The sequence below is a fragment of the Marivirga salinae genome (assembly GCF_030503855.1).
GTDB lineage: Bacteria > Bacteroidota > Bacteroidia > Cytophagales > Cyclobacteriaceae > Marivirga > Marivirga salinarum.
On the sequence record NZ_CP129971.1, the window covers coordinates 4,188,504 to 4,246,174 of the forward strand.

The 57,671-nt window shown below is 34.3% G+C and carries 52 protein-coding genes (2 of these 52 cut by a window edge); 23 read left to right on the forward strand and 29 right to left on the reverse strand.

Going from position 1 to position 57,671, the window contains the following annotated elements:
- The 8 genes from alr to QYS49_RS17645 all read right to left on the reverse strand — a co-directional run.
- On the reverse strand, positions 1 to 69 hold the beginning of the coding sequence (alr, locus tag QYS49_RS17610; RefSeq protein ID WP_308349240.1) for an alanine racemase. Its footprint begins 1,119 nt before the window's first position; 69 of the gene's 1,188 nt are visible here — the first part of the coding sequence; it begins with the start codon at positions 67 to 69; the stop codon falls past the left edge of the window.
- A gap of 94 nt (positions 70 to 163) precedes the next feature.
- Positions 164 to 1,309, reverse strand: a complete 1,146-nt coding sequence (locus tag QYS49_RS17615) for an amidohydrolase (protein WP_308349242.1) — start codon at positions 1,307 to 1,309, stop codon at positions 164 to 166.
- A gap of 17 nt (positions 1,310 to 1,326) precedes the next feature.
- The gene (locus QYS49_RS17620; protein WP_308349243.1) at positions 1,327 to 2,397 is read right to left on the reverse strand and encodes an alanine racemase; all 1,071 of its coding nucleotides are present in this window, start codon (positions 2,395 to 2,397) and stop codon (positions 1,327 to 1,329) included.
- Positions 2,398 to 2,399: 2 nt separating this feature from the next.
- On the reverse strand, positions 2,400 to 2,837 hold the full coding sequence (locus QYS49_RS17625; protein ID WP_308349244.1) for a GNAT family N-acetyltransferase: 438 nt from the start codon (positions 2,835 to 2,837) through the stop codon (positions 2,400 to 2,402).
- Positions 2,838 to 2,841: 4 nt separating this feature from the next.
- A complete protein-coding gene (locus QYS49_RS17630) occupies positions 2,842 to 4,443 on the reverse strand; it encodes a sodium:solute symporter family protein (RefSeq protein ID WP_308349247.1) in 1,602 nt (533 codons plus the stop codon).
- 167 nt (positions 4,444 to 4,610) lie between these two features.
- Complete coding sequence (locus tag QYS49_RS17635) at positions 4,611 to 5,360, reverse strand: succinate dehydrogenase/fumarate reductase iron-sulfur subunit (protein ID WP_308349248.1); 750 nt, start codon at positions 5,358 to 5,360, stop codon at positions 4,611 to 4,613.
- Positions 5,361 to 5,387: 27 nt separating this feature from the next.
- Positions 5,388 to 7,322 (reverse strand): fumarate reductase/succinate dehydrogenase flavoprotein subunit, encoded by a 1,935-nt coding sequence (locus QYS49_RS17640; RefSeq protein ID WP_308349250.1) that lies wholly within the window; start codon positions 7,320 to 7,322, stop codon positions 5,388 to 5,390.
- A 16-nt stretch (positions 7,323 to 7,338) separates the two neighbouring features.
- Positions 7,339 to 8,010 (reverse strand): succinate dehydrogenase cytochrome b subunit, encoded by a 672-nt coding sequence (locus QYS49_RS17645; protein ID WP_308349252.1) that lies wholly within the window; start codon positions 8,008 to 8,010, stop codon positions 7,339 to 7,341.
- Positions 8,011 to 8,215: 205 nt separating this feature from the next.
- On the opposite strand from QYS49_RS17645, the gene QYS49_RS17650 reads away from it, so the two are divergent.
- The 4 genes from QYS49_RS17650 to QYS49_RS17665 all read left to right on the forward strand — a co-directional run bounded on the left by QYS49_RS17650 (position 8,216) and on the right by QYS49_RS17665 (position 13,757).
- The gene (locus tag QYS49_RS17650) at positions 8,216 to 11,005 is read left to right on the forward strand and encodes a T9SS type B sorting domain-containing protein (RefSeq protein ID WP_308349253.1); all 2,790 of its coding nucleotides are present in this window, start codon (positions 8,216 to 8,218) and stop codon (positions 11,003 to 11,005) included.
- Positions 11,006 to 11,410: a thiol-disulfide oxidoreductase DCC family protein gene (locus tag QYS49_RS17655; protein WP_308349254.1), complete on the forward strand. Its 405-nt coding sequence runs from the start codon at positions 11,006 to 11,008 to the stop codon at positions 11,408 to 11,410. It abuts the gene before it with no gap.
- A gap of 181 nt (positions 11,411 to 11,591) precedes the next feature.
- On the forward strand, positions 11,592 to 12,470 hold the full coding sequence (gene fabD, locus QYS49_RS17660; protein WP_308349255.1) for an ACP S-malonyltransferase: 879 nt from the start codon (positions 11,592 to 11,594) through the stop codon (positions 12,468 to 12,470).
- An 81-nt stretch (positions 12,471 to 12,551) separates the two neighbouring features.
- Positions 12,552 to 13,757: a GAF domain-containing sensor histidine kinase gene (locus QYS49_RS17665; RefSeq protein ID WP_308349256.1), complete on the forward strand. Its 1,206-nt coding sequence runs from the start codon at positions 12,552 to 12,554 to the stop codon at positions 13,755 to 13,757.
- Between the two features lie 2 nt (positions 13,758 to 13,759).
- Here the strand turns inward: QYS49_RS17665 and QYS49_RS17670 are convergent, their stop codons facing one another.
- Positions 13,760 to 15,148 (reverse strand): type III PLP-dependent enzyme domain-containing protein, encoded by a 1,389-nt coding sequence (locus QYS49_RS17670; protein ID WP_308349257.1) that lies wholly within the window; start codon positions 15,146 to 15,148, stop codon positions 13,760 to 13,762.
- 120 nt (positions 15,149 to 15,268) lie between these two features.
- Between QYS49_RS17670 and QYS49_RS17675 the strand changes: the two genes are divergently transcribed.
- From QYS49_RS17675 to QYS49_RS17700, 6 genes are all read left to right on the forward strand, one after another.
- Positions 15,269 to 16,186: a dimethylarginine dimethylaminohydrolase family protein gene (locus tag QYS49_RS17675; RefSeq protein ID WP_308349260.1), complete on the forward strand. Its 918-nt coding sequence runs from the start codon at positions 15,269 to 15,271 to the stop codon at positions 16,184 to 16,186.
- 36 nt (positions 16,187 to 16,222) lie between these two features.
- A complete protein-coding gene (gene ctlX / locus QYS49_RS17680) occupies positions 16,223 to 17,167 on the forward strand; it encodes a citrulline utilization hydrolase CtlX (protein WP_308349262.1) in 945 nt (314 codons plus the stop codon).
- Positions 17,168 to 17,203: 36 nt separating this feature from the next.
- A complete protein-coding gene (gene argS / locus QYS49_RS17685) occupies positions 17,204 to 18,994 on the forward strand; it encodes an arginine--tRNA ligase (protein WP_308349264.1) in 1,791 nt (596 codons plus the stop codon).
- A gap of 214 nt (positions 18,995 to 19,208) precedes the next feature.
- Positions 19,209 to 19,733 (forward strand): glutathione peroxidase, encoded by a 525-nt coding sequence (locus QYS49_RS17690; protein ID WP_308349266.1) that lies wholly within the window; start codon positions 19,209 to 19,211, stop codon positions 19,731 to 19,733.
- Position 19,734: 1 nt separating this feature from the next.
- Entirely contained in the window at positions 19,735 to 20,631 is an 897-nt protein-coding gene (locus QYS49_RS17695) for a 1,4-dihydroxy-2-naphthoate polyprenyltransferase (RefSeq protein ID WP_308349268.1), read from the forward strand.
- An 82-nt stretch (positions 20,632 to 20,713) separates the two neighbouring features.
- Positions 20,714 to 21,559 carry a universal stress protein gene (locus tag QYS49_RS17700; RefSeq protein WP_308349270.1) on the forward strand — a complete coding sequence of 282 codons (846 nt, stop codon included), beginning with the start codon at positions 20,714 to 20,716 and terminating at the stop codon, positions 21,557 to 21,559.
- Positions 21,560 to 21,630: 71 nt separating this feature from the next.
- Here QYS49_RS17700 and QYS49_RS17705 read toward each other — a convergent pair whose 3' ends face one another.
- From QYS49_RS17705 to QYS49_RS17715, 3 genes are all read right to left on the reverse strand, one after another.
- Positions 21,631 to 22,809, reverse strand: coding sequence for a DUF4934 domain-containing protein (locus tag QYS49_RS17705; protein WP_308349272.1), 1,179 nt, complete (start codon positions 22,807 to 22,809; stop codon positions 21,631 to 21,633).
- Positions 22,810 to 22,873: 64 nt separating this feature from the next.
- Entirely contained in the window at positions 22,874 to 23,848 is a 975-nt protein-coding gene (locus QYS49_RS17710) for a DUF1028 domain-containing protein (RefSeq protein WP_308349273.1), read from the reverse strand.
- Positions 23,849 to 23,898: 50 nt separating this feature from the next.
- Positions 23,899 to 24,831, reverse strand: a complete 933-nt coding sequence (locus QYS49_RS17715; protein WP_308349274.1) for a proline iminopeptidase-family hydrolase — start codon at positions 24,829 to 24,831, stop codon at positions 23,899 to 23,901.
- Positions 24,832 to 24,947: 116 nt separating this feature from the next.
- Here QYS49_RS17715 and polA point away from each other — a divergent pair, with 116 nt between their 5' ends.
- The 5 genes from polA to QYS49_RS17740 all read left to right on the forward strand — a co-directional run bounded on the left by polA (position 24,948) and on the right by QYS49_RS17740 (position 29,986).
- The gene (polA, locus tag QYS49_RS17720; protein ID WP_308349275.1) at positions 24,948 to 27,758 is read left to right on the forward strand and encodes a DNA polymerase I; all 2,811 of its coding nucleotides are present in this window, start codon (positions 24,948 to 24,950) and stop codon (positions 27,756 to 27,758) included.
- A 150-nt stretch (positions 27,759 to 27,908) separates the two neighbouring features.
- Positions 27,909 to 28,457, forward strand: a complete 549-nt coding sequence (gene ruvC, locus QYS49_RS17725) for a crossover junction endodeoxyribonuclease RuvC (RefSeq protein WP_308349277.1) — start codon at positions 27,909 to 27,911, stop codon at positions 28,455 to 28,457.
- A gap of 158 nt (positions 28,458 to 28,615) precedes the next feature.
- Positions 28,616 to 28,843, forward strand: a complete 228-nt coding sequence (locus tag QYS49_RS17730; protein ID WP_308349278.1) for a hypothetical protein — start codon at positions 28,616 to 28,618, stop codon at positions 28,841 to 28,843.
- Positions 28,840 to 29,160 carry a type II toxin-antitoxin system PemK/MazF family toxin gene (locus QYS49_RS17735; protein ID WP_308349279.1) on the forward strand — a complete coding sequence of 107 codons (321 nt, stop codon included), beginning with the start codon at positions 28,840 to 28,842 and terminating at the stop codon, positions 29,158 to 29,160. The genes QYS49_RS17730 and QYS49_RS17735 overlap by 4 nt, the downstream gene beginning before the upstream one ends.
- A gap of 73 nt (positions 29,161 to 29,233) precedes the next feature.
- On the forward strand, positions 29,234 to 29,986 hold the full coding sequence (locus tag QYS49_RS17740) for an SDR family NAD(P)-dependent oxidoreductase (RefSeq protein ID WP_308349281.1): 753 nt from the start codon (positions 29,234 to 29,236) through the stop codon (positions 29,984 to 29,986).
- Positions 29,987 to 30,062: 76 nt separating this feature from the next.
- Here QYS49_RS17740 and QYS49_RS17745 read toward each other — a convergent pair whose 3' ends face one another.
- From QYS49_RS17745 to QYS49_RS17755, 3 genes are all read right to left on the reverse strand, one after another.
- Positions 30,063 to 31,040: a phytochrome family protein gene (locus QYS49_RS17745; RefSeq protein WP_308349283.1), complete on the reverse strand. Its 978-nt coding sequence runs from the start codon at positions 31,038 to 31,040 to the stop codon at positions 30,063 to 30,065.
- A gap of 38 nt (positions 31,041 to 31,078) precedes the next feature.
- Positions 31,079 to 31,312 carry a putative signal transducing protein gene (locus tag QYS49_RS17750; RefSeq protein WP_308349285.1) on the reverse strand — a complete coding sequence of 78 codons (234 nt, stop codon included), beginning with the start codon at positions 31,310 to 31,312 and terminating at the stop codon, positions 31,079 to 31,081.
- Between the two features lie 71 nt (positions 31,313 to 31,383).
- Positions 31,384 to 32,526 carry a DEAD/DEAH box helicase gene (locus tag QYS49_RS17755; RefSeq protein ID WP_308349286.1) on the reverse strand — a complete coding sequence of 381 codons (1,143 nt, stop codon included), beginning with the start codon at positions 32,524 to 32,526 and terminating at the stop codon, positions 31,384 to 31,386.
- 130 nt (positions 32,527 to 32,656) lie between these two features.
- On the opposite strand from QYS49_RS17755, the gene QYS49_RS17760 reads away from it, so the two are divergent.
- Complete coding sequence (locus QYS49_RS17760) at positions 32,657 to 33,970, forward strand: DEAD/DEAH box helicase (RefSeq protein WP_308349288.1); 1,314 nt, start codon at positions 32,657 to 32,659, stop codon at positions 33,968 to 33,970.
- Between the two features lie 56 nt (positions 33,971 to 34,026).
- On the opposite strand, the gene QYS49_RS17765 is transcribed toward QYS49_RS17760, so the two are convergent.
- The 6 genes from QYS49_RS17765 to QYS49_RS17790 all read right to left on the reverse strand — a co-directional run bounded on the left by QYS49_RS17765 (position 34,027) and on the right by QYS49_RS17790 (position 41,058).
- Complete coding sequence (locus QYS49_RS17765) at positions 34,027 to 35,361, reverse strand: M24 family metallopeptidase (protein ID WP_308349290.1); 1,335 nt, start codon at positions 35,359 to 35,361, stop codon at positions 34,027 to 34,029.
- 35 nt (positions 35,362 to 35,396) lie between these two features.
- The gene (locus QYS49_RS17770) at positions 35,397 to 36,092 is read right to left on the reverse strand and encodes a TapB family protein (RefSeq protein ID WP_308349291.1); all 696 of its coding nucleotides are present in this window, start codon (positions 36,090 to 36,092) and stop codon (positions 35,397 to 35,399) included.
- A 132-nt stretch (positions 36,093 to 36,224) separates the two neighbouring features.
- Positions 36,225 to 36,629, reverse strand: a complete 405-nt coding sequence (locus QYS49_RS17775; RefSeq protein WP_308349293.1) for a hypothetical protein — start codon at positions 36,627 to 36,629, stop codon at positions 36,225 to 36,227.
- A 47-nt stretch (positions 36,630 to 36,676) separates the two neighbouring features.
- Positions 36,677 to 37,129: a GNAT family N-acetyltransferase gene (locus tag QYS49_RS17780; protein WP_308349294.1), complete on the reverse strand. Its 453-nt coding sequence runs from the start codon at positions 37,127 to 37,129 to the stop codon at positions 36,677 to 36,679.
- Positions 37,130 to 37,268: 139 nt separating this feature from the next.
- Entirely contained in the window at positions 37,269 to 37,991 is a 723-nt protein-coding gene (locus QYS49_RS17785) for a lysophospholipid acyltransferase family protein (protein ID WP_308349295.1), read from the reverse strand.
- A 226-nt stretch (positions 37,992 to 38,217) separates the two neighbouring features.
- Positions 38,218 to 41,058 carry a CHAT domain-containing protein gene (locus QYS49_RS17790; protein ID WP_308349297.1) on the reverse strand — a complete coding sequence of 947 codons (2,841 nt, stop codon included), beginning with the start codon at positions 41,056 to 41,058 and terminating at the stop codon, positions 38,218 to 38,220.
- A 128-nt stretch (positions 41,059 to 41,186) separates the two neighbouring features.
- Here QYS49_RS17790 and QYS49_RS17795 point away from each other — a divergent pair, with 128 nt between their 5' ends.
- The 4 genes from QYS49_RS17795 (at position 41,187) to xseA (ending at position 43,954) form a co-directional block, all read left to right on the forward strand.
- Positions 41,187 to 41,534 carry a DUF202 domain-containing protein gene (locus QYS49_RS17795; RefSeq protein WP_308349298.1) on the forward strand — a complete coding sequence of 116 codons (348 nt, stop codon included), beginning with the start codon at positions 41,187 to 41,189 and terminating at the stop codon, positions 41,532 to 41,534.
- 73 nt (positions 41,535 to 41,607) lie between these two features.
- Positions 41,608 to 42,531 carry a universal stress protein gene (locus QYS49_RS17800; protein ID WP_308349299.1) on the forward strand — a complete coding sequence of 308 codons (924 nt, stop codon included), beginning with the start codon at positions 41,608 to 41,610 and terminating at the stop codon, positions 42,529 to 42,531.
- Entirely contained in the window at positions 42,531 to 42,707 is a 177-nt protein-coding gene (locus QYS49_RS17805) for a hypothetical protein (protein WP_308349300.1), read from the forward strand. Before QYS49_RS17800 ends, QYS49_RS17805 begins: the two co-directional genes overlap by 1 nt.
- On the forward strand, positions 42,707 to 43,954 hold the full coding sequence (gene xseA, locus QYS49_RS17810; protein WP_308349301.1) for an exodeoxyribonuclease VII large subunit: 1,248 nt from the start codon (positions 42,707 to 42,709) through the stop codon (positions 43,952 to 43,954). The genes QYS49_RS17805 and xseA overlap by 1 nt, the downstream gene beginning before the upstream one ends.
- A 275-nt stretch (positions 43,955 to 44,229) precedes the next feature.
- Here xseA and QYS49_RS17815 read toward each other — a convergent pair whose 3' ends face one another.
- Positions 44,230 to 45,012, reverse strand: coding sequence for a TIGR02757 family protein (locus tag QYS49_RS17815; RefSeq protein WP_308349302.1), 783 nt, complete (start codon positions 45,010 to 45,012; stop codon positions 44,230 to 44,232).
- Between the two features lie 2 nt (positions 45,013 to 45,014).
- Positions 45,015 to 46,526: a muramidase family protein gene (locus QYS49_RS17820; protein WP_308349303.1), complete on the reverse strand. Its 1,512-nt coding sequence runs from the start codon at positions 46,524 to 46,526 to the stop codon at positions 45,015 to 45,017.
- A 330-nt stretch (positions 46,527 to 46,856) separates the two neighbouring features.
- On the opposite strand from QYS49_RS17820, the gene QYS49_RS17825 reads away from it, so the two are divergent.
- Genes QYS49_RS17825 through QYS49_RS17835 form a run of 3 tightly spaced genes read left to right on the forward strand, consistent with a single transcriptional unit; the run spans position 46,857 to position 49,627 of the window.
- Positions 46,857 to 48,203, forward strand: coding sequence for an NfeD family protein (locus QYS49_RS17825; protein ID WP_308349305.1), 1,347 nt, complete (start codon positions 46,857 to 46,859; stop codon positions 48,201 to 48,203).
- A 6-nt stretch (positions 48,204 to 48,209) separates the two neighbouring features.
- The gene (gene kdsB, locus QYS49_RS17830) at positions 48,210 to 48,950 is read left to right on the forward strand and encodes a 3-deoxy-manno-octulosonate cytidylyltransferase (RefSeq protein WP_308349306.1); all 741 of its coding nucleotides are present in this window, start codon (positions 48,210 to 48,212) and stop codon (positions 48,948 to 48,950) included.
- Positions 48,950 to 49,627, forward strand: coding sequence for a nitroreductase family protein (locus QYS49_RS17835; RefSeq protein ID WP_308349308.1), 678 nt, complete (start codon positions 48,950 to 48,952; stop codon positions 49,625 to 49,627). The genes kdsB and QYS49_RS17835 overlap by 1 nt, the downstream gene beginning before the upstream one ends.
- 40 nt (positions 49,628 to 49,667) lie before the next feature.
- Here QYS49_RS17835 and QYS49_RS17840 read toward each other — a convergent pair whose 3' ends face one another.
- From QYS49_RS17840 to hisIE, 6 genes are all read right to left on the reverse strand, one after another.
- Positions 49,668 to 53,726: a T9SS type A sorting domain-containing protein gene (locus QYS49_RS17840; RefSeq protein ID WP_308349310.1), complete on the reverse strand. Its 4,059-nt coding sequence runs from the start codon at positions 53,724 to 53,726 to the stop codon at positions 49,668 to 49,670.
- Between the two features lie 107 nt (positions 53,727 to 53,833).
- Entirely contained in the window at positions 53,834 to 55,636 is a 1,803-nt protein-coding gene (locus tag QYS49_RS17845; protein ID WP_308349311.1) for a sensor histidine kinase, read from the reverse strand.
- 5 nt (positions 55,637 to 55,641) lie between these two features.
- Positions 55,642 to 56,265 (reverse strand): response regulator transcription factor, encoded by a 624-nt coding sequence (locus QYS49_RS17850; RefSeq protein ID WP_308349312.1) that lies wholly within the window; start codon positions 56,263 to 56,265, stop codon positions 55,642 to 55,644.
- A gap of 115 nt (positions 56,266 to 56,380) precedes the next feature.
- Positions 56,381 to 56,806, reverse strand: a complete 426-nt coding sequence (locus QYS49_RS17855) for a hypothetical protein (RefSeq protein ID WP_308349314.1) — start codon at positions 56,804 to 56,806, stop codon at positions 56,381 to 56,383.
- Positions 56,806 to 57,228: a hypothetical protein gene (locus QYS49_RS17860; protein WP_308349316.1), complete on the reverse strand. Its 423-nt coding sequence runs from the start codon at positions 57,226 to 57,228 to the stop codon at positions 56,806 to 56,808. The genes QYS49_RS17855 and QYS49_RS17860 overlap by 1 nt, the downstream gene beginning before the upstream one ends.
- 17 nt (positions 57,229 to 57,245) lie before the next feature.
- Positions 57,246 to 57,671, reverse strand: the 3' portion of a protein-coding gene (hisIE, locus tag QYS49_RS17865) for a bifunctional phosphoribosyl-AMP cyclohydrolase/phosphoribosyl-ATP diphosphatase HisIE (protein ID WP_308349318.1). Its footprint extends 171 nt past the window's final position; only the last 426 of its 597 coding nucleotides appear in the window; its start codon lies beyond the right edge, outside the window; the stop codon is at positions 57,246 to 57,248.

Below are 57,671 nucleotides of genomic sequence, written 5' to 3' on the forward strand. Positions count from 1 at the left end.
GCGAACATTTTGTCGAACAGCACTTTTGCTTAAGGTGATAGAAGAGGTACTAAATATGTTTTGATTCATAATGTTTAAGAACGAATTATAATTGATTCAAGAAATGGTGTTGCAACATAAGATCAGATAAATGTACGCGAAATGATGAAATTAAATAATTGAATTAATTTAGCTTAAAATACTTCATAAGCCCTACATACATATTTATTCCTGATAGCAAAATATCATCTGGAAAGTCATAAGTCTCATCGTGAAGATGTGGGGTATCTTCTCCTGCCCCGACCCCAAAGAACCCAGTCTTCATTTGAAGTTTATATTGACCAAAGTCTTCACTCCATTTAAAAGGCTTTTCCAGTTCATTGAAATCAGTTTTTGCTATCTCTCCTGCATTTTTCATGATTTGATAAGCTTCTTCTGTATTTTCTGTAGAAGGAAAAGTTTCAGTATAGGATATCTCATATTCCAAAAGCTCTTTTTTTGCTTGTTCAGCCACCAAATTTTCTGCAAAATCTATAAGTTTTTGCATATCCTCATCTCTCATGGCCCTAAGTGTTATTCTCACTTCTCCATAACCTGGGGAGGTCCCAAAAGCAATTTCACCTAATTCGGAATGAATTACTGTTGCCAAAGTTAAATCTGAAAAAGGATTTGTGATATGTACAACTGACATTTGAGTTGTGATTTCGGCAATTGCCATAACTGGGCTGATACCATATTCAGGCTCTGCCGCATGACTGGTTTTACCAAATAGCTTAATCACCATTCCTCTTGAAGCTGCTGCAAACGTGCCTTTTTTAGTGAGAATTTGTCCTTTAGGATAGCCTACTATATTATGAAGACCAAACAGATAATCTAATTGAATATTTAATTCATTTAATCCCTTATTGATGCGGGCAGCTCCTTCTCCGGTTTCTTCAGCTGGCTGAAAAATCAAATATATATCCCCCTTTTTTACAGGATTATTTTCAAGATAAGCAGCAATACCTGCCACCATGGTCATATGCCCATCGTGACCACATTTATGAGCTGTATGCGGTGTTTTAGAGGCATATTCTAATTCTATGGTTTCAGCAATATGAAGGGCGTCCAAATCCGCGCGAAACCCAATGCTATTACCTGCTTCCTTTCCTTTGAACAGCGCAATAACTCCATGTCCCCCAACATTCTCCCAAATATGGTCAGGTTTGAATTTTTTCAGAAATTCAACTACTATTTTTGCAGTCTTCTCTTCTTGATTGGAAACTTCTGCATTGGCATGTAAATGATGTCTTAATTTTATAAGCTCTTCTACATCAAGCTTTAAATCCATAAAAAATAATTTAAAACTTATTCTACTGTCTTTTCAATATAATTAGAGTTCAATATACCCAAAGCTCCCATATATTTCACCTTAAAGTTAATCAAATCCCCCACTTTACGCTTTTCAGGATTGTCTCCTAAATCAATCACTATCATATCGGAACTTGAGCCTACAATTTCAAAATCATAACCTTCCAAAATCAAATATTTTGGATCAATATCCAAAACCCCAATATCTAATATAGCCCTGTAACTAGTTTCACCATATAAAGATTCATCAATCTCGGTAATTTCTCCTTGTGGGTTTGCTGCCATTTCACCCATTGGTACTTTCGGCTTTTCAGTAATTTCAATAATTTCAGTAAAAAGCTCCAAACAATCATCGTGCATTCCTTCTATAGTGGTTTCATCAAAAAGGTTTGCTCCAAAATAGAGTGTTTCACCAATTCTAAAATGATTAACTCCAGCGGGAATTTGCTTATTCATGATTAATGGAATAGTCACAGAAGTTCCACCCGAAACCAAAGGTAATTTTCTATTAAATTTTAATTCTATAATCTGTTTGTATAGACTTAACTGAATAAGTTTATCTTGAGAAGGCATTACTCCATGCAAGCAGTTCAAATTCGTACCTATTCCTTCAATTTGAATATTAGGCAACTCAAAAACTTTTGCATAAAAATCAATCAAATGATCTCCCATTACTCCTTCTCGTAAATCACCGGTTTCTACCATAATGATGACTTTATGAGTTTTATTTTGCCTCACCGCCTCATCAGAAAGTAATTTTAAGGTGTAATATTCCGTATTCATACTCATATCTGCGTAGCGCACGATATCAGGTATACTTCTTTTTGCAGGTGGTTTGATGTAACAGGTTTTTACTGTAGAATCAATTTCCTTCACTTTTTGAAGATTTTTGATCCTAGAATCATGGATTTCCCTAAATCCTAAATTGATAACCTCTTTTAGATAGAGTTCGTTGCCACAAAAAAGCTTTGTTACAGCTCCCCAATCTAGATTATTCTCAGTAAAAAGTTTATGTAAAAAATCAAAGTTATGTTTTAACTTATCTTTATATAATTTTAAAAATGCCATGATTATTTTTTTAACCTCATCTCCAAATATTTATTGGTGAAGCCTAATTTCTCGTATAAGAACTTAGCAGGGTTTTCCGGTTCCACATGAAGAGCTATGTCACCTTTAGCTGTATTAATTGCTTTTTTCATTAATTCTTTCCCAACACCTTTTCCCCTCTGGTCAGCATGAACAGCAATATACACTAATATGTTTTCTGGGATATAACCCGACATACCTGTTTGATTAACAACTACAGCTCCTTTTATACTTCCACTTTCCCGTGCTAAAACTACAAATCCTCCTTGATGACCAAATGAACTGAGTGAATAATCCAAACATTTCATGATATCATCTTTAGCATCACCAAATTCATCGAGGTGGGTATGAAGAAAATCTGCAATCTCATTTTTTTGTAATGTAGTTGCTGAGTCTATTGAAGTTAGTGTTTGATATTCCATGTAATTATTTGTTTTTAGGATATATTAGAGAGTAAGTTACAAAAATTATTGCTGAAAATAAGATACCAAATACGTTAGGATCTAATCCAAGAGGTAATTTAAATAAAAATTCAGTAAATGGAAGATCAATGATCTGCATTTTATTTATTGATTCTACCACTTGACCGGGTGTCATATTTTCTAATTCTATCCCATTAAATTCTAAACTTGACCTTGCTTCACTTATAAATGTTCGTAATTCATCCATTTTAGTTGCAGTAGCGAAGGTAATTTTATTGGCTTGTAACACTGCAGTTGTCAATCCTCCGGCAATCATAGCCAAAAATGCGGCATTATTATTACTCTTTTTCCAAAACAAGCCTCCTAAAATCGGTACAAACAAACCGGACACCATAAAAGCATAACTGTAAAGCATTAAGCTTAAAACATTCTCCATTGCACTGGCCAGTAATAGAGCAATTGCCCCTACCAATAAAGTTACAATTTGAGAAAGCCTTAACTCCTTTTTATCAGAATTAAATCGGTTGGTAAATTTTTTAATAAAATCAGATACAAAATTTCCGGATGAAGCCATCAAGCAACTATCAGCCGTGGAAAGAATGGCTGAAAAGTAAGCAGACATCATTAAGCCTAAAAGCCCAACAGGTAATACGGTGGCTAACATCATTGGCAAGCCTTTTTCTGGATCAGCTTGGGCAATGTTTTCAGGACCAAGAGCTGCAAACATACCTTGATCTGCCGCTACTCGAGCTAAGAGCCCTAAGGCTACACCCATAAAAGCCATGATGGGCCATTCAAAAACACCTGCTATAAACCATGCTTTTTTTGCCGTTTTTACATCATGACTAGCATAAATTCTTTGATATAAAGTCATCCCTACAAACCAAATTGGAATTATAGTGACTACCCAGTAAATTATATCTTGCCAGCTAATATTTGTCAGGGATAACATTTCAGGATCCAATGTTTCCTTGATAGCAGACCATCCTCCAACAGCATTATAAGAAAGTGGAATTCCAATAAAAATAAGTCCACTTAATAAAAGTATCCATTGAATGGTATCTGTATAAATAACAGCTTTAATACCACCCATAACAGTGTATACCACTGCGATTACACCCATTATAATGAGTGCTTGATTTAAACCTAAATCAGGAAAAGTACCTGAAGCTAATTTTGCACCTGCTAAAATTTGCGAACTTGTAAAGCCTAAATATCCAATAGCAGAAATCAAAGCCGCTAGTAATGCCGTTTTTTTATCAAAAAAATATGCAAATAATTGAGGCATGGTGTGAAATTTATCAAATGCTTTATTTCCTCTTACTACTGGAATAAGAAAAACGGCTGCTAACCATGCACCAATTAAGCCAGTAAAAAGCATCCACGAACCAGAAATACCGATTGTAAAACCTAATCCACCCAAACCAATAGAAAAACCTCCTCCTACATCTGTGGCCACAACACTCAATCCTATATGCCAGCTGGTCATTTTCCTGCCGCCAACATAATAATCGTCCATACCTTTGTTAGACCTCATGAAGTAGTATCCTACTCCTAACATAGCCAACATGTAAACAATAAAAATTGAAAGATCTATAATATGCATCTGGTAGAAAGTCAGATTAAAATTGTTTTATTCAAAGAAATCTTAAACTACGAAAAATTTAACACTTGGTGAAATTTGTAGTTCTTTAGAGATGTATGAAATTATTTTATTGAATTTCTCAAATAAAAAAAGGGCCGAAGCCCTTTTTAATATTTTATAAAATATGATTAATCTTGAGAACCTATTTTAGCACCAAGGTATTCTCTATTCATTCTTGCAATATTAGACAAATCAATGCCTTTTGGACATTCAGCCGAACATGCACCAGTGTTTGTACAAGCTCCAAATCCTTCTTCATCCATTTGTGCAACCATTTTTTGCGCTCTTTCTGCACCTTCTACTTTTCCTTGTGGTAGCATAGATAATTGTGAGATTTTAGCACTCACAAATAACATAGCTGAAGCATTTTTACATGCTGCAACACAAGCTCCACATCCAATACAAGTAGCTGAATCAAATGCTTCATCTGCTACAGATTTAGGAATTGGAATTTCATTAGCATCGGGTGTTCCACCAGTATTTACACTAACATAACCACCCGCTTGAATCACTCTGTCAAATGCACTTCTGTCTACAGCCAAATCTTTTACCACAGGAAAAGCACTAGCTCTCCAAGGCTCTATCGTAATGGTTTCTCCATCTTGGAAACTTCTCATGTGCAACTGACAAGTGGTTACGCCTCTTAATGGACCGTGAGGTTCACCATTTATATACATACTACACATTCCACAGATTCCTTCGCGACAATCGTGATCGAAATGCACTGGATCTTCATCTTTATCGATTAATTGTTCATTTAAAACATCAATCATTTCTAAGAATGACATATCTGATGACACACCATCCAATTCATATGTTTTAAATGCTCCTTTATCTTGATTATTTTTCTGTCTCCAGATTTTCAAATTGAATTTCATAATTAAAATATTTTTGGTGACTAAAGCTTATTTATAGCTTCTTTGCGTCAGTTTCACATTTTCAAATATCAATTGCTCTTTATGAAGCTTTTCCGGTTGTTCAGGACCAGTATATTCCCAAGCAGCTACATAAGCAAAATCTTCATCATTTCGTTTTGCTTCGCCTTCTGGCGTTTGATGCTCCTCTCGGAAGTGACCTCCACATGATTCTTCTCTGTGTAAAGCATCATCTATCATCAATTCACCTTGCTCTAAGAAATCTGCTACCCTTGAAGCCTTTTCCAAAGAACTGTTGAATTCTTCATTAGTACCCAACACTTTTACATTCTTCCAGAAGTCTGCTCTCAATTCCCTTACCAAATCTTTAGCTTTTTTCAACCCTTCAGCAGTTCTGGACATCCCACAATAATCCCACATGACTTTTCCTAATTCCTTGTGGTATTGGTCAACAGATTTTGTTCCTTTAATTGAAAGGAGTTTATCGATATTTTCTTTTACCGATTTCTCCGCTTCTTTGAATGCTTCGTGGTCAGTTCCGATTTTCTCGTATTTCTCTCCAGCTAAATAGTTTCCTATTGTATATGGAAGAACAAAGTATCCATCTGCCAAACCTTGCATCAATGCACTTGCTCCTAATCTATTTGCTCCGTGATCCGAGAAGTTTGATTCTCCAGTAGCATACAATCCGTCAACATTTGTTTTCAAATTGTAATCAACCCAAAGACCGCCCATGGTATAATGAACCGCAGGATAAATCATCATCGGCTCTTTGTAAGGATTACTTCCGGTTATTTGTCTATACATATCAAACAAATTACCATATTTTCCAGCAATTGTATCTTCTCCATCTCTGTTAATAGCATCTCTAAAATCAAGATAAACTGCTTTACCAGATGAATTTACTCCTCTACCTTCATCACAAACATACTTGGCATTTCTAGAAGCTACATCACGAGGAACCAAATTACCAAATGCTGGATATTTAGTTTCTAAGTAATAATCTCTTTCATCCTCGCTTAAGTCGTTAGGATGAATTTCTTTATTTCGTATTTTCTCTGCTAATTCTTTTGTTTTAGGTACCCAAACTCGACCATCATTTCTTAATGATTCTGACATTAAGGTCAGTTTAGATTGGTGGTCACCACTAACTGGAATACAAGTCGGGTGAATTTGAGTATAGCAAGGATTTGCCATCAAAGCACCTTTTTTATGCGCTCTCCAGGCAGCTGTAACGTTTGAACCCATTGCGTTAGTTGACAAGTAGAATACGTTTCCATATCCACCTGAAGCCAAAACAACTGCATGAGCACTGTGAGATTCAATTTTTCCAGTTACTAAATTACGAGTTACTATACCTCTAGCTTTTCCATCTACCATCACAAGATCTAGCATTTCAGTTCTTGGAAAAAGCTCTACTTTACCATTCGCCACTTGACGGCTCAATGCGCTGTATGCACCTAATAATAATTGCTGGCCAGTTTGACCACGAGCGTAAAATGTACGTGAAACTTGTGCTCCACCAAAAGAACGGTTGGCTAACAATCCACCATATTCTCTTGCAAAAGGAACACCTTGTGCCACACATTGGTCAATGATATTGACACTTACTTCAGCTAATCTGTAAACATTAGCTTCTCTTGAGCGGTAATCTCCACCTTTAATAGTATCATAAAACAAACGGTAAACACTGTCCCCGTCATTTTGATAGTTTTTTGCGGCATTTATCCCACCTTGAGCAGCGATAGAGTGTGCTCTTCTTGGACTATCTTGAAAGCAAAATGCTTTTACATTATATCCAAGTTCGGCCAAAGATGCGGATGCAGAAGCTCCTGCTAAACCAGTCCCCACTACGATTACATCGTATTTACGCTTGTTAGCCGGATTCACCAGCTTCACATTAAATTTATGATTCGTCCATTTCTCTGCTAATGGACCTTCAGGTATTTTTGATTCTAAATTCATAGTACAGTAATTATCCTTAACTATTGAAAAACATGATTAATGGAATACTAGCAAATGCAGCCGGAATAAGGATTGCATAAACGATTCCTAATTTTTTAATGAATGGAGTATATTTTTTGTGGTTTATTCCTAGTGTTTGAAACGCACTAGAAAATCCATGTGATAAATGAAAGGCTAAACCAATCATACAAACAACATACAAAGCAACATACCACCATTGTGAGAATGCCTCCTTAACTATAAGATACAAGTCTTTGTTTCCAAATTCATCTACCGGCATAGTTCCAAATTTCATTTCAAACCAAAAACTTCTCATGTGAATTACTAAGAATACCAAAATGATAAATCCAAGGATCCCCATATTTCTGGAAGAGAAAGAACTGTTTGCAGATCCTTTTACTTTATCATATCCCACTGGTCTTGCAGCCCTATTTTTTCTCGCCAGAGCAATCGACATTACAATATGAAGCAAAATAAATGCATAAAGTCCATAAGATGCAGTCTTGATAATTGGATTTGAAGTCATAAACTTTGCATACTCATTAAATGCTACTCCTCCGTCATCTGCTAATAACTGAAAATTCCCTGCTAAGTGGACAACCAAAAAAATGATTAAAAACAAACCGGTAAGTGACATCACCAATTTCCTACCGATTGTACTTGTTAAAGTGTCAGAAAGCCAACTCATATATTTTATCTTAATTTAATAGGTTTATAATAAAATGTTCGTCTCAAAGTTACATTTGGAACACTTAGAAAACAATTGTGTTTTCTATTTTAAACAATTCTAAATAATATCTCATTTAAATTTTAGGTTAAATGAAATGTTATGATGAATTAAGAACATATTTTATTAAATTAACGTTTTAAGTTTTCGCATTGAAAAGATACCTGTGAAAAAAACATTCCTCATTATATTATTTACATTTATTAGTTTATATGGCTCATATGGAACTCATATCAGAGCTGGGGAAATTACTGCAAAAAGATTAGGGTGTAGTGGCCTTACTTTTGAATTCACCTTAACTGCCTATCGAGATACAGGTTCGGATATTCTTTTTGGAAATGGAGAATTCGATTTTGGCGATGGAGAAACTATCATGCTGAACCCTGATGGATTCAGCAGAAAAGAAATTATTGATGATGAAATTGAATTAGTAGAATTTAAAATCGAGCATACTTATTCCTCCAATGGTGATTATACTGTATCTTATGTAGAAGATTTTAGGAATGTCGGAATTATTAATATGAGTAATTCCGGTTCTGTTTCATTTTATGTAGAAACGACTATTCGAATTGATCCATTCTTTGGCTGTAATAACACACCTATCTTTTTAATTCCTCCTGTGGATAAAGGAGCAGTTGGTGTTCTTTTCTACCACAATCCAGGAGCATATGATGCAAATGGAGATAGTATTGCTTTTAAAATGGTGACTCCGCAAAGTAGACAAGGCGTTGATGTCCCTAATTTTAGATCACCAGAGATAGCAGCAGGAGGACAAAACAGCCAACAAACTGGACCTGCAACTTTAACATTAGATGAGGTTTTAGGTGATTTAATCTGGGATGCACCAGGATTAAAAGGTGAATTTAATGTAGCATTTATAGCAGAGGAATGGAGAAAAATTGCTGGTGAATGGCAATTTTTAGGAAGTGTTACACGTGACATGCAAATTATTGTAGATGAAACAGAAAATGATCCACCTGAAATTGAAGTCCCATTAGATACCTGTATTGAGGCTGGCACTTTGCTAGAAGCCACCATTATAGCTACTGATCCAAACCCTGAATCTTTAGTGAAGATTGAAGGTTTTGGTGGACCTTTCATTTTGGATCCTCCAGCAACTCTTTCCCCTGATCCTGCAGTTTTTGGAGAGTCACCTACTCAAGCTTCCTTTTCTTGGCAAACTGATTGTTCTCACATAAGAGAAGACCCCTATTTAGTTCGATTTAAAGCTACGGATAATGGCCCTGGTTTGCGGTTAACTGCTTTTGAAACTTGGAGTGTAACCGTAGTCCCCCCTTCACCAAAAGATGTAGTAGCCGAAAGCAAGCCTCAACGTTCCATTGAAATCAGTTGGGAAGAATATGATTGTGGCGATGCAGAAGTGGTTCAAGTTTATAGAAGAGTAGATAGTTTCGAATTTGAACCAGAAAACTGTGAAATTGGAATTCCTGAAAACGGAGGTTATGAATTAATAGGTGCAGTTCCAGTAAATCAAAATTCATTTTTAGACAATAATGCAGGGCGTGGGCTAGATTTTGGAGCTACATATTGTTATAGGTTAGTAGCTGTTTTTGAACTTCCTAAAGGTGGGGTTAGCTATGCATCTGAAGAAGTATGTCAGAAAATTGATGCTACTGGTCCTATTATAACCAATGTTACAGTTGATGAAACAGACACAAAAAATGGAAAAATTACATTAAGTTGGTTGCCGCCTTTTGAAATTGATATTGCACAATACCCACCACCTTACCAATATAGAATTTTAAGAAGCTCTGGTGAAGCATTCGAAGATATCGGTACGGTAGAAGATGATACCACTTTTACAGATTCAGGTATAAATACATTAGAAAACACTTACAGCTATCAATTAGAATTGTATTTGGCAAGCGATCAAGTTTCTAATGAAAATCTTATAGAAATATCAGGTAAAGCTTCAAGCGTAAGGCTTTCCTCAGTTGGACTATTTGAATCAATCGAATTAAATTGGTCAGCCGATGTACCTTGGTCCAATACTAATCAAGATCATCCATATCACTATATCTATAGAAATAAAGTAAATACAAATCCTGACCAACTTGTGTTAATCGATTCTGTTGAAGTGACACAACAAGGATTTAATTACTTAGATAGCGGTCAAGTAAATGGACAGAATTTATCCAATATGGAGGAATATTGTTATTATGTAACTACTTCCGGAGGTTATGGAAATGAAGATATATTTGAACCATTACTAAATGACTCTCAAATCTTATGCGCAATGCCAGATGATCAAATTGATCCGTGTCCGCCATTTGATGTAGGTTTCCAAATTGATTCTCCTGATAGATGTCTAGAATTCTTATCAGATAAAGATTGTGAATTCAACCAGTTTCAAAATGAGCTATATTGGGAATCTGATTTATCCGACAGCTGCGACAGTGAAATTAGTTATTATGAAGTGTTCTTTAAAAATGAAATAGAGAGTGAATTTGAGTTAATAGGCACAACTCGGGACACCTTCTTTATTCATGACGATCTTCTTGAATTTGCTGGATGCTACACCATCAGAGCCGTAGACCAATCAGAAAACAGAAGTGAATTTTCTGAAACTTTCTGTAAAGAAAATTGCCCTAACATTGAATTTCCTAATGTCTTCACCCCAAATGATGATGGAAAAAATGATTTTTTCACTCCTTTCTTTCAAAAGCCTAATGAACCAGGTTCAATACCGCTTGACAAATGCCCTAGGTTTTTAGAGAAAATTGTTTTTAATGTTTACAATAGATATGGTAAGCAAGTTTATACTTATGAAAGTGGTGGTGAAAATGGCTTATATATTAACTGGGATGGAACAAATTTCAATGGAGAACCATTACCATCAGCTACCTATTTCTTTGAAGCAATTGTTACTTTTGATATGTTAAGACCTGAAAACAGACAAAAAAGGTATAAAGGATATGTTCAAATCATAAGGTAATTGGAGCATCAAAAACCGATCATATTTTTCGATGGGGTCTGTAATTTATGCAATGGAGCTATAAATTTTATTATAGACAGAGACAAAAAAGGTCATTTCAAATTTGCTCCCTTGCAATCAAATGTAGCTAAAAACTATGTCTCTCAGCAAATCATTAATAATACCGATAGTATCATTCTCTGGAAAGCTGACCAATTATATTCAAAAAGTACTGCTGCCTTAAAAATTGCCCGACATTTAGATGGCGCTTGGAAGGGTTTATATGTTTTAATTATCATACCAAAATTCATAAGAGATTTTGTTTACGATATTATTGCTAAAAAACGATATAAATGGTTTGGCAAAAGAGACAGTTGCAGAATGCCAACAAAAGATATCAAAAATAGATTCTTAGAAATGGATTAAGCTACTTAATTCTAATCTCCCTGAGTCTAGTTTAATTTTTATATTAACTTTCCAAAGTAGGTATTGATTTAATCCGAAAGGGAATTAGAGTTTCATTAAGTATTTATTTGTTCAAACTTTGGAAAAGTTTATAACTTGCCACGAAATTTACATTCTGAAATAAAATCATAAAAAATAATCTATGAAAGCTTATGTATTTCCGGGCCAAGGCGCTCAATATCCAGGAATGGGAAAAGATTTATATGAAAATAACACTGAAGCCAAAAAACTTTTTGACCAAGCCAATGAAATATTGGGTTTTGAGATTACAAAAATTATGTTTGAAGGAACAGCTGAAGAATTAAAAGAAACTAAAGTGACTCAACCTGCAGTTTTTCTACATTCTGTAATAAATGCTTTAGTTCACCCTGATTTCAAGCCCGAAATGGTAGCTGGGCATTCTTTAGGAGAATTTTCTGCTTTAGTTGCTAATGGCACTTTATCTTTTGAAGATGGCTTGAAATTAGTATATAAAAGAGCTTTAGCTATGCAAAAAGCTTGTGAAATAAACCCTTCTACCATGGCCGCAGTATTAGGCTTAGAAGATCAAGTGGTTGAGAAAATATGTGCTGGAATTGAGGAAGAAGTTGTAGTGCCTGCCAATTATAATTGCCCTGGTCAATTAGTGATCTCAGGTTCAAACAAAGGAATTGAAATTGCATGTGAAAAAATGAAGGAAGCTGGAGCAAAAAGAGCTCTTCCATTGCCCGTTGGTGGAGCATTTCATTCTCCATTAATGGAGCCAGCAAGAGAAGAATTGGAACAAGCTATCAAAGAAACCCAATTTAATAAGCCTAAGTGCCCAGTATATCAAAATGTAAATGCACAGGGTTCAATAGATGTTGAGGCAATCAAAGAAAATTTAATCTCTCAGTTAACAGCACCCGTAAAATGGACACAATCCGTTCATCAAATGGTGCAGGATGGTGCTACTATTTTTATTGAAAGTGGTCCAGGAAAAGTATTACAAGGACTAGTTAAAAAGATTAATAGAGAATCCGAAGTAGCACAATTATCGTAAATTAGTTAAAATAACAATTGTAGAATGATGGTTTACAATTAAAAAAGCCTGACCTTCAATTCTTTATTGAAAACAAGAACGATGCAGAAGCCAGACATCCCACATAATGAAAAGGAAAGATTAAAAGAACTCCGCAGGCTAAATATCTTAGATTCTGAACAAGAAAAGGATTTTGATGAATTAGTAGAGCTTGCTTCTATCATTTGCGGAGTTCCAATCTCTTTGGTTACCCTTGTAGATGTTGATAGACAATGGTTTAAATCTAAAAAAGGTCTTGATGTGGAATCGACCCCTCGAGATGTTTCTTTTTGTGGTCATGCCATAAATGATGATGAAATATTTGTTATTGAAAATACGGTGGCCGACAAAAGGTTTTTCGACAATCCTTTGGTAACTGACGACCCAAATATCAGATTCTATGCCGGTATGCCTATTAAATCTGAAAATGGATTTAATTTAGGGACTCTATGTGTGATTGACACCAAACCTAAAAAACTAAGTGAACTGCAGCTAAATGCTTTAAAGATATTAAGCGGACAAGCATCTAAATTGATAGAGTTAAGAGATAAAAAGAACGAGCTACAGTCAAAAAATGAAAAATTAGAATCATTAAATGATCTCAACAACCGTATCACAAGTATAATTTCTCATGATTTAAAAGGACCAATTAATAGTTTGAGGGCTTATATAAACTCAAAATATATTGACTCAGATAGCCCTAAGGATTTAGCTCAATTGTTTCCTTTGGTAAAAAGCAACTTAAACAGTCTTAATGAGCTAGTTGAAAATCTTTTGGAATGGTCAAGAAGCACAAATGATGTTAATTTTACTGAAGTAAAAATCAAGGATTTGGTATTTGAAGTCTGCTATTTATTTGAAGGAAATGCTCTTGAGAAAAATAATGAAATAAAATGTGGCGTTGGTGATAATGTTAAAGTTATAGCGGATGCTGCAATGCTCAGATTCATAATGAGAAACCTCATCAATAACGCTCTTAAATTTACTGAAAATGGTGAAGTAAATGTTGAGATAGAAAAATTAGAGAACAAAGTGAAAATAAAAGTGATTGATAGTGGAGTTGGAATTTCAGAAAATCTTTTGGAAAGAATTAAATTAAAAGACAAAAAGGTATCTACTAAAGGAACTAGAAATGAAAAAGGCACAGGATTAGGCCTTCAATTGATACGTGAATTCTTATCTATTCATAAATCAGAGTTACATATAGAATCAGAAGAAAACAAAGGAAGCATCTTTTCTTTTGAGCTTCCTTTGGCTTCGGATAATTAAATTTAATAACCCAAAATTTTCAACATACTTTCACTAGTTTGCTCTTCTGCAAATAATTTAGTCGTAATATTACCTTCTTCATCCTTATCAATCAAAACATGCTTCGGTGCTGGAATCAAGCAATGCTGAATTCCGCCATATCCACCCAAAGACTCCTGATATGCACCTGTATGGAAAAAACCAACATATTGCTTCTCACTTCTTTCCACTTTTGGCATGAATACTTCGAATGAATGGGCTTCTGAGTTATAATAATCCATGGAATCGCAGGTCAAGCCTCCCATTTTTACTTTATGAAATGGTTCGTTCCAGTTATTGATGGCCATCAATATAAATTTCTGATTTAATCCCCAAACATCTGGTAAATGCGTGATAAAAGATCCATCAATCATATACCAAAGCTCTTTATCATTCTGTAATTTTTGGTCTAGAATTGAATAAATAGTGGCTCCACTCTCCCCTACTGTATAACTTCCAAATTCTGTCATGATATTGGGAGTATCTACATTATTCTTCTCACAGATCCATTGGATATTCTCTACAATCTGATCGACCATATATTGGTAATCGTATTCAAATCCTAAAGAAGTTTTGATTGGGAAACCTCCGCCAATATCAATGGTATCCAGTTCTGGTGCTATTTTCTTCAACTCGCAATATTTATCAATAAAGCGACCTAATTCACTCCAGTAATAAGCTGTGTCCTTTATACCAGTATTAATAAAGAAATGCAACATCTTAAGCTTTGCCTTCTCGCTTTTAGCAATTTTATTTTGATATAAATCAAGTACATCATTATAGCGAATTCCTAATCGGCTGGTATAAAACTCAAAAGTAGGTTCTTCATCTGAAGCAATTCTAATTCCTACTTTATAAGGATTTTTAGCTTCTGCTTCATAACTGTCAAATTCATTCAGATCATCCAATACTGGCACTACGTTCTCAAAACCTGAATTAATTAATTCATTTATATATTGCCTGTAAAGCGGTCTTTTAAACCCATTGCAAACCACATAATGTTGCTTTGTCAGCAATCCCTTATCATGCATTTTTTTTACAATAGGAATATCAAAAGAAGAGGAAGTTTCCATATGAACACCTGCCTTCAAGGCTTCTTCCATTACAAATGAAAAATGGGAAGATTTGGTGCAATAGCAATAAGTGTAATCCCCTTTATAATTTAATTTCTTAAATGCATTAGCGAAGTATTCTCTTGCTTGATTAATATTTTGACTGATCTTTGGTAGATAAGTCAATTTTAAAGGCGTGCCATATTTCTCAATAATATCCATTAATGGGACATCATGGAATTTTAAGGCATTATCCTCAACGTTAAATTCTTTTTGGGGCCAATAAAAGGTTTGTTCTATTAAATCTATGTAACTCTTCATTCAACTAAAGTTTAGTTCGGTGTTGAAATGCAATATTGAATTATATTTGCAATCTTTGCAAAACTAAAATTTTAACGCTGAAACATTCGGGTTTTTCTATTAAATAATTCAATATTTTTTATGATAAATGTATTTGTAAACGATGAGACTTCCCCATTGAGGGCTGTGATATTAGGAACTGCCAAAGGTGTTGGGGATGTGCCGATTTTAGAGGATGCCTATGATCCTAAATCTAAAGAACATATTGCTGCTGGGACTTACCCAAAAGAAGCGGATATGGTAAAGGAAATGGAGGCATTTGCGAATGTTTTAGAGAAACATGGGGTTAAAGTATATAGACCTGAAATAATAGAAAACTACAACCAAATTTTTTCGAGGGATATAGGATTTGTAATTGAAGATAAATTCATCAAACCAAGAATACTTAAGGACAGAAAAGAGGAAATTAAAGGTATTCAATACATTTTAGAGCAAATTAACCCTGACCAAATCGTTACAGTACCAGAAGAAGTTAGAATTGAGGGTGGAGATGTTATGCCATGGAAAGATCATATTTTTGTGGGCTATTCTGAAAGAGAAGATTTCGAGAAATATATTGTCTCTAGAACAAACAGAGCGGGATTAGAATTTTTAACAAATGAATTCCCTAACAAAAAAGTAAAAGGTTTTCAGCTCAATAAATCAGATGAAGTAGCTAAAGACAATGCTTTACATTTGGATTGCTGTTTTCAGCCAATTGGTGAAAATCAAGCTATCATTTACAAAGGTGGGTTCAAATTAGAAGAAGACTACAATTACCTAAAAGATTATTTCGGTGAAGAAAATTTAATCCATATCACTAGAGATGAAATGTACGAAATGAACTCCAATGTTTTCTCTATCAGCCCAAAAGTGGTGGTTTTAGAAGAAAATTTCACTCGCTTAGCAGGTATTTTGGAAGAGAAAGGATATACGGTTGAAAAAATACCTTATGCTGAAATTTCTAAAATGGAAGGTTTGTTAAGATGTTCAACTTTACCGCTTGAAAGAGCCAAATAAAATATATTTTAATTCTTTTTGAAAATTTTTAGTCAGATGGAAAATAAGCAAAGTACCGATACATTAATGATGGTTCGCCCGGTTCAGTTCCGATTCAACGAACAAACTGCAGTGAACAACTATTACCAAAAAGCTATTGAAGGGCTCAGCGCATCCGAAATACAGTTAAAAGCTGCTGAAGAATTTGATCATTTTGTTGAAAAACTCAGAAGCAAAAAAATCAATGTAATTGTGGTAGAAGATACCCCAGATCCAAGCACTCCTGATTCTATTTTCCCAAACAATTGGGTTTCTTTCCACGAAGACGGTAAAGTGGGTTTATATCCTATGTATGCTCCCAATAGAAGATTGGAAAGAAGACCCGATATTCTGGAAAAACTTCAAAGCAAAGAAGGCTTAAAAATTAATGAGATTATAGATTTCTCACATTATGAAGATGAAGATCGCTTTTTGGAAGGTACTGGAAGTATGATTTTAGATCGTCCAAACAAGTTAGTCTATATAGCAATTTCACTCAGAACAGATGAAAAAGTGCTGGATGAATTCTGTGATAAATTTGGTTATAAAGCCGTGAAATTTACTGCTAATCAAACGGTAGACGGAAAAAGATTGCCTATTTATCACACCAACGTAATGATGTGCTTAGCTAATGATTTTGCTATTCTTTGTGCAAAATCAATTGATGATAAAGAAGAAAGAAAAACCGTTATTGAAAGTTTACACAATAGTGGTAAAGAGGTGATTGAAATAAGCGAAGAGCAAAAACACCACTTTGCTGGTAATATGTTGCAAGTAAATGGGACGGATGGAAAGCCTTATTTGGTGATGTCTGCCGCTGCTCATCAATCATTAAATGAAGAACAGATTAAAAGAATTGAAAAATATTGCGAAATTTTAAGTAGCTCATTAGATACGATTGAAGCTCTTGGTGGTGGGAGCGCCAGGTGCATGATGGCAGAAGTATTTTTACCAAAAGCATAATCATTCAATTCACTATTTATTAAATAATTCTCTATCATGTTAAATTTAACAGAAGAACTTAAATCACTATCCTTAAAAGCATTTAAATCATTATTTGAACAAGATTTGGATGAAAACCAAATTCAAATCCAACCAACCAGAAAAGAATTCGAAGGAAGCCACACATTGGTTTGCTTTCCACTTGGACGATTCTCAAAATTAAGCCCTGAGAAAACTGCTGAGGCTATTGGGAATTTCATGAAGGAAAACTCCGAATTGGTTAGTGGATTCAATGTGGTGAAGGGCTTCTTAAATATTGTATTTGCCGATAAAGTATGGCTGCAACTCGCTTCTGATATTTTAAATATTCATAATTTCGGGTTTAAAGCCGAAACAGGTAGAGAGGTGATGGTGGAATATTCTTCTCCCAATACCAACAAACCTTTACACTTAGGGCATTTAAGAAATAATTTTTTAGGCTATTCTGTTGCGCAAATTTTGAAAGCCAATGGCAATAAAGTCCATAAAGTGCAAATCATCAATGATAGAGGGATTCATATCTGTAAATCCATGGTGGCTTGGCAGAAATTTGGCGAAGGAGAAACTCCTGAATCAAGCGGAATGAAGGGTGATAAATTGGTGGGGAAATATTATGTGATTTTCGACCAAAAATACAAAGCTCAGATTGCTGAGATGGTAGAAGCTGGGAAGACTAAAGAAGAGGCTGAAAAAGAAGCACCCATTATCAAAGAAGCACAGGACATGCTTTTAAAATGGGAGCAAAAGGATCCAGATACCTACGCTTTATGGGAAAAGATGAACGGATGGGTTTATAAAGGTTTTGAAAATACTTACAAAACCATGGGAGTGGATTTTGATAAATTATATTATGAATCTCAGACATTCTCATTGGGTAAAGATGAAGTTCTTAGAGCTGTGGACGAAGGTTTAGCCTATAAAAAAGAAGATGGCTCTGTTTGGATCGATTTGACGGAAGATGGCTTAGACGAGAAATTATTGCTCAGAAAAGACGGGACATCCGTTTATATGACCCAGGATATTGGAACTGCGATTTTACGCTACAGAGATTTCCCGAAAATCGAACAACAAATCTATACAGTTGGAAACGAACAGGAATATCACTTCAAGGTACTTTTCATCATTCTAGCTAAACTTGGATATGAATGGGCAAAAAACTGCTATCATTTATCTTACGGCATGGTAGATTTACCAACCGGCAAAATGAAATCCAGAGAAGGAACGGTGGTAGATGCAGATGATTTGATGGAAGATATGTTTGCCACGGCCAAAAGCAGAACTGATGAATTAGGCAAAATTGATGGTTTCAATGAAGAAGAAGCTCAGGAGCTTTACCGTCAGCTTGGATTAGGAGCTTTGAAGTATTACTTACTAAAAGTGGACCCAGTAAAAAGAATGATGTTCAACCCTGAAGAATCAATTGATTTTCAAGGAAACACTGGTCCTTTTATTCAATATGTACATGCCAGAATTTGTGCAATTTTAAGAAAAGCAGAGCAGCTGGGCATTGAACCAAAGGTGAGTGAAAATCTAGACTCATTAGAGCCTACTGAAAACAATGTACTGCAATTGATAATAGATTTTCCAAATAAGATAGATGAAGCAGCAAGCGGATATGCACCTTCAATCATTGCAAATTATGTTTATGAAGTGGCGAAAGCCTATAATAAATTCTATTCAGAAGTTTCAATTTTTAACGAATCAGATCAGGAAGCATTGGCTTTTAGAATCGGATTCTCTAAAATAGTAGCCGAAACCATTGAAAAATCCATGAATTTGTTAGGAGCAGAGGTTCCAGAGAAAATGTAAGCTCAATAGACAGTTGACATTGGGCAATTGACAAAATGGAATCCGAGTTAATTAGGTCAGTACTGCAGGTCAGACCGGAATTTGCTATAAATGATAAGATTAGGAAGAACATTTTGTCTATTGAATAAGCCAAAGGCTTATTATTGTCAACTGTCTATTTGTTAATTAAAGCAAGTACTATGAATAACCAGTATAGTCTTCAAAATCACAAACCATGAACATTCACCTCCAAATCCTGTTTCTTTTGCTGAATTTATCTATTTTCACAACTTCAAATGAAAATGAAAAGGTTATGAGCATATACGATTTTGAAATACAATCTTTAGAGGGTGAAATCATTAATTTTGCCGATTTTAAAGGTAAAAACATATTAATTGTCAATACTGCAAGTGAATGTGGCTACACTCCACAATATGCAGATTTACAAGAATTACATGAGATTTTTGGAGATAAAGTAACGGTATTAGGTTTCCCTGCAAATAATTTTGGTGGACAAGAACCTGGTAGTGATCAGCAAATTGCTAAGTTTTGCGAGAAAAATTATGGCGTTACTTTTCCAATGTTTTCCAAAATGGAAGTAGTTGGAAAAAACCAGCATCCGCTTTTCAAATTCTTAAAAGAGCAAACAGGAAAAGAGCCCACTTGGAATTTCTGCAAATATTTAGTTTCTGAAGAGGGTTCAGAAATCAGTTTTTATCCTTCATCTGTAAACCCAGGTGAGATAGCCGAAAAATTATAACATGCTTAAAAATTGGTTAGAAGCTTTTAGGCTAAGAACTTTGCCCTTGGCTTTATCATGTATAGGAATGGGCAGTTTCTTGGCTGCTTTTTATGGTAATTTCAGCATATCCGTCTGTATATTAAGTTTGACCACTACCCTATTTCTACAAATCCTTTCCAACTTAGCTAATGATTATGGTGACAGCGTTCACGGAGCTGACAGCGCAGAAAGAGAAGGCCCTCAACGCAGTGTGCAAAGAGGAAGTATTACTTCCAAAGCCATGTTCAATTCGATCATCGTTTTTGCCATTTTATCTTTCATAAGTGGTATATTGCTATTGCATTTCTCAGTCGGAATTGGCAGTACTACTTTTTATATTTTTCTAGGATTGGGATTAGCTGCTATCGCAGCTGCTATCGCTTATACTAATGGCAAAAGACCTTACGGATACAGTGGTTTAGGCGATATTTCAGTATTCCTATTTTTTGGCTTATTGGGTGTTTGCGGAACTTATTTCTTGCATTCAGAAAGTTTTGAACCATTAATTTTATTACCTGCTGCTAGTTGTGGCCTATTCGCTACAGGTGTTTTAAATATCAATAATATTAGAGATATCAAATCAGATAAAGCTGCTGGTAAAAACAGTATTCCTGTAAGATTAGGAAAGAAAAACGCTATTATTTATCATGCTATATTGATTACGCTTGGATGTTTATCGTCCATCACGTTTTTAATAATTAATGAAGATTATAATGCAGTTCTAATTGTATCTATTTCATTTATGTTTTTTGCTAAACATTTAAATAAAGTCTATCAATCAAAAAACTCAATTGATCTAGACCCACAACTAAAATTCTTAGCATTATCTACTTTACTTTTTGTTTTATTGTTTGGCATTTCAGTTTTAGCACTCTAGAACATAATTTATTGCATAATTCCCATCATTTTTGGATAAGATTCGTATATTTAATTGAACAAAAATCGAAAACTATATCACTATGAAAAAAATATTGGTTCCAACCGACTTTTCAGATCAAGCTAAATATGCATTAAAATTAGCTGTGGAAATTGCCAAAAAAACAGATGCTGAATTAACGCTGTTACATGTTGTAGAAATCCCCGGTCAAACTTCATTTAATACTATGGGGGAGGCTACTAATGTTGATGGAATGGAAGGTGTTTTCGTGATGAAAATGATTGAACAAGGTAAGAAAAAATTGAAGGAACTTAAAAATGATGACCTTCTAGAAGATGTTAAACTTACCACTGAATTAAAAGCTGGAAATACCTACTATAACATATCTTCTATAGTCAATGAGCATGAACCTGATATGATTATCATGGGAACCAGCGGTAGCAGTGGTGTGGATGAAATATTAATTGGTTCTAATGCCGAAAAAGTAGTTAGAAACGCAAAGTGTCCTGTTCTTACACTTAAAGAAGAAATTAGCTTAGCTAATATTGATAACATTGTATTTGCAACTTCATTGAAAAATGATGACAAAGAATTAGCTCAAAAGATTAAAGAAATTGCTCATTTCTCTTATGCTAAGATTCATCTGTTGAAAGTAAATACACCTAACAATTTCGAATCTTCATCCACTACTTATAAGCGCATGGATGAATACATGAAAAACAATGGATTGGAGGCCGAAAAGCATATTCATAATGGCATCAATGAAGAGGAAGGCATTTTAGAATTTGCCAAGGAAAACAATATTGACTTGATAGCAATGGGAACTCACGGCAGAAAAGGTTTAATGCATTTATTGAGCGGAAGTATAGCGGAAGATGTGGTAAACCATTCTAAAAGACCAGTATTAACTTTAAAATTAGCTGATTAACATCAGCTCAATCTTTATCATTTCACCTGTTTTCAAGTCATGAAAACAGGTGTTTTTTTTTTATAAGGTTTCTAATTTAAAATCTTCAACTTTACTATTGCCAAATTATCCCCCTCTTCAAAATTATCTATTCTATCTAACAACTCCTTATTCAAATCAATTTGGCTAGATGTTAAAACATTTTCATCATTCAATATTTCATTCTGCATTTCTAAACTAATACTATAATAAGCATAATTTCCATCTATCATTAAAGGTCTATGATGATATTTGATTTTCTCAGTATTTTTCACGCCAAATAAATCATTCTCAATTCTATCAAACACCATGGCTTTATTGTTATTCAAATCAACATAGAAATGAAGGTAGTTTCCGTTTTGATTAGCTGAAGCAAATAATATATCTTCGTTTAAAAGTTGGTTTGAGAAACCATATACATTCCCACTCTTTTGCATGCTCATACTAAACTCCCTAACATCAGCGTATTCCTTATTTAAGTCTTCCTTAGGAATAGTATAGCTCCCAAAATCAAAAAACATTGAATCAATTATTGTGTTTTCACTAATTTTGTAGATATATGGGTTGTAAGCATTAGAAAAATAAGCTGGGTTTTTATTGAAGTTTCTGGCTTCTATAAAATTCATGAAAGCTGCCTTTTTATGGTCTATGGGAATAAAATTTTCAGTTATTTCACCTTTATTTTTATTAAATACAATCAATTGATGATCATAGCTGCCAGCATAAAAATTACCTCCAAATAAAAAGTAATCATCACCATTTAAGCTCATGAAATTTTGAGCTTTTTGTAAGAGTTCATTTTGATAGACTGAAAGCAAATCCCCCTTAAGATTATAGCTTAGGATTTTTCCAGACTTACCATCCAGTAATTCAATTTGATTTTCTGAATTTATAATAAAATCATTGAGCTTCAGGTATTGTTCAGGCCCCTCCCCTTTGTTGGAAACAGTATATTCTTCACCAGTTTGCATGTTTTTAATAAGTAGATAATCTAGCCCCCAACTACAATGCAATACCAAAAAATCTTTAGAAACACTCGCCTTTTTAATATGGTCAACAATTAAGCTATCAGAAAAATAAGTAATGTCTTCCAGTTGAAACAAATCACTCATTTTAAGTGTGGATGCATTTTCAACATCTATTTCTATTGAATTTTTATTTTCAGTTTCATTGTCTGGGTTACAAGAACCCAATAGCAATACAGAAATAATTAATATGTGAAATTTGTTCATTGATTTTTAGCTGATTTTTAAAAATAATACAATTACTAGATAGGTAGTTATTTAAATAAAATTGTTAGTGAGTCAGTCTGATTAAATCTTTCTCTTCTACTTCAAGCAAACCTACTTTAGGTAATCGTTTAGTCAATTCCCTCCAATTTGCATCCTCTTGATAAATTTTTTGAAGCATTTTAACAGCTCTATCCATTTTACCATCATTTGCCAAAGTTATGGCAGTCCAATATTGCATTTCTAAGTTTCTAGGGAACATTTCCATGGCAGCATTATATTCATTCATGGCCTCTTGCATGGCTCCTTTTTCTACATACAAATCTCCCTGATTCATATGTTCATAAGCACGAAACACCTTCACTAATCTATCCAATTCTGAAATTGGGTTTTCATGATCATCTACTCTCAAATCTAAAACCTTATCATTCCAAGGCTCTTCACTTGCTTCACCTTTTACTATTAAAAGTGCTGCTGATTGCTTCCCTCTGATATCTCCACCTTCTGCTTGAGCTGCTTTTAAAACTTCCACCATTCTTTCAGCAAGTCTTAAATCTTTATTTGATTTCCATGCATTTTCCATGGCTGGGACCACAGATTTATTTAACATCATATTAGCCTGAACTGAAAAATTATCCCCATTAATATGTCCAGCTTCATCTATACATTTAGCACCAGTATGACTTGCTACTTGACCTTCTGAATTCAATATAGCAACTTGACGAAATGCTTCACCTTCATCATTATTGATTAAACTATCCATTGCTTGCTGAGGAGAAAGTCCAGATTTCATCATGGCTAATCCTCTTGGTCCAAAAGATTTATTAGTAAATGATTGAGTTGCCACAACTCCCACTCCTGCCTCTCCCCATGAAACAGCAGTCCCAACACTAAACCAGTGAGACTGAACGGCAACAGCCATTTCGCCAGTTTCGGCATCACGCGCCACAATAGAATAGGTATGAGCCAATGGATCGCTTGGTTTATTTTGACTAAAAGAATTAAAACTAATGACTATCAAAAATGGAATAATATATTTCATGCTTTGGAAATTTAGAGTTTATTAAATTTTTAATTATTCAAATATAAAAGCTACTTATTTAGAAACTTCTTAAGAATCCTATTGTAATCCTCCTTATTATCATGTAAAGTAGAATGCCCTGCTCCTTTAACTACTTCAAATTCAGAATCAGGCACTAATTCACTAAAATATTTCACGGTTTGCGGTCGTGCTTCATCATATTCTCCTGTTACAAAAAGTGTAGGTACAGAAATTTTACTCAGGCTTTCAGTTCTGTCAAAATTCTTAAGCGTACCAGTACACCTAAACTCACTTGGCCCCCACATATAATTATAAATTATGCCATTGCCCGTAGCTTCAACCGTATCTAAAGGATGATCATTTTTAGCCGTTCTCAAACCAAACTGACCCCAGTAATAAGCATCAGCCTTTTGATATTCCTCAGAATTGTAATTTCCAGTTTCATTTGCATTCTCAATAATTGCTTGCATTTCTTCCGGTAAAGTTTTGATTAAAGTATCGGCATCTGCTTCCCAACGAGGAGTACTGATTAGTGGACTACTTAAAATCAATCCTTTAATTCCCTCAGGATAATTGAGGTAATATTCTATTGCCAGTGATCCACCCCAAGAATGACCCAACAAATAAAATTCTTCTAAGCCCAAACTTTCCTTAACAGCTTTTACCTGTTCCACAAAATGATCTACAGTCATCAATGTAGTATCATTATGATAATCAGATCTTCCTCCTCCTAGTTGATCAAACAAAATTATTGGTCTTTCATCTGTTTGCGGACTTAATTGATAGAAATAACGATGAGTACCTCCTGGTCCTCCATGCAATGTTAAAATCGGGATCCCCTCTCCTTCTCCCATCACTTTATACCAAATTTCACCACCTTCTACTTCAACTGTTCCTTCATGAGGTTCAAGATCTGTGTGAGTTTGTGATGAACAACTAAATAGAAATAATACTGGGATAAAAAGATAAATTATTTTCCTCATACTTATTTTGATTTTTAATAGCAGACAATTTACAATTTTAAAAAGACTTCAACATTCCAAAAAGCCTAAAGATTTTCTACCTTTAAAAACTGTTTAACTTCAGAATCAAATTACAAATGAGCAATACACCAGAATCAGATAAAAAATTATTTCTTCTCGATGCAATGGCACTTATCTACCGTGCACATTTTGCTTTTAGTAAAACCCCTAGAATCAACTCTAAAGGAATGAATACTGGTGCGGCATTAGGTTTTACCAATAGTCTCTTGGAAATATTGAAAAAGGAGAAACCAACCCATATTGGTGTAGCTTTTGACACATCTACTCCAACTTTTCGTCATGTGGAATTTCCTGCCTATAAAGCACAAAGAGACGAGCAACCTGAGGATATTAGAGTTGCCATACCTTATGTAAAAAAGATTGTGGAGGCATTTAATATTCCCGTGCTCATCATGGATGGTTATGAAGCGGATGATATTATAGGGACGATTGCCAGGCAAGCCGGGGAAGAAGGATACAAAGTTTATATGATGACACCAGACAAGGATTTTGCCCAATTGGTTACAGATAATGTATTCCTCTACAAACCTGCTTTTATGGGCAATGCAGTAGATATTTTGGGTATTGAAGAAGTTAAAAAGAAATTTGATATCGATCGAGTTGAGCAAGTAATTGATATTTTGGGATTGCAAGGTGATGCTGCAGATAATATTCCCGGAATACCAGGAGTTGGTGCGAAGTCCGCCATCAAATTCCTAAAGCAATATGGTTCAGTGGAAGGATTATTGGAACATACTGATGAGCTAAAAGGAAAGATGAAGGAAAAAGTGGAAGCTAATAAAGAGCAGGCACTACTTTCCAAGAAATTGGCTACCATTAAAGTAGATGTCCCTTTGGCTTACGAGCCTGATAAATTGGTTTTGGATGAACCTAATGAAGAAGTCTTAAGAGAATTATTTGAGGAACTAGAGTTCAGAACCATCATGAAAAGGGTTTTAGGTGAAGAACCAGCTGCACCTTCGAAATCTTCAGCTAAAGTTGATCCTGCACAAATGTCTATGTTTACGGACACACCAGAAGAAGGGGCAGAAAAGGATGAAGAACCAGAAGAAAGAAGGACCTTAGCGAATACCAAGCACCAATATCATTTAATTGACACTCCAGAGCTTAGAGAAGATCTCCTAACCTATCTATCTATTCAGGATGAATTTTGTTTTGATACAGAAACCACTGATTTGGAACCAACCGATGCCGAATTAGTAGGACTTGCCTTTTCTTATGTTGCAGGTGAAGCTTATTATGTTCCCTTTCCAGCCGATCAAAAGGAAGCACAAAAGATTGCAGATGAATTCAAGGAGGTTTTGGAAAATGAGGACATCACTAAAATTGGTCAAAACCTGAAATATGATATTCAGGTGATGCGGAATTATGGCGTAAGGGTAAAAGGAAAGATGTTTGACACTATGTTGGCTCATTATCTGCTTGATCCAGAAACTCGTCACAATATGGATGTGATGGCAGAGAATTATTTGAATTACAGCCCTGTATCTATTACGGATTTGATAGGTAAAAAAGGAGTAAAACAAGGAAATATGCGTGATGTTCCTGTTGAAGATGTAGTGGAATACGCTGGAGAGGATGCAGATATTACTTTGCAGCTCAAGCACCTTTTAGAAAAGGAAATTAAAGAAAATAATCTTGAAAAACTTTTACATGAAGTGGAAGAGCCGCTGTCCTATGTTTTGGCAGAAATGGAATATGAAGGCGTTAAAATAGATAAAGATGCTCTAGCTAAAATGTCAAAGGAATTGGAAACTGCTGCTTTGGAAGCTCAAGAGAAAATTTTTGAATTAGCTGGACAAGAATTTAACATTGCCTCACCAAAACAATTGGGCGAGATTCTTTTTGATAAAATGAAATTGGTGGACAAACCAAAGAAAACCAAAACGGGTCAATATGCCACTGGAGAGGAAATTTTATCCAAACTAGCAAATGAACATGAAATTGCGGATAAAATTTTAGAATTCCGCGAGTATCAGAAATTGAAATCAACTTATGTGGATGCCTTACCGAAATTGATCAGTAAAAAAGATGGAAGAGTGCATACTGATTATCGTCAAGCAGTTGCCGCCACAGGTCGATTAAGCTCCAATAATCCGAACTTGCAAAACATTCCAATTAGAACTGAAAAGGGCAGGTTGATCAGAAAGGCCTTTGTACCCAGAGATGAAAATTACCAGCTCATGGCTGCGGATTATTCTCAAATTGAATTGCGTATTATGGCAGCATTCTCACAAGATGAAGCTATGATGGAAGCCTTCAAAAATGGTCGTGATATTCACGCTACCACTGCTGCTAAAGTGTTTGGCGTTGAATTAGAAGATGTCGATCCTGGAATGAGAAGAAAAGCTAAAGAGGTGAACTTTGGTATTATTTATGGAATATCTGCATTCGGATTGGCGCAAAACCTTAACATTTCAAGAACTGAAGCTTCCGATATCATAAAAGCTTATTTCAAGGAATTTCCTAAAGTCCACGACTATATGGAAAAAATAAAAGAAGAAGCTCGAGCTAATGAATACGTGACTACCATTTTAGGCAGAAAAAGATGGTTAAGAGATATTAATTCCCGAAACCAAACCATCAGAGGTTATGCCGAACGAAATGCCATCAATGCTCCTATTCAGGGAAGTGCTGCTGATATGATAAAAATTGCCATGATCAATATTCACATATGGATGGAAAAAGAGAATTTAAAATCCAAAATGATTATGCAGGTGCATGATGAATTGATTTTCGATGCTCACAAAGATGAAATCGATAAGTTAAAAGATAAAGTAGTGGATTTAATGAAGAATGCCATGGAATTGGATGTTCCCATGGAAATCGGGGTGGGTATAGCCGATAATTGGAGTGAGGCGCATTAACAGGTGTTGAAGTGGAGATGTGTTGAGGTGTTTAGTTGTAGAAGATATTTTGCAGAAACTAGGTTGGCATAAAATAGCTTTTCTGTGGGTTTCTGTGAGCAAAAAAGCCGAGGATTTATAAGCAAAAAGCAATAAAGTGAATTAAAAAATATGCCTAAAGACAAAATCATATTAGGGATTGATCCAGGGACAACCGTGATGGGCTATGGCGTAATTCAAATTACAGGCAATAAAATGACCATGTTACAGTACGGGGTAATTCACCTTTCTAAGTATGCCAATCATGAAATCAAATTGCGTAAAATCTTTGAAAGAGTAACCAACTTAATTGAAGAATACAGCCCAGATGAAGTGGCTTTGGAAGCACCATTCTTTGGCAAAAACATCCAATCTATGTTAAAATTAGGGCGTGCCCAAGGAGTAGCTATGGCGGCTGCGCTACGATTAGATTTACCCATCACTGAATATGCTCCTAAAAAAGTGAAAATGTCTGTTACGGGTAACGGAAATGCCTCCAAAGAACAAGTTGCCGAAATGTTGAAGACATTATTAGGCATCAAGGAAATCCCAAAACTTTTAGATGCCACCGATGCATTAGGTGTCGCAGTATGTCATCACTTTCAAGGCGGTAAAACTACAAGTGGCCCAAAAAGCTGGAAAGCCTTTATCAATGATAATCCGAGTAGGGTTAAAAAATAAGTTGATAAGTTGGCAAGTTTACTTGTTGTCAGGTTGACAAGTTCAGATTTAAAAAGTTTGATAAGGATTATTAATTAAGCTTACTAAAACCTACCTAATCGAATTTTCATTCTTCTGCTTTTGTTTATATATTTAATCAACCATAAATTGTAAATCAAATGGAAAAAGCTAATTTAATTCAAGATACTGTTGATATCTTAGATAAAATGTCTGACGAAAAAATCCTAGAAGTCAAAGACTATGCTAGCTACATTCTGAAAAAGTATGAAGAAGATATGCTACAAAATGGCTTGACTCAATTAGCAAATCAATCTCAATCCTATCAATTTCTTGAAGATGAAGAAGATTTATATACTGTAGAAGATTTGAAAATTAAGTATAAATGAAAAAAGGCAAAATTGTCTTGGTCCCATTTCCATTTACTGATCTAAAAGGTAGCAAAATACGTCCAGCAATAATTTTAGTAAATAAAGAATCAGATATCATCTTAGCTTTTATTTCTACACAACTCAATTGGACGGAAAAGTCAGATATTCTACTTGAACCATCTAGTATTAATGGATTAAAAAAAGCATCTATTTTAAGATTATCCAAAATTGTTACTCTCCATAAAAATTTAATCCTTGGTGAAATTAGCGAGTTAGATTCCAAATTACATAAAAGACTAAATGAAAATTTAAAAGCACTATTCGATCTAAATTAAACAATTAATCAAATATTCTTTCTGTGACCTTCAGTGTTTTCTGAGAGAGAATTTTTGTGAGAAAATAAAAACTATGAAAAAAACAGCATTTATAACAGGCGCAACATCAGGCATCGGTCGAGCTACTGCCCTACTTTTAGGTAAAAACGGATTTAGAATCATTGCTACCGGAAGAAGACAAGAACGGCTTGATGAATTGAAAAAGGAATTAAGCAAAGAAACTGAAATCCATACACTAAATTTTGATGTTCGCGATCAAAAAGCAGTGCTAAATGCTATAGAAAGTCTTCCCGAAAAATGGGCAACCATTGATTTACTCATAAACAATGCTGGAAATGCACATGGATTAGCATCAATCGAAAACGGAAATATGGAAGATTGGGAAGCTATGATTGACATTAATGTAAAAGGTTTGTTATACGTTTCTCAACCAATTATTCAAAAAATGATTGGCCAGAAAGCAGGGCATATCATCAATATCGGTTCAGTTGCAGGGAAAGAGGCTTATCCAAATGGGAATGTATATTGTGCCTCCAAACATGCCGTAGATGCTTTAAATAGCTCAATGAGAATGGATTTAAACAAATATGGGATTAAGGTTTCTCAAGTAGCGCCAGGTTTGGTGGAAACTGAATTTTCGTTAGTAAGATTTAAAGGCGATGAGGATCGCTCCAAAACAGTTTACGAAGGATATGATGCTCTAAAAGCTGAAGACATAGCCGATTTGATTTTGTTTATGGCAACTCGACCTGCACATGTAAATTTAGCTGATGTATTGATTTTCCCAACTGCTCAGGCTGCCTCAACCATGGTGAATAAGTCTTGAAGTTTGACAGTATTGAAGTGAATAGGTATTGAAGTTTGGATGATATAGATGTAATCTTGATTTTAGCCTCTATTCTTTAATTTAGGTTATCGCGTTGAGCAATAATCTCATTTATTTTATTCTTTAAATTTTCCTTTTGAGTTGTACTCAAAATACTCCCACCGGATAATTGAGTGCTCATCAATTTAATAATCTCATCCAATTCTCCACATGAGTTAAATAGTTTATCCATAAGCTCCTTTGTCCTTGGATCAGTACTTTCCATCCGAATTAGGTCTGTTAGTCCTAGAACTCTTGCTAAAGGGGCCCTTAGTAAATGAGAATTAATAAATGCATATTCAGTAAGCTGATAGTTTCTTTCTTCAAGTTCAGTTGTTCTATTTTTCACAATCAAATCAAGACCATCATTCATGAAAGTCAACTCCTCATTAGCATGGTTGAGTTCTTCAATCGTGCTTCTTAATTCTTCAGTACGTTCACTTACTATTTCCTCTAAACTAATAGAGTATTTTTGTAATTTTTTTCCATAATTAAATTGAACTAAAAACAAAGTTACAACTAATAGAGAAGTTATATATTCGAAATACAAAGAACTTCTCAATTCAGTATAAAATGGAATAAAATCAGTTTCATTTAACCCCAATAATTGATTAGTGATAATAAAAATTGGAATCAAGAATACAGCATAATAAAGAGTAATTCCTACTGCGCAGAATAAAATACTTTTGACTAATTGTTCTGAATTTTTCTTTAAAATCAAATGATAGTAGACTCCAAAAAAAGCTAAGCCTCCAGCATGCATTAAAATAGTGGAATAAACAGAACCTTGATCTGGAGTGGTTAAAGCTGAGATAACAACTGAAATAATAAGATAGAATGGATTGCTTATATAAAAAACACTAATCAATAGAGGAATCTCGTTCAAACTGCTAATAGCAGCCGTGAAACCTGGAATATTAAATTTAACCAGCCCTAATAGAGTAGAAAGCAATCCGAATATCACACTCAAAATGACATCCCTTATATGTTGATTTTTAAATAATTTCTTATCCAATCATTCTAAATTTAATACGAAAGAACTGATCACCAAACTCAATTGTCTTGATTCAGATCTTCAATCAATTTCGATGCTTCATCCAAATCTGACTCATTTACATATAAATCCACTGCATTAGGAGAAGCGCCAAATCCAGCCATCACAGCTGACTGAAATTCGTTTTTCACTAAAGAAGGGATTCCTTTTTTTGCAAGTTCAGCACTGACCCTGTTAATATTGACTTCAGTATCACTATATACCCTAATCATATCATTTTGCTTATTCTTCATACAATTAAAGATAAGGAAAATATAGGATTTCTTTCAAGATTATGTTTTAAACCATGATTCGCTGTTTGACTTTAAAAGCCATGTAAATCAATATCTGTTATCTCCGCTAAATCAATTTTATACTTAATCTTCTTTTGTATCACTTCAAAATGGTGTTGCTCTTCAGGGGAAATCAATGAAATAGCTTCTCCGGAGTGCTCCGCTCTACCGGTCCTTCCTACTCTATGAACAAAATCTTTTGGCGAACGAGGTAATTCATAATTGATCACATAAGGTAAAAATTCAATATCAATACCCCTGGATAAAAGATCGGTGGTCACCAAAACATTAACTTTCCCCGCTTTGAAATCTTTTAAGGATTGATTTCTTGCATGCTGACTTTTCTTACTATGAACAGCCAATGCCTCTACTCCATTCTTTCTCAATTTATCGGCTACTTTATCTGCCGTGTTAATAGAGGATGTGAAAATCATAACCTGCTTTAATTCTTTTGATTTTATTAAATAACGAAGAAATGGTCCTTTCTTATCCGGTTCCACTGCAAAAGCAGATTGCTTAATTAGTGTTAGATTTTCTTTCTCATTTTCAATTTTTATAATTGAAGGCTTGTTAAGGTAAAGCTGATTTAATTTTTGCACATCAGGGCTTAAAGTTGCGGAAAACAGTAATTTCTGAGCCGTACCGGGTATTAGCTTCAAAATATTATCCAACTCTTCTTTAAAGTTAGAATTCAATAATTTATCAGCCTCATCAATCACTAAAAGTTGCAGACTGCTTAATTTTAAGGCATTTGATGAAACTAAATCCAATAGTCTACCTGGCGTTGCAATCAAGATTTTCACCTCCCCCATTGACTGCATCTGTGGATTGATTGAAGTTCCTCCGAAAGCAGTAATTGTCTTATTTTGATTTCTATCAGTATCTATAAAAAGCTTAAAAACCTCTAATACTTGTTGAGCTAATTCACGCGTAGGTACCAGAATTAAGACTTGTGGTTGACGATTTCTAGCTTCAGGAAAAAAATTCAGCCTAGTTAAAATCGGTAAAACATAAGATAAAGTTTTACCAGATCCTGTTTTGGCTATTCCTAGTATGTCTTTGCCTTCCAGCGCTTGTGGAATAACTTCTTTCTGAATAGGGAACGGATTCTCTATTTTCAGTTTTTTCAGGGTAGTGCTTAGTGATAGTGGCAAGTTAAACTTGGAAAATGACATATAGGTGAGCTTTATTAATTAGAGCACAAATTTATTCATTTTTCACCATGAATTACTCTAAATATGAGATATAATACTTGAGACTTAATTCAGCTGTCATAATCAAACTTAAATTCCGTAGCTTTGCATAATGATTCAAAAAATCAAATCTCAGGCTGAAATGCTAGCCAAATTGGGCATAAAAGGATTAAATCCTATGCAAAAAGAAGTGCAACAAGTTCTCAAAACTTCTGAGGACACCATTCTACTGTCCCCTACTGGTAGTGGTAAAACATTAGCTTTTTTGTTGCCCATTATAGAATCGCTAGACCCTGAATGTAAAGAAATTCAAGTACTAATAATCGTTCCTTCACGTGAATTGGCTCTGCAAATTGAACAAGTGGTAAGAGAATTGGGAAGCGGATATAAAGCCAATGCCATTTATGGAGGAAGAGCTGGAGCCAAAGATAAAATTGACTTACAGCATCCACCTGCTATCTTAATAGGAACTCCTGGAAGAATTGCTGACCATATAGAAAGAGAAAGTTTTGCTGTAAAAAGTATTAAAACTTTGGTATTGGATGAATTCGATAAATCATTGGAAATCGGCTTTGAAAAAGAAATGAAAGCCATTGTTTGGGAGCTTCCGCAGGTAAGAAGAAAAATTTTAACATCTGCCACAGAACCAAAATCCATTCCAGAATTCATTGGTTTAAGAGACCCTTTTTATATCAATTATTTGGATGAAAAGATTAATAAATTAACCATCAAAATCATAAAATCTCCTGATAAGGATAAGCTGGAAACTTTGGGGCAATTAATTCAGAAATTAGAAGGCCAACCGGGTATTGTCTTTTGTAACTTTAAAGACAGCATAGAAAGAGTCAGTGAATATTTAAATAAGCATAAAATAAACCATGGTTGCTTTTTTGGTGGTTTAGAACAAAAAGATAGGGAAAGAGCCTTAATAAAATTCAGAAATGGTAGCTATCATTTATTACTAGCCACTGATTTGGCTTCAAGAGGACTTGACATACCTGAAATAAAATTTATCATTCATTATCATTTACCCGTTAAAGAAGAGGAATTCACTCACCGAAATGGTAGAACGGCTCGTATGCATCAATCCGGAATAGCCTATGTTTTGGAAGGGGCGGAAGAAAAACTTCCTCATTTTATAGAAGCAGACTATATGTCAATCCAAGAAATAGATAATACAAATACTGATGCAATAGAATTTCAAACGCTATTCGTTTCCGGAGGAAGAAAAGATAAAATTTCAAAAGGAGATATTGCTGGTTTATTTATGAAAGAGGGCAAACTTCAGAAAGAAGACATTGGAGTCATTGAACTAAAATCAGACTGTGCTTTTGTAGCCATAAATGCTGCAAAGGCAAATAATTTAGTTAAAACCCTAGATAATAGTAGATTAAAGAAGAAAAAAGTAAGGATTAAGACTATTTAAGAAAGAAAAAGCCCAAGCTAAAGCTTGGGCTATGTGAAGATCATAATTAGTTGGATTTATCTAGGAATAGCATATATCTCTTCCTGTCTGCCATCGATATAATAGATTTCTTCCCCATCAAAAAAGGCTTCTTCTTCCAACATAATTCTGATTTCCTTATTCCATTCTTTTATAAAAACGGCTGCATTCAATTCTATGGAATAAGCAGTGTTTGGATATAATGGATAATCGCCACTGCCTGGAACTCCACCTTGTGAATCCCACATACCGATGGTCGGACCTGCGGCATGACCATGATAGCCAATTGGATGGGTGTAAATAGTAGGTTTCAATCCTTCTGCTTTTGCCTCTTCTAAAGCTGCTAATAACATTTCATTACCTGTTCTACCCATTTGGAATTGATTGGTCAAATGGTCTTGGACACTTTTCCCTTCTTCAAATGCTTTTACCAAATAATTTGGGATTCTATCTTCACCTGGCTTTAAAACATAAGCATGCTGTTGTGTATCTGTATTTAGCCTCAAATAAGTGATCCCAAAATCAACATGTAGTAAATCTCCAGGTTGAATGATTTGCAAATCAGGTCTTTTACTGAAGCTTCTCAAATGATCAAAACTTTCAGGATCTGCTCTTTGTACATCCACCGTTGGATGAAACCAGGTCTTTAATCCTAATTTGTTAATTTCCTGGCGATACCACCATACTAAATCATCGGTCGTGCTTACCCCTGGCGTTATAGCTTCTAATGAAAATCCTTTTGCAATTATTTTATGGGCAATATTACATAAATGCTCATAAATCACTCTTTCTCTTTCAGTACGTGTTTCTAGCCAACCAACTGCCAATTTTTCAGCAGAAACCACTTTTTTCTGTTGTGATTTCGATAGTACTCCCATCAATAAATCATATTCAGATTTAACTAACCCATCTGCATGAGAAAAATCATTTGACATATTTACTCCGATTTTCTTAGGGTTCTTTTCTGCAATAATTTCGGCTAATCTCTTCCACTGATCAGCTTGGGTATCAGGATCCCAAGCTCTTTTGAACACCTCACCTACATCATATCTGGCAACAGCATGAGTTTGTAATTCTGCTCCTTTTTCTGGTTGATATATGACCAGCATTGTGGTTCTCCTTGCAGCCATCCAAGTAGAAGGCAACATCGTTTTGATTACTGGATCTTCATTATATTCGCTGGAAATTATGAGCCACATATCAATTTCTGTTCTCTCCATAATTTCGGGTAAAACAGTTTCAAAACGTTCTTTCAAAATTTCATCCTCCAGTTTGGCTTGATCCTCCAAATTGAGGATTTCAGGATATTGAGCAAAACAGTTTTGGGTAATGAAAAACGAGACTAAAAGCGTGTATATATATTTGATTTTCATAATTTTTAAGTGCTAAGACCTGTAATATACTTTGATTAATTAATTTCTGTTAAAACTGAATAACTATTCAAATCTCCATTTTTATCGTATTGTTCACTTCTGACAAGCCCAACATCTTTAGCTATCCATTCCACATTTTTGGTTTCTCGGGTCATCATCATATCCATTTTCACAATGGAGTTAATTTTCCAGGCTTCATACGTTCCAGCAGGGACTTCAATGGTTTCCTTAGCCATCACCTTCCTATCCTGTATTTTAATTGCCATATTCATTTGCATCGGACCTGATATAGTCATATTGACTCCACCATCTTTTAAATATTGACCTACTTCTAAATTATCAGGAATTGTAATGGCCTCAAATTCCATTTCAACATCCATATTTTTAAAGCCTTCCATAGTTTCTTCAGGAATGTATTTAGACATATCCATTTCTACCACCCCGTCTTTGCAAGTAAATTCCACTTCTTTCTCCATTACCACTTTATCCTTTTTGTCATAAGAAATGAGCATAACATTGGCAGTGAGTTTACCATCTTCTCCCTCTGAAAGCGATAAAACCTCATAGCTTTGCTTTCCTTGATATTTGTCTTTTGCGCTATAATTAGCTGAAGTCCATTTTCTACCATCTTCTAGTAAAAAATAAGGATTGCAATCCGATGATTGAGCCCATGATTTAAATGGGATCGATAAAATAAAAATTAATGTCAGTCCTTTCAGTAAATTTTTCATAATTCGGAGATTTAGTTTTTACCAAATTACAATTTTATCTTGATAGTGGCAATGGCGTTTAGGATTAGGCATTGGCCAATGGAGATGCTTGAGCCAGTAGGGAGTGTACCTTAATAAGACAGGATATAGCTATTAATTAACTACAAAATCAAAAATATCATTCTCATATTTAGCAGTATCGGCTAAATTTATTTCTATTATATTTAAGTTATTCCTGCTTAAATCAGGAATTGATGTCATATGCCCTATATCATTTGAATAAGTCTTACTTGAATCACTGTATTCTACTACAGCCAAGTACAACATTGGTTCAGTAAAATTAAAATATGTTCCTGCAAAATCATAAATAATAATATTGGAAGTATCATGCGGACTTAATTCCATATTAATTTTATCATTTCCATTACCTAATGCAAATCTGTCCAAATTATAATCTGTTTGGTTTATAACCTGAAACTCATATTCATTTTTACGGGTACATGAAATCAAGACCCAAACAGAAATTAATAAAAATATAGGTCCTTGTATTTTATTCATTAATACAGCTTTTATTCTAATAAAAGAGAACACTTGTTCTAGCAAAGTTATTTATAGGCTCTATTCTTATGCTTTTTAATCATTTTTTGGTGAATAATCCCTGTTTTTTGAGAAGGATATTTATCTCCAGATGTCTCAAACCCCATTTTTATATAAAAATTAATTGCCGTTTCTCTTGCATTCAGTTCAATAGCATCCAATCCCATATTTTCACACTTTAGCAGCAAATGGTTTAGTATTTCCTTTCCTATGCCTAATTTCTGATGTTTTGGCTTGATAGCCATTTGAGATATAATTCCATTTGTGTTTTCAACATTCAATCTTCCGGTACCTAATACTTCTTTACTTTCTCCAATACATATTAGGTGATGCCCATTTTTTTCATATTTGTCGTTTATCAGGTCATCAGCATTTTTCATCCCATTAAAAAAACATCTAATTCGGATTTCCTTTGCCTTAGAATACAATTCATTCTTGATGTCAATATATTTAAATTCCATTTTTAAATTAATTTTGATCTTGTATAGGCAAAGGATGACATTCAAAGAAACACATTCATTTCCAATTAGTACTGACTGGGCCCCAGGAATTATGATAACCTTATAAACCTCTTACAATTCTATTACTTTCGTAAAACTATCACCCCATCAACTCAGCCTGCATCTTCTCCACTACCTCAGCTTTCAATTGAGGCAACTCTTTATGAGTTAACCCTACAGTTGAAATAGGAGCTAATAATTTCACATCAATTTTTCCTGGTTTCATCAGAAAACTGCTTGGCTTCATTAACTTAGCAGCTCCTTTTATAACTACTGGTAAAATTGGAGCTTGTGCATCTATGGCTATTCTAAATGCACCATCATAAAAGCCTTGAAGTGGTTTATCCGTTCTATTCATGGTGCCTTCAGGAAAAACTAAAATAGAATTCTCATTTTTCAGCACTTCATTCAGTCGATCTTTACTTTTTTGTCTGCTTCGAGGATTAGATCTGTCCACTACTTCAGTAATAGTCTTAATTATTATCCCAAAAATCGGAATTTTAGTTAATTCCTTTTTGGCTAAAGCCTTGAAGGGAGCATCTATGGCTTGAGGAATGGCAGGAGTATCCAAAAATGAGGTGTGATTAGAGATTATCACATAATTCTGTCCTTTTTTAAAGTGCTCTTTCCCTTCTACTTTGTAAATAATTCGGTTAAAAAAACTAAAAAGAAAAGACCACAAACGGATTGCTTTAAAGCTTAACTTACTCCCCTTTTTTGAAATAAGTGATGGAATAATAAAAACAGGAAAAAGGATAATCATGAAAACATGAAAAACCAGTAAAGCCCAAAAAGTATAGATGAATCGGAAAAATTTCAGCATTTATTCTGATGTAATAATTTGATTTGTAAGGACAAAGATGCTGAAATTTCCTGTTTTAAGAGAAATTTTCTTTGAATATATGAGTTTTAGCTCATATTAAAGTATGATTTAAATTGGCTTTTTTGCTACACACCTACATTGAATCAGAAAATCCCTTATAATTTCTTCCGCTACGCTTCAGAAATTTCAGTAATGACATGCTAAGGTTATTTTGTAGTAAATAAAATCACCTACTAAACATAATAAAAGCACCCCAATAGTATGGATGTTTATATTCATTCAACATTGCCAATTGTGCCGATCTAAATGCATCAGGAATTGCTTTTCCTTGCACGTTTTCCCGGTAAAATCCTGACATCAATTTTTGGGTGGCGGTATCATCCACTTTCCATAAACTCATGACTAGAGATTCAGCTCCTGCTACAATGAAAGCCCTTTGCAAACCATACACGCCCTCACCTGCTTTCACATCGCCTTTTCCAGTTTCACATGCAGAAAGCACTACCATTTCGGTATTATTTAAATTCAGGTTAATGGCTTCATAAGCAGAGAAAAAGCCATTATTACTTTGATTAAATGACTGTGAACTTCCTGAACTTTCCTCAGCTCCGGCTCCTGTCAACAACAAGCCAGAACGCAATAGTGGATTTTGTCTGATGTATTGTAACTGTACCCCGAACAAATTATCATTTGCTTGTTTATCCTCCAAAAAATAACCGTGGCTCGCCAAATGTAAATATTTAGGGGATTGCACCTGCTTTAAATTTGATTCATTAGCTTCATTGCTTAGGTATTTCTGCATATTCATGCTAGGTGAAAGATATTTTGAAATATCCTCTATTTCCTTTCTTGTACCTGGCAGCTGGGCTATGCTTTGGCTATTAAAATTAGGATCTCCCATCAAGAAAGCCGTTTGCTTAGCAGCTGATTGAGCCGACTTCTCAAATAGAATATCATTAGGATGACCAATATATCGAATGTCATGATCTTGAATAAGGTATTTCCCATTCGGTTGCTGAAGCGTATTCATATTCACCTGATTGTAAATCCCATCAGGCGATAAATATATTCTACTTGCACTTCCAATTTCATTCTCTAAACTCTTCCAATATTGAGCATAGGAATAATCATCTTTCATTTTCTGATTGATGACGTTATTGTAGTAGGAGTAATATCTTTTTTCCAGTAGATTTCCTTTATTGTTAATTACAATTTCAGGTTTGCTGGCTCCTTTTTTCAAAATCACATAAGCATAGGCATGTTCTGTGGTCAATTGTTTATCAAAAATTGGATATTGCACGATTTCCACCATCACTTGACCAGGCTGCAACCTACTTAAAAGTGCTTTGTAATCCGTATTCCTTCCTTCATAAGCAGTTGAAAAGGCTTCTGATTTAACAGACAATTGTTTTTCTGTTTTATTGGTGGCATTCTCAAGTGAATCAACATTTAAAGATTGTTCTTTAATTTCTTCATCACTTAATGCATAAGCGTTTGCTAATTGCTGTTTTTGATCCAACCATTGTTCGTAAAGAGCGGTCAATTCTTCATCATTTTGACTGAAGATTGCATTTCTTAAAGCAGTAGAAGCACTTAAAAGAATCCCTTTGGTAGATAATCTATATTGCATAAAGTCTTCTAAGAGCTCTGGATATTCCTGATAATTTTCTAGTGCAAAATTATAAAACCGAAAGAATCGAGGTTTCAGCTGTTCCCAGTATTTGGTTTTTTCAGCCTCACTTAAAGCAGGGAAATAATCTTTTATAAATTCCTGACTGGTACCCATTACCTTTTTGAAATAGCTTTGAGCTGATTCCATTTGGCCATTTGCCCAAAACCATAAAGCCAAATCTTCCTGGCTTTTCACCACCTTAGGATGCGTTTTGGATAATTTCCTTTCTCGAGTATATAGTGCTGATTGCAATAAAGACTCAGCTTTCTCATTCTCACCCAAAAATCTGTAGAGATTCCCTAAATCAGATTGAGTACCTGCTGTGGTCAAGTGTTCTGCTCCGAATTCTCCTTCATAAATTTCCAATGCGAGTTTTAATGCCTTCTCCGCTTTATCATATTCTCCTTTTTCCACATACAAAGCCGCAATATTAGATTTCATATGTGCATAATCAGGGTCGTTTTTAGCATTCAGTTTTAATCTGCTTTCTTGCAAATCGAGTACTTCCTGAAAGGTCTTTTCTGCAGTTTCCAAATCTCCATTTTCTTGTTCGAGAATGGCTCTATTGGTCAAAAATTGAAGATACGTACTGTTTTTCTCTGTTAAACTTTCTTTGGCAATTTCATTACATTCATGCATCAAACCTAAAGCTTCATCTGCTCTACCCATGTATTGATTTAAAATCGCTTCGTTATTCAAATAAATGGCATAAGGAAGCATTTCATTTTCTTTCTCAGCATTTAGATTTTCACCCAATTGTTGAATAATTTTTTCTGCCTCAATGAAATTTCCCAAATTAATTTGCAGCACTGCATAATTATTCAATTCAGCCAAATAGCCAATACTTTCTTTTCCTTGCAGCTTTTCCCAGCCATCTAAAGCTTTTTCAGTGAATTCTTCAGCCTTAGTATAGCGTCCCATATCACTGTAAAGAAGACCTAAAAGTCCAATTGATTTCAAATAATTAGGTTCATTGGTACGAGAAATTTGTTCATATTTAAATTTGGCTAATTTTAGATTTGTTTCAGCCATAAACTGGTTTCCCATATTGTAATTCAATCGACCAAAATCATAAATATCCCTTGCCGCTTCCAAATCAGTTTGGGGTTCATCATCCCTTAAAAGGAAATTGGCCGTTTTAATTAAGCCTTCACCTTTTTGTTGGTTCTCAAATGATTCGGTTTTATCTAGAAATGCAATGGCATAATTGAAGGAAAGTGTATCATAACTTTCACGTTTTTCCTCAGTTTTTTCCATTAACTTATCTTTCACTAACTTTTCAGCTTTCTTTTTCAGTGCATCTCCAATTCCAAATTGTGCTATTGAATTATGCGTATAAAAGAAAATTGACAATAATAAAAAGGATTTTAAAACTACTTTTAAGAAAAAAGACATAGCTAAGAATTCGTTTTGTTTTTGTTAATGCTAATAAAAATGAACAATTTTCATAAAAATAAGTAAAATAATTAGCGATATATCCATAACGTAGGTTAAGAAATATAATTAACACTCAACTTTTTAAAATGATGAGAAAATTAAGAATGCCTAAGATAGTTCCTGATTACAAAAACAGGGAGAAAATTATTTTAAGAGACTTTTTAGCTTTAGAGAGAACCACCTTAGCCAACGAGAGAACACTCTTTGCTTACATCCGAACAAGCTTATATTTGATTTTAGGTGGAATTGCCTTTTTGAAAATGGAAAGCTTGCAAACTATACAATGGTTAGCTTATCTTTCATTTGGAATTAGTTTCCTTATGATAGTTTATGGATTAATACGTTATTTCAAGTTAAAACGAAAGCTCCAAAAGTTTTATGATGAGGATTCAATGAAGCCATTTGAAGAAGAGCAAAAAGAAGAAGGTGAATGATTTTTATTTCAATTTTTAATTAGTTTGGAAATTAGTGTTTGTACCTTTGTAACCGAATTCAGATAATACCCTTATGTACCCAATCAAAAAAGTAATAATAGGATTAGATTTAAGAGAATTAGACCAAACTATGGTGGAGTTTGCAGATTTTTTAGCGAATGCACCTGCAGTAGAAGAAATCTATTTCGTTAATGTCATTAAAAACCTTTACATTCCTAAAGAAGTGCTGAAAGAGTTTCCTGATATGGTGGAAAATGCCATTAAAGAAAGGAAAAATGAGATGGAAACGAAGGTTGCAGAATTTTCGAAAGGTGAAAAAAATGCCAAATTCCATTTCAATGTTCTAAATGGAAAAATTGCTGATAGCATTTTAAAATTCACTAAAGAAAGGGATATAGATCTGATTGTGATAGGCAGAAGAGAAAAAGCTAATGAAAGTGGTGCTCTTTCTCAAAGATTAGCTAGGAGGGCTGCCTGTAGTCTGTTGATCATCCCTGAAGGCACCAGTCCAAAAATGGATAGAATACTTGTACCAAGTGATTTTTCAGATTATTCTAAATTGGCTTTAGAAGAAGCAATAAATATTGCTCACTCAAATCAAAATGCTACTGAAATCACAATTCAAAACGTATTCACAGTTCCTACAGGCTATCATTATACCGGAAAATCCTTTGAAGAGTTTACTGAAGTAATGAGAAAAAATGCGGTTAAGAATTACAAAAAATTTATCAGTAAATTCGATACAAAGGATATTAAAATAAAAGCTGTTTACTCTCAAGACACTAATGAAGATGTAACCACTGATATGATTGACAAAGCGCATGAAATAAATGCAAATGCTATCATAATTGGTGCAAAAGGGAGAACTTCTACCACAGCCTTTTTCTTAGGTAGTATAGCAGAAAGATTAATTCAACTAGATAATGATATTCCGCTGATGATTGTGAGACCGAAAGGGAAGAATGCTGGCTTTTTGGAGTTTTTAAAAGAGTTGTAATGCGTAAAACCATTGAAAAATTTTACGGTTGGCTTTTTGCCGACAAAGAAAATGATGAGGAAGTTCCTTATGCTAATAAACGATTTATGTTTTGGTTTTCCATTATCAGTTTTGCAATAGTACTATTTTTCATCGTAAAAGATGTAGTTAAGAATATCCAAAACGTGCCACAATAATGCAGCACATTTCTCTTACAGACCTCAATTTATTAATAAAAGACACGCTTAATACCCAATTGGAGCCCTCCTATTGGGTTGTGGCAGAAATAGGTGAATTAAGAGAAGCAAGAAACGGTCATTGCTATATTGAATTTGTTGAGAAAGACGAAGAAAGCAATCAGTTGCTCTCTAAAAGCAGGGCTACCATCTGGTCTTACAGCTACAGAAGCATAAGTGCTTGGTTTCAGTCCATTACTGGAGAAAACCTGAAAGCCGGAATGACGGTTTTGGCGAATGTTCAGATTCAATTTCATGAAGTATATGGCTTAAGTCTGAATGTAAAAGACATTGATCCGAACTTCACCTTAGGCGAAAGGGCCAGAAAAAAGCAAGAGATCATTGCGCAACTCAAAGAAGATGGAGTTTTTGAGATGAACAAAAGCCATGCTTTGCCTATGGTTCCTCAACGCATTGCCATTATCAGTGCTGAATCTGCAGCGGGCTATGGCGATTTTATGAATCAAATCTTAGACAACGATTATCAATATAAATTACACACCAAATTATTTGTCGCTACTATGCAGGGAGATAAATCTGCACAAACTATTATTTCTGCTTTACATCAAATCCATGAGCAAATGGAAAGTTTTGATGCAGTGATTTTAATAAGAGGCGGTGGCGCTCAAGTGGATTTGGATTGCTTTGATGATTATGAATTAGCTTCTCATATTTCACAATTTCCATTACCCGTTTTTACCGGAATCGGTCATGAACGAGATGAAACCATTTGTGATATGGTGGCGCATACAAAATTAAAAACTCCAACTGCGGTTGCGGAATTTTTAATTAGAGGTATGAGGATTTATGAAGAAAAAATAAACCTGGCTACTAATAACATTTTAGCACATCTCAACCAAAAAGTAGAAAAAGAACAGCATAAATTGAATGATAGAAAACATTCAATGCGCTACGCATTGAAAAAGCATTTCAATAAAGCGGAAAATCAATTGAGTCGCTACCAGCAGAAAATGCAATATGATATACGTAAAAGCTTCCAAAACACTCATCAAAAGCTGGAGATTTACGGGAAAACACTGGAATTAATCAATCCTGAAACAGTTTTCAAAAAAGGCTATTCCTATACTAGCTTGAATGGAAAAAGTATTATGGGACAGCAATTGAAAAAAGGAGATGAATTGAAGACTATTACGGCTAATCAGGAGGTTAAAAGTAAAGTCGAATCTGCTGGGAAAAGGGAAAATTGATGAGAGTTTGACTTTAATATCTATCACTTAATTTACATATAGTAAATGTTCCAGAGGAACAAGTAATTACCACTCGCAAGACGCGAGCGGCAGGTTAGATTTGCTTTTTGTTCTTATAATACCTAGACTTATTTGGAGACTGTTAAATCCTTTCTTAGAAATTTACTTAAAACCTAAAACTTAAGACTTAAGACTTATCACCTAAACCTAACTACACAATACTCTCTACTCACTAGCTGAAATCAATTCGTAATTCCAAAATTCTCAATTCGTAATTACCTCCCATATCCTTCCATAATCCCCAGCCCAAAAAGTGCGAAATCATATTTCACGGGATCATTAGGATCCATTTTTCTTAAAGCTTGAGTGAGTTCTTCAGCTGTTTGCCAATCGGTTTGCTTTCTTTGGATTAAGCCAAGTTTTCGAGCTACTCTATCCACATGCAAATCGCAGGGACAAATTAAATCAGCTGGTTTGATATTACGCCAGATTCCAAAATCAACACCTCTATCATCTTGCCTAACCATCCACCTCAAGAACATATTAATTCTTTTGCAGGCAGACTTTCGTTCAGGTGTTGCAATATGTTTTCGGGTTCTTTGAGGAGCTATTTCGGAAGCAAAAAAGAAATGATGGAAAGCAATCAAGCTTTGCTTCATGAATTCTGAATCAGAAGATTTCCCTAAAAGAAAAGCCTCTTCCAGACTATCATGTTTTTGATAAAACTCTTTAAAGAAATGAATAAAATAAAGTGTGTCAATATCATTAAAAGTCCTGTGCTTGAAATGCATTAAATCTTTCAAATCATTTTCAGAATGACTTAAGATAAACTCATGCGGACTATTGCCCATCATGGCCATCAATTCTTTGCATTTGTTAATAATGGTTTTTCTCTGTCCCCAAGCTAAGATGGAAGCAAAAAAAGCAGAAATTTCTATATCCTGCTTTTTGGTAAATAAATGTGGTATACTGACTGGATCATCCGCAATGAAATCCGGACGATTATACAAATCGTACTTTTCATCCAATAAGGATTTTACTTCCTCAAAATGCTTCATTCTTAATCTTTCAGCGGAAGATAACTGATTTCAACAGGGAATTTATAATCTACTCCGCCCAGTTTTTCAAATGCTTTTTTGGAAATTCTAATGATCACTTTTTCATCAACCCCAGTGTTGGGCAATTTTCCTAAAACCCTTACAAAAACGATTTGATCATTCAAATCATTTCTGACTTGCATGATGGTACCAATCTTAGCAGTTCTATGTAATGCCAAATATTTTTCCGTCCCCTCAGAACCTTCGATTACCTCAGCAACGCCCTTTTCTTTGATCTTATCAATTTTAGGCATATCCTCTTCCTCCACAGTGAAGTAAGCTTTAGTATCTTGTTTTTGAGGATTTTCATTAAAATCTGCTTTAGGCTTTTCAAAAACTGGCTTCTCTTCTATCTTTTCTTCAATTTCAACATCTGCCATTAAAGCGTCAGGATTTTGAATGTATAATTTCTGCCCTTTGCTTAATTGGTAATTATCTAAACTATTCCATTTCCTAAGGTCTTCAACTTCTACATTATATTTTTCTGACAGACTATATAAAGTCTCACCAGACCCAACTGTGTGTATTTTTGATTTATCGACTCTGATTGTATCCGTTTCTTCCTCAGCATCAGCAACAACTTTCAATTCTTCTGTTTCTGGCTTAGTAATTTTTATTACCTCACCTCCAACAAATGGCTCTTTAAACTTATTCCAGTTCTTCAATTTAGTTTCTTGCAATCCATAAATTCCGGCTACCTTCTTATAAGTTTCGCCTTTCTTTGCGTAGTGTATTTTCTTTTCACTTGGGATTTGATTCTCCGGCTTAGGATTTTCAATTTCCTCCATTGCTTCTTCTGCAACCTCAGCTTTTACAATTAATTTCTGCCCAACCGCTATATTATTATCTTTTAAATTATTGAGCTCAATAATTTCACTTTGCTTTACATCATATTGCTTGGATATACTGTAAATAGTTTCACCCATATCCACAGTATGGATAATCTCACCTTTCTTTTCAGTCTTTTCTCTATTTTCAGCCTTTTTACTCTTTTTAACCTGCTTTTTTTTAGCGCTATATGTAGCGGGGTTACTCACCCATAATTCCTGCCCAATACTTAAACTAGTAGATTGTAAGTTATTCCATTTCATGAGGTCATCTTGGCTAACATCATATTTCTTTGAAATAGAATAAATGGTTTCTCCTGCTTTAACGGTATGCTGTTTTCCATTAGATTGCGAAGTAGTTACAGTAGATGCAAATTCCTCTTCTTTATATGGAATTAAAAGCTCACGACCGATTTGGTCAATACTATAACCATCTTTCTCTTTAGGATTTACTTCTTGAATTTCCGCTACAGAAACATGGTAGCGTTTGCCCAAAGAATAAAGAGTTTCCTTAGGTTCTAATTTATGTATAATATATTTTTTTCCATCTACAACTTTAATCCCCACAGAATCTACGGCAGTAGCATTTACATTAAACGAAGTGATAAATAAGAAAAATAGACAGATGAATGAAATTTTTATCTTCATGCTTTTTTTAAGGTATCCGATTGCTTTACAAAAATGGTTATTATGTAATGATATGTAAAATAAAACTGAGTTTTAATTCTCAAATCAATAAAGAAAACGTGATTTCAATATACGAATTATAAAAACAGCAGTTTAAAATAGAATATTAATTTAATTTTCTATTTCGCCTAAAATCTTTGTAAAGAATTGACTTCACAATTTACAAAAATGGAGATAAACAGATCAATATAAATCACTCATAAATTTATCTTTGTAGAAAATAATAAAATGTCATAGCATATTATTGTGGCTTAAATACTATTCTCTTAAATTGATGCATAATTTCTACACATGAAAAGAATAGCCCTTATTTTATTTCTTATTGGAATATTTCAATTTCCAATTTTTGCTGATTCCACTGATGTAAAGCAGGAAGTATTCATAATGGAAATAAAGGATCAGATTGATGTCAGAACTAATAGATATGTGGAGCTCGCACTTCAAGAAGCAAAAAACAGAAATTCCTCCCATATTTTAATTGAAATGAATACTTATGGAGGTGCACTTTATGATGCTGATGAAATTCGTTCAGCTCTTTTAAATTTAGACATCCCCGTTTATGTTTTTATAGATAATAATGCAGCATCTGCTGGTGCATTAATTTCCATTGCATGTGACAGCATTTATATGGCGCCTGGTGGAAGTATAGGAGCTGCAACTGTAGTTAATCAAACTGGTGAAGCTGCTCCAGATAAGTATCAGTCTTACATGAGGTCTATAATGAGATCAACAGCTGAAGCATCTGGAAGAGATCCAAGAATAGCGGAAGCCATGGTAGATGAAAAAATTGAAATAGAAGGAATCTCTAAAGCAGGAGAAGTTATTACCTTTTCTACTTCCGAAGCTATGAAATATGGATTTTGCGAAGGTGAATTTAATAACACAACAGAATTATTAACCCATTTGAAATTAGATGTTACCAAAGTTCACCGATATGAGGTGAGCAATACAGAAGCCATTATATCATTTTTCATTAATCCATTCATCAGTGGAATATTAATTTTGATCATCATAGGAGGAATTTATTTTGAATTACAAACTCCTGGAGTAGGCTTTCCGATTATGGCTTCCATCATTGCTTTAGTTCTTTATTTAGTACCTTATTATTTAAATGGATTGGCTGAAAATTGGGAGATCTTAGCTTTTATAATTGGACTAGTACTGATAGCCATTGAAGTATTTGTAATTCCTGGTTTTGGAATATTTGGGATCTTGGGTCTGATTTTGACTTTAGGATCCTTGGTATTCATGATGCTTAATAATGAAATGTTCGACTTTGAATTTGTGCCAAAAGAAAATATCACAAGAGCCTTGCTCACTACATTAACTGGATTATTTGGAAGCATAATTTTAATGTTTATTGGAGGAGTTCGTTTAACTAATAGTAATTTTTTCAAAAAAGTAGCATTACAAGGAGTTCAATCAAAGACTGAAGGTTATTCTTCAAGATTTATTAAAGCTGGATTAGCTGATAAAACAGGAACTGTGTTTTCAGTTTTAAGACCAAGCGGAAAAGTTGAAATAGAAGGAGAACTGTATGATGCACATACTAGAGGCGAATATTTAGAACAAGGAGAAAAAATAGTGGTAGTAGATGAAAGTGGCACAAGTTTAAAGGTTAAAAAAGCTGAAAACTAAGAAAATATGGACATAATTGGAATTATCCCAGCGCGATATGCCTCAACCAGATTTCCAGGGAAACCTTTAGTTGATATTGCAGGTAAATCTATGATTCAACGCGTAATAGAACAGTGTAAAAAAAGCAAAGTTCTGAAAAAAGTGATTGTGGCCACAGATGATGAACGAATTTTTGATCATGTAAAAAGCTTGGGATATGAAGTATACATGACAAGTCCTGATCACAAAAATGGGACAGAAAGATGCCATGAAGCTTTGAAATTAATAGGGGGCAGTTATGATTTCGTTATTAATATCCAAGGTGACGAACCTTTTATAGATCCGCAACAAATTGATCTTTTAGGGAGCATAATTAATAGAAAAACTGAAATTGCCACCTTAATAAAAAATATTGACCACTTAGAAGATCTTCAAAATCCAAATGTTATCAAAGCCCTGAAAGCAGATAGCGGATTAGCTCTATATTTCTCACGATCTCCTATTCCGCATATGCGCAATATCCCAACAGAAGACTGGATGAAAAGCCATCAACATTATAAACACATCGGGATTTATGCATATAGGGTAGATATTTTAGCAAAATTGGTAACCCTTTCCCCTACTCCTCTAGAGTTAGCAGAATCTTTAGAGCAATTACGTTGGATAGAAAATGGATATCGAATCAGAACAGCCATTACTCCAATAGAATCTATTGGAATTGATGTGCCTGAAGATGTAGAAAAAGCTTTGAAAGAAATGGAATTATGATGGAAAAGTTAATAAATGGACATCCTCACATTCAATTAAAACATGAGAATCCAGATAATCAAACTTTAAATGTGAGAAGCAAAGATTTCTATTTATCTATGAACAAAAGAAGATCAGTAAGAGAGTTTTCTGATCAATCCGTTCCTAAAGAAACAATAGAAAACATTGTTAAAACAGCTGCAACAGCTCCGTCAGGCGCGCACAAACAACCTTGGACTTTCTGTATTATTTCTAATCCTGAATTAAAAAAGAAAATTAGGCAAGCGGCAGAGAAAGAAGAACAAGAAAGTTACCAAAACCGCATGAGCGATCAATGGCTTAAAGACTTAGAACCCATTGGTACTGACTGGGAAAAACCATTTCTGGAAACTGTTCCCTATATCATAGTGGTTTTTAAGAAAATTTACGATGAGGAAGAAGGCCAGAAGAAAACCAATTATTATGTAAATGAATCAGTAGGAATTGCTTGCGGATTTTTAATTTCTGCAATTCATCAAGCTGGCTTGGCTACGCTAACCCACACACCAAGCCCTATGAATTTTTTATCTGAAATTCTAGAAAGGCCCAAAAACGAAAGACCCTTTTTATTATTACCCGTTGGTTATCCTGCAGAGGAAACTTACGTTCCTAAGCTTGAAAGAAAAGGATTAAGTGAGATTTCGGTGTTTTTTGAGTAAAAAAAAGAGACTCATTTAATGTGAGTCTCCCTTATCTAATTTATTCCTTAACAAATTTACGTTTTACAGTTCCCCGTTTACTTTTGAGGATTAATAAATATACCCCTTTCCTTAAATCACTTACATCTATTGAAGCATTTTGCTCGTTAGTTTCCTCACTCTTTATTAAAGTACCATTTACTTCATAAACCCTTATTGTAGTAGTTCCGTGATGAATAGTCCCTAAATCGAGTTTAAGTCGATTCGAAACTGGGTTAGGATAAAGCTTGGTACTAAAAGCATCCTTAACAGATAAAACTGTTTCTGTGACTTCGAAAGGTTCAGACATAAATCCACAGCCATTCAAGATTGCTTCAACAGAATAAATACCTGTTGAATTGACTAATGGTCGTTCTTGAGTAGATAACTGATTCCCATCCTCATCATACCAAATGAGACTGTTATATCCAATATTTTGAACAAATAGTTCAAGGTCTCCATTGCTAAGTCTGTTAGATTCAATTACCGGATTCTCTGACTGCACCACACTACTTGAAATATTAATTGCAGAGCTCGTAACAGGATCACAAAGCCCACTGACTACACATCGATAATCAGCATCAATATTTTCGCTTGTCACTACAAATCTCAAAGTATCATCATTAACTGAGGAATATAAATCATCTGCCGTCAAATCAGTAAAGCCATCGCCTAAATCAATCTGCCACTGGTAGTTTAATGACTTACCCTGAGCTTCTACAAACACATAGGTTTCATCGTTAATGCAAACCGTAGTACCCATTTCTTGCGACTCACTCCGCAGACTACTAATCGTAACTTCATTCATAATAAATTGCACGGGATCACTTTCTGCAATTTGCTCACAATTGGATCCATTTATAATTCTGGATTTGAAATAGTTTCCTGAATATTCAATATTATTATAGTTGTTACCGTCAAAAAATATAGAATCATTATCATCAGATGTAGAATTGCTGCCTCCTGTATAGAAGTTGAAGGTTCCCTCTTCTCCACTTGCTGAAGTTAACCATTGGTATATCAGATTGTCACCTTTTGCTATTACACCAAATACAGCTACTTCTCCCTGATCATAACAAATAGTTTGATCTTCAGGGTGAGTTTCAATAACAGGAGCCTCTTCAATGAATAATTGTGAAGTATCAGAATAGAAGTTGGAAGAACAGCCAGTAATGGATAATCTATAATAATTCGAATCTAAATCTATTGCAGCAGAATCGATTTTAAGCACACGATCGGCAGCCCCTGTATAAAATTCATTATCAATGACATCGGTAAATGTATTTCCATCAGAAGAAACCTGCCACTGAAAGCTAAAGTAGTCAGCATTTATTCCATCGTAGTTAGACAATGTTCTTTGTATAGAGCCAAATCCATCTTGACAAACAGTAAGGTCACCTGTGCTGTTAGTGGTAGTGTAATTTGGATCAGAGTAAACTGTTAACCTTGCACTTTGTGATATACTTTCGCACAAATCATTTTCGGAAGAAACTACACATCGATACAATATATCACTTGAACCTGTATTGTTCATGACTCTAAGTGTATCATCATTTACTCCTAAATGATTACCATCTTCGGTTAATGAAGTATAGACTCCCCCTGAGTTTGAAATCAATCTATATTCCCATTGGTAAGTTACATTTGGCTGGTCTGATTCGACAATAAAAAGAGTCTCCTCGTTTTCACAGCTTTTAACATCATCACTAATCGTCAATTCAGGACGTCTATCAATGATAGACTGGACAGTATCAGATATTTCGGCACATGGCATTATTACAGCTCTATATTGTAGGTCATTGTTCTTCTGAGTAGCAACAAACGTTAATGAATTAGATTTTTCATCAGGAATATTGATAAAGCCATTACCATTAATAGAGTCAACCTGCCATTGCACATATTCACCGAAATCTAGATCGGTCTCTATCTGAAAGCTTAATGACCTACCATCTCCTGTAAAATCACAATCAGACTGGCGAGTGGGTTGGGTAGTAATCCGGTTTCTAGTTAATTCCTTTTCAATAATAATTAAACGAGCATTTGATTCACCCATACAGTTAGTATTGATATTAGTAGCAATACATTTATAATCAACTACCCCCACACTATTAATTTGCTCCATTGTATTATTTGCACCATCCACGCTTAGTGTAGAAGTTTCAGTGCCGCTATATAAACCTCCATCTGATAAATTTTCATACGAGGAAGTATTTCTATTATAAATTTGCCATTGATAGGTTAAATCTTGATTTTCAGAGTTTGCAACATAACTTACATTCCCTCCATCACAAAGTACCACTTCAGAAGTGCCGCCATTTCCAGAAATTGAAAATTCTGGAGCTGGATTTACATTTAGCGTTGCCGTATTCGAAATGACTTCAGTTTCACAACCAGCTGCAACAAGCCTAAACTGATAACCATCCGATTCAAGAGAATTAATATTATTTAAGGTTAATGTGCTAGTGAATACATTTTCATTGTTCCCATTTTCAGGAAGATCAACGAAACCACTACCCGTTAAAGAATCAACTTGCCATCTTAAGTTTCCGGAATTACCAGAAATAGCAGCAGAAAACTGGATCCCATCATCATATTGGCAAGCAGTAACATTAGTTGGTTGAGTAGTAAAACTAGGATTTTCAGTTACAGGCAAAACAACATTTTGGGACGTTTTACTACAATTCCCATCCGATATTATGACACGATATCGGTTTCCATTTAAGGATGTTGTTATATTATTGATAATTAGTGTATTGGAGTTTGTATTAGCGTAAGTAGCATCATCGCTTAAATCCGTATAAAGACCTGAGCCTGAATTAGTATTCACTTGCCATTGATAAGTCAATCCTGTTCCACTTGCATCAACGCTAATATCTCTTGATTCACCCACACAAGCATTTGTTACTTCAGGTTCAGTATTGATAGTGATAGTTTCACATAAACCTAATTTTGCAATTGTATTAGCAGTCTTTCCTCCGTAAATATCAAAATCCCCTACCGCAATAAATTCATCAGAAGTTTCATTATATAGAATACTTTTTACATTTGAAGTAGTGCTACTCTCAAAATTATTAGCGGCAAAAAAGTCGGTCTTTGACAAAGTTGCAGGATCACCATAGACAACACCAAATTCTCCTGAAATAAAAAAGTAATCATCATTATCATCAACTATCAAATCTGTCAATTCAACTGGAGCAGTTCCATTTGTAGAAACAAAATTATCATCTACATAGGTGCCGTCAGATTGATATTTTACAAAAACAACGCCAGCACTAGATGTATTTTGAATGGTATAAACATCTCCACTACTATTAACTTCAATTTCTGCAATTGGTCTTGAACTAATGATATGTTGGGCGTAATTAGGTACAAAGTTTTGATCAAAATTACCAGTCAAATAATCAAATCTGGCAATATTAATCGGACTGAAAATTCCAACTGAATTAAATCTCCCAACAATATATACATCATTATTATTGTCAACCGCTATGTCCTTAACAGCTGCACTGGTCCCAGTAAGTGTTCTTACTGAAAAATCATTATCTTCTGCACCTGTGGAACTCAAGTGCTGAGCAATTTCGATATCACCGCTTACTTCTTGACCAATATATAGCTTGCTTAATTGATCATCCAAACCTAATTCTTGAATAGTGCCTCCAGCAGATAAATTGGTCCGACTGAAATTAAACCCCCCATCAATAGTGCCGGTATTATCTATTTTTAAAACTTCAGCAGCAAATGTTCCTGAAATATAAATATTATCACTAGCATCTATTTCCATATCAGTTATGCTAGTACCAGAAAAAGTAGCACTTAAATCGCCAAAACCTACATCTAAGGTTCCGTCAGCATTCAATCTGACCAAACCTTCTCTGGCGGTACCATTGTAGCCTGTAAAATCACCAGCAACAATATACTTCCCATTCGAATCCATCAACACAATATTTGGAGAGCCTCCTGTAAAGCCGGCATCCGCATTACTATTGAAGTTTTCATTTAGTTCATAAATTTGAGCATTAACTATAAAAACAGTATTTAAGAATAAGAAAATACTAAAAAGTGACTTATAGAATAAATTCATGATACACTAATATTTTTGATGATTTACAATTGTAAATATCCTAAATACTACTGTTTTATTTATACCTCTTTTGAGGTATTATATAATTTATTCAGCTGTATTATAAATTATTTAATTACAATTTGAATTAAAACACCCTTTTCATGACTTCCGTCATGTAATATGAGCTCACCATTAATCAGCTTTATCCTATTGTGGATATTTAAAAGTCCAATTCCCTTTTCAGCTTCTTTTAATTGAAATCCAATACCATCATCAATATATTGAATCATAATACCTTCTTTGGAACAGAAAAATTGAAATCTAACATTATTAGCTTTACTATGCTTGATTGCATTTTGAATTAATTCCTGAACAATTCTAAAAATATGGAGGGTAACTTCACTGGATGGATTATAGTGCTCCCAGCCATAGAAGTAACTGGAAAAGCTTATTTTATCATTTGAGGATAAAACACACAATTCAGTAATCTCATATTTTAAATCTTTGTTTTTTAGTTGAGGGGTAATTAAACCGTGGCTTAAATTTCTGACTGCATCCACAGTTTGTTGGAGAAGGTTTCGCAAATATTGATTATCCTTAGCTATTTGTTGTTTTACAACAGCCAAATTAGCCCCAATCATATCATGCAACTCACGACCAACTAAATTGCGCTCTTTTTCCTGACTTTCAACTGTTGCGAGAAGTAAATTCCTTTGATGAAGCTTTTGGGCTCGGACCAAAGAAGTTCTCTCATTATAAATCTTATAATTCTCTCTCGCCACAAGAAATAAAAAGGTGAAAATTTCTATTATTGACATGACCAATAGTATGGCATACACATTAATACTTTCACTTTGAATGACTCCTAAATTTGGAAAGGTATTTGTCAACCAAAACACTGTAACGTAGAAAGTATAGATTGCCAATAGCAAAATAGCATTAGGTTTCTTTAAAAGGGCGGCTCGAAATAAGAAAACTAATTGAAAAACAAATATTAAAGCTGAAACATAAATTGCGTAATACGTAATGATGAGCAAGATTTTAGTATCCTTAATAGGATCAAATAGTACCAGAATAAATAAAATGCAGAAACCAAAAACCAAATATATCATGAATTTCCACATTTTAGGATTAAGCTTTTTTATTGGAGTTAGCGCATTCAAAAACATCGGAAATGAGTAGACTACTAATATATTTCCCAAATGCTTTATATCTATTATAGTATTTCTGTTGTCCTGGTTAATAAATAAAAAGTAATCCCCAGTTTCCACCCCTACAAAAAGTATAATTCCAATTAGTAAAAGCGTATAATAAAGGAATAACCTAGTTTTAATAAAAAAGAAAAGGATAGAAGATAATATTATTGAAAACAGCATTATTCCTTTCCAAAACCATTTTAGAGAATGATAATCATTATTAACTTCTCTCATTTTGCTTTCAGAAAGCAAAAATAAGTTAGCCCTTAATGGTAAGTAGCGGTGATCAAGCCTAAGGTATAGTTGATAAGTTGAATTTGGCTGCAAATTTAATTTAAAAGGATAACCACTTGATTCAATAACCTTTTCATCGTAAGGTCGAGCAGTCCCTGTTTTAATTTGACGAATAACTTTGCCCGTATTAACCACATACAAATCAATATACTCTATGTGGTGATAAGGTATATATAAAAATTTCTCGATAAATTGATCGCTTGCATTCTGAATATTAAATTTTATCCATTGAGGATGTTCGGCAATACCAAAATTCAAATTTGCCGCTTCCCCACCTTTCCAATCAAAATTAATTACATCATTTATCTCAGCTGAATCAGTTAAATCTGAGTAGGTTTGGAAATTACCTGAAACTTTAAAAATATCCTCTAGTTGATTTACGTTTATCGGATTAGCACAAAAAAGCATATTGGGAATCAGCAAGAATATTATCAGCAACCGCATCATTTTATTAAAAAATTTTGCTTTGCATAACTGATAATATCACTTAAATCATGCATTCCAAGCTTCGTTCGAATGTTTCGCTTATGAGTTTTAACGGTTTCCAATCCAACAGATAAATAATCTGAGATCTCTAAATTACTGAAGCCTTTTACCATCAATAGAATAATTTCCTCCTCTCTGGCAGAAATATTATTCAATTGATTAGAATATTTACTGTAAAATTCCACAATTCTGGGTGAGTAAAAATGCTGCCCTTTTAAGATTGCATTTATTGCTTCCGATAAATAATCATCATCATCTTTCAATAGGTAGCCATCAATTTGAAGTTCTTTACATTTTTTTATAATTGATAGCTTTTTATGCATGCTAATGACCAAAACAGGGAGGTTAGGAAAAGATCTCCTTAAACCATTAAAAAAAGTGAATACATCTTCACCAGGAAGTTCAATATCGCAAATTAATAGATCAAGCTCAGATAGAGTAGATCTATGAGATTGAAATTCAAGAATAGAACCAAAACAATTAACATTTGAATTTTTAAACCCTTGAGAAATAAGCTCTTCAAGGCCTTTCAGAAATAAGGTGTGATCATCTACTATTGCAAAGTTAAGTGGCTGTTTCATGGAGGCACTCGTACATTCTCCATGAAAAGTTAAATATTATTATAAATTTTCGCAATTAAATCTAATTATTTTTAGACTTATGTAGATATTATATACTTTAGTTACTTAATAAAATTTACTTAAGAACTATCTTGTGCTCTCCTTCAACATGTTGTATATGGCAACAATCTTTACCTATAACCATTTTATGCTCTACAACATTTTTACCATTAAGCATACCATAGAAAATTACTTCATTCCCATCAAAATCTAATACATCCATTTGACCATCAGTAGCTACAGGGTAAATTCCATTATTTGGCTCATACACATCATCAGGGATTTCAATTTTCTCACCATCAATTTCACTATAAAATTCATCTAGAATAATTGCTTCACCTGCTTTATCTCTAATTTCCAAATTAATAATCCTGAATTCCATAGTACACATGATATCAGGATCACATGGGTTATTTTTTTTATCTTGAGTATTAGATTTATTATTATCCTGACAAGTAGCCGCCATTGAAATAAAACAAAATAGTACTAATAGATTTTTCATTATTCTTCGATTACAATTTTATCATCTCCTGCTATTAATTGAACATGACAGCAATCATGTCCAATCACCATTTGGTGCTCTACTATATTACGACCACCTTTTTCTCCTACAAAAATCAAAGTAGTTCCTTCTCGCTCTACCTCATCCATTTCAGTATCAGTAAGTACAGGATAAATCCCTGTACCTAATTGAATATCATTTAACTCATATTCAAATTTTTTCCTGGAATCATAAAAGGTGTAAAAATCATCTAATACTATAGGATCACCTTGTTGATTAGTAATTTCAAGTGAAATAGTTACAAATTCCTCAGTACAAATTATGTTGCCATCGCAATCGTCCGAATCCAAATTTTCATCTTCACATGAAAAAAACGAAACTGAAAACAACACCAATAGTATTTGTAAATAACTGATTTTCATAACCTTAATTTTCCTTGTTAACGGTGTCTATCCTCTAATATTTTCACCACATCCTGTAATTTATAGCCTTTAGCTTGTAATAAAATCAGATAATGAAATAATAAATCTGCAGATTCATTCAAAAATAATTCCTCATTATCATCTTTGGCTTCAATTACAACCTCAACAGCTTCCTCTCCTACTTTTTGAGCAATTTTATTGATCCCTTTATCAAATAAACTTTTAACATAAGACTTTTCATCATTTCCATTCTTACGCTCCTCAATAACAGCTTCCAGTTGATTAATGAAACCAATGCTTTCATTTTTCTCATCCCAACAAGTGTCAGCACCTGTATGGCAAGTGGGGCCATCTGGCTTAGCTTTAATTAAAAAGGTGTCCTGATCACAGTCTAAAGAAATATCTACTAAATGGAGATAGTTTGAAGAAGATTCACCTTTCAT

Coding starts and splice junctions, on each gene's coding strand:
- QYS49_RS17615 (WP_308349242.1), bottom strand. CDS start 1,309: ATGGATTTAAAGCTTGATGTAGAAGAGCTTATAAAATTAAGACATCAT.
- QYS49_RS17620 (WP_308349243.1), bottom strand. CDS start 2,397: ATGGCATTTTTAAAATTATATAAAGATAAGTTAAAACATAACTTTGAT.
- QYS49_RS17625 (WP_308349244.1), bottom strand. CDS start 2,837: ATGGAATATCAAACACTAACTTCAATAGACTCAGCAACTACATTACAA.
- QYS49_RS17630 (WP_308349247.1), bottom strand. CDS start 4,443: ATGCATATTATAGATCTTTCAATTTTTATTGTTTACATGTTGGCTATG.
- QYS49_RS17635 (WP_308349248.1), bottom strand. CDS start 5,360: ATGAAATTCAATTTGAAAATCTGGAGACAGAAAAATAATCAAGATAAA.
- QYS49_RS17640 (WP_308349250.1), bottom strand. CDS start 7,322: ATGAATTTAGAATCAAAAATACCTGAAGGTCCATTAGCAGAGAAATGG.
- QYS49_RS17645 (WP_308349252.1), bottom strand. CDS start 8,010: ATGAGTTGGCTTTCTGACACTTTAACAAGTACAATCGGTAGGAAATTG.
- fabD (WP_308349255.1), top strand. CDS start 11,592: ATGAAAGCTTATGTATTTCCGGGCCAAGGCGCTCAATATCCAGGAATG.
- QYS49_RS17665 (WP_308349256.1), top strand. CDS start 12,552: ATGCAGAAGCCAGACATCCCACATAATGAAAAGGAAAGATTAAAAGAA.
- QYS49_RS17670 (WP_308349257.1), bottom strand. CDS start 15,148: ATGAAGAGTTACATAGATTTAATAGAACAAACCTTTTATTGGCCCCAA.
- QYS49_RS17675 (WP_308349260.1), top strand. CDS start 15,269: ATGATAAATGTATTTGTAAACGATGAGACTTCCCCATTGAGGGCTGTG.
- ctlX (WP_308349262.1), top strand. CDS start 16,223: ATGGAAAATAAGCAAAGTACCGATACATTAATGATGGTTCGCCCGGTT.
- argS (WP_308349264.1), top strand. CDS start 17,204: ATGTTAAATTTAACAGAAGAACTTAAATCACTATCCTTAAAAGCATTT.
- QYS49_RS17690 (WP_308349266.1), top strand. CDS start 19,209: ATGAACATTCACCTCCAAATCCTGTTTCTTTTGCTGAATTTATCTATT.
- QYS49_RS17695 (WP_308349268.1), top strand. CDS start 19,735: ATGCTTAAAAATTGGTTAGAAGCTTTTAGGCTAAGAACTTTGCCCTTG.
- QYS49_RS17700 (WP_308349270.1), top strand. CDS start 20,714: ATGAAAAAAATATTGGTTCCAACCGACTTTTCAGATCAAGCTAAATAT.
- QYS49_RS17705 (WP_308349272.1), bottom strand. CDS start 22,809: ATGAACAAATTTCACATATTAATTATTTCTGTATTGCTATTGGGTTCT.
- QYS49_RS17710 (WP_308349273.1), bottom strand. CDS start 23,848: ATGAAATATATTATTCCATTTTTGATAGTCATTAGTTTTAATTCTTTT.
- QYS49_RS17715 (WP_308349274.1), bottom strand. CDS start 24,831: ATGAGGAAAATAATTTATCTTTTTATCCCAGTATTATTTCTATTTAGT.
- polA (WP_308349275.1), top strand. CDS start 24,948: ATGAGCAATACACCAGAATCAGATAAAAAATTATTTCTTCTCGATGCA.
- ruvC (WP_308349277.1), top strand. CDS start 27,909: ATGCCTAAAGACAAAATCATATTAGGGATTGATCCAGGGACAACCGTG.
- QYS49_RS17730 (WP_308349278.1), top strand. CDS start 28,616: ATGGAAAAAGCTAATTTAATTCAAGATACTGTTGATATCTTAGATAAA.
- QYS49_RS17735 (WP_308349279.1), top strand. CDS start 28,840: ATGAAAAAAGGCAAAATTGTCTTGGTCCCATTTCCATTTACTGATCTA.
- QYS49_RS17740 (WP_308349281.1), top strand. CDS start 29,234: ATGAAAAAAACAGCATTTATAACAGGCGCAACATCAGGCATCGGTCGA.
- QYS49_RS17750 (WP_308349285.1), bottom strand. CDS start 31,312: ATGAAGAATAAGCAAAATGATATGATTAGGGTATATAGTGATACTGAA.
- QYS49_RS17755 (WP_308349286.1), bottom strand. CDS start 32,526: ATGTCATTTTCCAAGTTTAACTTGCCACTATCACTAAGCACTACCCTG.
- QYS49_RS17760 (WP_308349288.1), top strand. CDS start 32,657: ATGATTCAAAAAATCAAATCTCAGGCTGAAATGCTAGCCAAATTGGGC.
- QYS49_RS17765 (WP_308349290.1), bottom strand. CDS start 35,361: ATGAAAATCAAATATATATACACGCTTTTAGTCTCGTTTTTCATTACC.
- QYS49_RS17770 (WP_308349291.1), bottom strand. CDS start 36,092: ATGAAAAATTTACTGAAAGGACTGACATTAATTTTTATTTTATCGATC.
- QYS49_RS17775 (WP_308349293.1), bottom strand. CDS start 36,629: ATGAATAAAATACAAGGACCTATATTTTTATTAATTTCTGTTTGGGTC.
- QYS49_RS17780 (WP_308349294.1), bottom strand. CDS start 37,129: ATGGAATTTAAATATATTGACATCAAGAATGAATTGTATTCTAAGGCA.
- QYS49_RS17785 (WP_308349295.1), bottom strand. CDS start 37,991: ATGCTGAAATTTTTCCGATTCATCTATACTTTTTGGGCTTTACTGGTT.
- QYS49_RS17790 (WP_308349297.1), bottom strand. CDS start 41,058: ATGTCTTTTTTCTTAAAAGTAGTTTTAAAATCCTTTTTATTATTGTCA.
- QYS49_RS17795 (WP_308349298.1), top strand. CDS start 41,187: ATGATGAGAAAATTAAGAATGCCTAAGATAGTTCCTGATTACAAAAAC.
- QYS49_RS17800 (WP_308349299.1), top strand. CDS start 41,608: ATGTACCCAATCAAAAAAGTAATAATAGGATTAGATTTAAGAGAATTA.
- QYS49_RS17805 (WP_308349300.1), top strand. CDS start 42,531: ATGCGTAAAACCATTGAAAAATTTTACGGTTGGCTTTTTGCCGACAAA.
- xseA (WP_308349301.1), top strand. CDS start 42,707: ATGCAGCACATTTCTCTTACAGACCTCAATTTATTAATAAAAGACACG.
- QYS49_RS17815 (WP_308349302.1), bottom strand. CDS start 45,012: ATGAAGCATTTTGAGGAAGTAAAATCCTTATTGGATGAAAAGTACGAT.
- QYS49_RS17820 (WP_308349303.1), bottom strand. CDS start 46,526: ATGAAGATAAAAATTTCATTCATCTGTCTATTTTTCTTATTTATCACT.
- QYS49_RS17825 (WP_308349305.1), top strand. CDS start 46,857: ATGAAAAGAATAGCCCTTATTTTATTTCTTATTGGAATATTTCAATTT.
- kdsB (WP_308349306.1), top strand. CDS start 48,210: ATGGACATAATTGGAATTATCCCAGCGCGATATGCCTCAACCAGATTT.
- QYS49_RS17835 (WP_308349308.1), top strand. CDS start 48,950: ATGGAAAAGTTAATAAATGGACATCCTCACATTCAATTAAAACATGAG.
- QYS49_RS17840 (WP_308349310.1), bottom strand. CDS start 53,726: ATGAATTTATTCTATAAGTCACTTTTTAGTATTTTCTTATTCTTAAAT.
- QYS49_RS17850 (WP_308349312.1), bottom strand. CDS start 56,265: ATGAAACAGCCACTTAACTTTGCAATAGTAGATGATCACACCTTATTT.
- QYS49_RS17855 (WP_308349314.1), bottom strand. CDS start 56,806: ATGAAAAATCTATTAGTACTATTTTGTTTTATTTCAATGGCGGCTACT.
- QYS49_RS17860 (WP_308349316.1), bottom strand. CDS start 57,228: ATGAAAATCAGTTATTTACAAATACTATTGGTGTTGTTTTCAGTTTCG.